Here is a 56,592-nt window from a genome sequence, read left to right as displayed (position 1 = left end):
CACGAAACACCGAACAGCACTATTCTGAAGTTGTAGACCCTTCAAAGGAGACCATGACCAGTCAGCCCAACACCGGACCCGATTCAGCCGCGCAGGACATGAGCCCTGCGGAAATCCAGGCAGTCATCGACCGGATCCTCTCCAAAGACGCCCCCGCCCCGAAGGCCGGACACAGTGCCGGCACCGGGGCCGCCGGTGAGTCCAGGGCCGTGTTCGGCAAGGCCCAGGCGATTTCGCGGCTGGACGAGGAACACGGCAGCTACGACGGCGACCAGCAGGACCTCGAGGAACGCCACGCCCTGCGCCGTACCGCGGGCCTGTCGACCGAACTCGAGGACGTCACCGAAGTCGAATACCGGCAGTTGCGCCTCGAGCGCGTGGTGCTCGCCGGGCTCTGGACCGAAGGCACCCTGGGCGACGCCGAGAACTCCCTGCGCGAACTGGCAGCCCTGGCGGAAACCGCCGGGTCCGAGGTGCTTGACGGGCTCGTCCAGCGCCGCGCCAAGCCGGACCCGGGCACCTTCCTGGGCTCCGGCAAGGCCCAGGAGCTCAAGGACATCGTGATGTCGACCGGTGCCGACACCGTGGTGGTCGACGCCGAGCTTGCCCCGTCCCAGCGGCGCGGCCTCGAAGACATCGTCAAGGTCAAAGTCATCGACCGCACGGCACTGATCCTGGACATCTTCGCCCAGCACGCCAAAAGCCGCGAAGGCAAGGCCCAGGTGGAACTGGCGCAGCTTGAATATCTGCTCCCGCGCCTGCGCGGCTGGGGTGAATCGATGTCCCGGCAGGCCGGTGGCCAGGTGGGCGGCGCCGGAGCAGGCATGGGTTCGCGCGGCCCCGGTGAGACCAAAATCGAGCTGGACCGCCGCCGGATCCGCACCCGGATGGCCAAGCTGCGGCGCGAAATTGCCGCGATGAAGCCGGCGCGGGAAACCAAGCGGGCCAACCGCCGTCGTAACGCCGTGCCGTCGGTGGCGATCGCCGGCTACACCAACGCAGGTAAGTCCTCGCTGCTGAACCGTCTGACCGACGCCGGTGTCCTGGTGGAGAACGCCCTGTTCGCCACCCTGGACCCGACCGTCCGCAAGGCTGAAACCTCCGACGGGCTGGGCTACACCCTCGCCGACACCGTGGGTTTCGTCCGTTCGCTGCCGACCCAGCTGGTGGAGGCGTTCCGCTCCACCCTGGAGGAGGTTGCCGATTCAGACCTGATCCTGCACGTCGTCGACGTCTCGCACCCCGACCCGGAGGGCCAGATCGCGGCCGTCCGCACCGTGTTCAGCGAAGTTGACGCCCGCAAGGTGCCGGAGATCATCGTCCTGAACAAGGCCGACGCCGCCGACCCGTTTGTGATCGAACGGCTCAAGCAGCGCGAACCGCGCCACGTGGTGGTCTCGGCCCGCACCGGGGAAGGCATCCCGGAGCTGCTCAAGGCCATCAGCGAGGGCATCCCGCGGCCCAGCGTGAAGCTGGAACTGATGATCCCGTACAACCGCGGGGACCTGCTCAGCAAACTGCACGAGACCGATGCCGAGATCATCAGCCTCGACCACGAGGAGACCGGCACCCGCGCCGTGGTGATGGTGCGCGAGGGGCTCGCGGCCGAACTGGATGCCTTCGTCAGCAATGACTGAACCAGCGGTGGCCGAGGGGGCGGCCGCGCCGTCGGAGAGCGGTCCGTCCAAGAGCAGCCCGTCCAGAAGCAAGCCGAAAAACGGCACGTCCGGCGAGCAGTTCGTAGTTGAACTGCTCGACCGGGCGGTCGCCGGGATGGGCGGCCAGAGCCGCGACGGCCAGCACGAAATGGCCCGGCAAGTGGCGCGCGCGATCGACACCGGCGACCACCTGCTGGTCCAGGCCGGCACCGGCACCGGCAAGTCGCTGGCCTACCTGATTCCGCTGATCGCGCATTCACTGGTCAGCGACAAGCCCACCCTGGTCTCCACCGCAACCCTGGCACTGCAGACCCAGATTGTCGGCAGGGACCTGCCCCGGTTGCTCAAGACCATCACCCCGGCCTTGGAGCGGCCGGTGAAGGTGGCGCTGGTCAAGGGCCGCTCAAACTATGTCTGCCGCCACAAACTCGAAGGCGGTTTCCCGTCCGAGGAACCGTCCGAGGGCCAGCTGTTCTCCCTCGGCGAGGACACCTCCGTGCCGCACTTCGCCGCCGCGATGGGCGGCCCCTCCTCGCAGCTCGGCAAGGAGGTCGTCCGGCTCCGCGAATGGGCCGAGGAGACGCAGACGGGGGACCGCGACGAGCTGATGCCGGGCGTGACCGACCGCGCCTGGCGGCAGGTCTCCGTCACCTCGATGGAGTGCCTGGGCGCGCAGAAATGCCCGCTCGCCGCCGAATGCTTTTCCGAACTGGCCCGGCAAAACGCCGCCGACGCCGACGTGGTGGTCACCAACCACGCCATGCTGGCCGTCAGCGCCTTCGAGGGCCTCGCCGTGCTGCCCGAATACGACGTAGTGGTGGTCGACGAGGCGCACGAACTCCAGGACCGGGTCACCGGTGCCGTGTCCGGCCAACTGTCCGTGGCCATGGTGCACGCCGCCGCCTCCGGGGCCCGCAAACACACCGGGATCACCGTGGACGCGCTCAACAACGCTGCGTCCAACCTCGAACTCGCCATCGAGGGGGTTCCCAGCGGACTCATGCCCAACGGCTTGAACAGCGAACAACTCGACTGCGTCGACCAGCTGCGAGACGCCTGCCGCGCCGCGCTCTCGGACTCCAAGGGCGACAGCGCCAACACCGCCGACGGCGGCCGGCAGCTCGCGCGGTCCCGGCTGATGGTGATCCTGGAGCTCTGCGAACGGCTCCTGGCCGCCAAGGAGAACCGGGAAGTGGTCTGGTTCTCCCGCAACAGCAGCTTTGACCCGCAACAGGGCTACTCGCAGCCGGATGAGTCCGCGCCCGCCCTGATCAACGTTGCTCCGCTCAGCGTTGCCGGGCGGCTGCGCGAAGGTTTGTTCGCCGACCACACCGTCGTGCTCACCTCGGCAACCCTGGCCATCGGTTCGGCCTTCGAACCGGCAGCCGGAGGCCTCGGCTTGGTGGGCCCCGGCGCACCCAGCTGGACCGGCGTCGACGTCGGATCCCCCTTCGAATATCCCAAACAAGGCATCCTTTACGTCGCCAAGCACCTGCCCAAGCCGGGCCGGGGGACCTCTCCGGAAGCCCTCGACGAGCTTGAGAAGCTGATCCGCGCCTCCGGCGGCGGAGCCCTGTGCCTCTTCTCGTCGCGGCGCGCCGCCGAGGAGGCGGCCGAGGCGATGCGGCCCCGGCTGGGGCTGAGCATACTCTGCCAGGGCGAATCGACTATGACCGCGCTGGTGAAGCAGTTCGCCGATGAGCCGGACACCTGCCTCTTCGGCACCATGTCGCTCTGGCAGGGCGTCGACGTGCCCGGAAACTCCTGCCGCCTCGTGGTGATCGACCGGATCCCGTTCCCGCGGCCCGATGATCCGCTGATGACGGCCCGCTCCCGGGCGGTGGCCCAGTCCGGTGGCAACGGGTTTATGAGCGTCTCGGCGACGCACGCAGCGATCCGCCTCGCCCAGGGAGCCGGACGGCTGATCCGCTCGACGTCGGACAAGGGCGTGGTGGCGGTCCTCGATTCCCGGCTGTCCACCGAACGGTACGGCGCGTTCCTGCGGGCCGCGCTGCCGCCGTTCTGGCCCACCACCGACCCGTCGGTGGCGCTGGCAGCCCTCGAGCGCCTCAGCAAGGCGACCCCGGCAAAGGTACAGGCTCAGCAACCCGCCAAGTAGCCGGAGGCCGCGCCGACGGGAGTACCCGAGGCCGGCGCTGGCGTTCCCGCCCGGTTCTTCCACGCCCCGGGGCCGGCGGGGCCGGGTTCCCGCGGCTGCGGCGGCCCCGCGCGCCGTCGCGGTGCCAACAACCGGGCGGGAACGCAAGGAGGCCCCGTCCGGAACTGCGGACGGGGCCTTCGAGCTGCCGGTGGGATCTGGCTGGCAGGGGTGTGGCAGGGAAGCCGGCGCGGGAGACTACAGGGAGCGCAGCACCGAGACGACCTTGCCCATAATGACGGCATGGTCGCCGAGGATCGGCTCGTACTGGGTGTTTTGCGGGAGCAGCCAGGTGTGGCCGTCGCGCTGGCGGAAGGTTTTGACCGTGGCCTCGTCATCGAGCAGGGCGGCAACGATGTCGCCGTTGACGGCATCGTTCTGGCGCCGGACGACGACCCAGTCGCCGTCGCAGATGGCGGCGTCGATCATCGAATCACCGGCCACCCGGAGCATAAACAGTTCACCGTGGCCCACCAGCTGGCGCGGCAGCGGCATCACGTCCTCCACCACCTGGTCTGCCAGGATCGGGCCGCCTGCGGCGATACGGCCGACAAACGGGACCATCGCGGTGTCCGTGGCGCTGGCGAGTTCCGCGACTGCCTGGCCGCCGACGGCGCGCAGGCCGCTGGACTTCTCCACGCCGGAGATCGTGGTGGCACCCTCGTCCAGGGTCAGCGGCATCAGCACTTCCATGGCGCGGGGACGTTTGGGGTCACGCCGCAGGTAGCCGAGCTTTTCCAGCTGCGAGAGCTGGTGGGTGACGCTGGAAAGGCTGGCCAGCCCGACGGTGTCGCCGATCTCGCGCATAGAGGGCGGGTAGCCGTTGTCTGTCACGGAACGCTGGATGGTCTCCAGGATCTTCTTCTGACGGACGGTAAGGCTCTTCGGCGCCCGGCCGGTCTGGGGGCTCCGCTGCGCGGCCCTCCCGCCGGCGGCTTGTGCTGCCATGTTCGCCATGCCTTTCCATTCCGCCCGGCTGCCGTGGCTGCCGGGACCGTTCGGTCCGAACAATGTCAGACCCCGCTGATCAACTGTTGCTGACCAACCCAAGTGGTTGTCCTGTGATTCAAAAGTAGGGCAGCCGCCAGGGTTTTTCAAACATTTGTTCTAGCGAGTCTCGACAATGTTCGTTCATAAGTGCTAAAACAGAAACAGCGAAGTTCGAATATGTGTTCGAAGTTTCGAAGCCTTGCCGGTTCTTAGGATTCGGCGGTGTGTTCGAAGTTTCGTGTTCGAGGGTTCGCGATCGAAGGTAATGCGTTCGATGGTTCGGCCGGTTGGCGGCAGGTACGTGGAGTACGCCGGGCGGCACAGATAAGTCCAGGAGGGCTCAGCTCATGTCAGCAGTAAGCGCTATTTCCGGTTCGTCCGTTTCCGCTCCCGCCCAGGAGGCGGCACCCGCTGCTGCCTCCCGGCAGGCTCCGCTGAGGCTGACCCGCCGCGGACGCTTCGTCTTCTTCGGCCTGCCGCTGATCCTGCTGGCCGCCCTGGTCCTCTCCCTGGCCGGGTTCCTGAACGCCCCGGCCAAGGCCGCCGACTCGGCCGCGGAGCTCTCGCTCACACCGACCGTCACGGTGACGGTCCAGCCGGGGGAGTCGCTCTGGGCCATCGCCGGTGAAGTCGCCCCGGAGCGGGACCCCCGCGACGTTGTCGCCGACATCGTGCAGCTGAACAACCTCGAAGCCGCGCGGGTCATCCCCGGCCAGCAGCTCTACGTACCCGCCAAATAGACCACCCCTGGAAGGCTGCCGTCGGCCGCCCCGGAGGGCCCCGGACGGTCACAGTTTCGGGGCCGGGGCCGGTCTCACTTAAACTGGGCAGGTGACTGACCAGCTAGAGCGCCTCAACCGACTGCCCCTCCGGACCAATCTGCGGGGACTGCGCCCCTACGGTGCGCCCCAGTTGGATGTCCCCATCCTGCTGAACGTCAACGAGAACACCCATGGCGTCCCGGCCGACGTCCGCGCGGCCATCGCCGAGGCCGTGACGGAGGCCGCGGCGGGACTGAACCGATACCCGGACCGCGAGTTCACCGAACTGCGCGAAGCCCTCGCCGAGTACCTCGGCCACGGCCTGGACGCCGGCAACATCTGGGCAGCCAACGGTTCGAACGAGGTCCTGCAGCAAATCCTCCAGGCCTTCGGCGGCCCGGGCCGCACCGCGCTCGGCTTCCCGCCCACGTACTCGATGTACCCCCTGCTCGCCGCCGGCACGGACACCGAATACATCGTCGGGGTCCGCGCCGAGGACTACGGGCTCAGCGCGGAATCGGCAGCCCGCCAGGTCCGGGAGCTGAAGCCCAACGTCGTCTTCCTCTGCTCACCGAACAACCCCACCGGCACCGGCCTGGGGCTCGACGTCGTCGAGGCCGTTTACGAAGCCGGCGAAGCCAGCCAGACCATCGTGATCGTCGACGAGGCGTACCACGAGTTCGCCCACGACGGCACGCCCAGCGCCCTGACCCTGCTGCCCGGCCGCGAGCGGCTCATCGTCTCGCGCACCATGAGCAAGGCCTTTGCCCTGGCCGGGGCCCGGCTCGGCTACATGGCAGCGGCCCCGGAGGTCACCGATGCGCTGCGCCTGGTCCGGCTGCCGTACCACCTCTCCGCCATCACCCAGGCGACGGCGCTGGCCGCCCTTCGCCACCGGGTGGCACTGATGGCCGACGTCGAGGACATCAAGCGCCAGCGCGACCGGATCGTGATGGAGCTGACCCGGATGGGCCTCAAGCCCGCCGCCTCCGACTCGAACTACGTCTTCTTCGGCGGCCTCGAGAACCCGCACGAGACCTGGCAGGGGCTGTTGGACGCCGGCGTGCTCATCCGCGACGTCGGCATCCCTGGCCACCTGCGCGTGACCGCCGGAACTGAGACGGAAACCACAGCGTTTCTGGAAGCCCTCGAACGGATCCTGACCGGCCACGAAGTGCAGTCCGCCTAGACTTAAGCCAGGACCCACGCACACCGCCCCGTTCGCCGGGCGCCCGCCTCATCCAAAGGACACCCCACATGAGCAACACCGGATCAGCCGCTGCCCGGACCGCACGCCTGGAGCGGACCACCAGTGAATCCTCCGTCCTGGTCGAGATCAACCTGGACGGCACCGGCGTCTCGGACATCAGCACCTCCGTGCCGTTCTACGACCACATGCTGACCGCGCTGAGCAAGCACTCCTTGATCGACATGACGGTCAAGGCCACCGGCGACATCCACATCGACGTCCACCACACCGTGGAAGACGTCGCCATCACCTTCGGCGAGGTCCTTCGCACGGCGCTGGGCAACAAGGCCGGCATCCGCCGCTTCGGCGAGGCCACGGTCCCGCTCGACGAGGCGCTGGCCCAAGCCGTCGTCGACGTTTCCGGCCGTCCCTACCTGGTGCACGCCGGCGAACCGGCCGGTCAGGAGTACCACCTCATCGGCGGACACTTCACCGGCTCCCTGACCCGGCATGTCTTCGAGGCCATCACCCTGCACGCCGGGATCTGCCTGCACATGAACGTCACTGCCGGCCGGGACCCGCACCACATCGTCGAGGCCCAGTTCAAGGCCTTCGCCCGTGCACTGCGCGCCGCCGTGGAGCCGGACCCGCGGGTCGAGGGCATCCCCTCCACCAAGGGCGCGCTGTGACCGGCAAGGTGCTCCGGGACGGGGCCATCATCAACCCCGACGCCAGCAGGAAGCCGGTCTCGCCCGAGGGTAAGCCCACCGTCACCGTGCTCGACTACGGTTCCGGCAACGTCCGCTCCGCCGTCCGCGCCCTCGAACGCGCCGGGGCCGAGGTCATCCTCAGCTCCAAGCCCGAGGATGTGCTCAACGCGGACGGGCTTGTCGTTCCCGGCGTCGGTGCGTTCGAAACTGTCATGAACGAGCTCAAGGCCGTCGACGCCGTCCGCATGATCGGCCGCCGCGTCGCTGGCGGCCGGCCCGTGCTCGCAATCTGCGTCGGACTGCAGGTCCTGTTCGAAGCCGGCGTGGAACACGGCACTGTGGCCGAGGGCATGGGGGAGTGGCCGGGCAAGGTCGAGCTCCTGCCGGCCGAGGTCGTGCCGCACATGGGCTGGAACACGGTCACCGTGCCGGAGGGCTCCCGGCTCTTCGCCGGCGTCGAAAACGAACGCTTCTACTTCGTGCACTCTTATGGTGTCCAGCACTGGGACTTCGACGTGATCCAGCCGCGGATGGCCGCCCCGCTGGTGACCTGGGCCGAGCACGGCGCCCCGTTCATCGCCGCGGTCGAAAACGGCCCGCTGTGCGCCACCCAGTTCCACCCGGAAAAGTCCGGCGACGCAGGTGCGCGCCTGCTCCGCAACTGGGTGGACAGCCTCCGCGGCGGCCCCAAGGCCGGTACCGGCCAGCCCGCCGCACCGGAACAGACCGCTACACCGGAACAGACCGCCTAGATGTGGTCCATCGTGTTGATGGGCCTCGCCGGCCTGCTGGTTGGCGGTGCCTTGTCCTTCCGGCAGCAGAAAAGTCCGCTGTGGGTCCAGGTCGTGTTCTACGTCCTGGCCGGCATGGCGCTGCTGGCTGCCTGGCTCTTGACCCTGCCGGGAAACTGACCCTTCCGTGCAACTGACCCTGCCGTGCAACTGACCGCCCGCAAAACGCGCACCCTTTCCCCGACCCGCCGCCCCAACACCGTGAGGACCTTCCGATGACCACCGAAACCCCACTGCCGGTACTCGAGCTGCTCCCCGCCGTCGACGTCGTCAACGGCCAGGCCGTGCGCCTGGTCCAGGGCGAGGCCGGCAGCGAAACCAGCTACGGCACGCCGCTGGAAGCCGCGCTGAACTGGCAGGAACAGGGCGCCGAATGGGTCCACCTCGTCGACCTCGACGCCGCCTTCGGCCGCGGGTCCAACGCCGAACTGCTGCGCGAGGTCGTCGGCCGGCTGGACATCAAGGTTGAGCTCTCCGGGGGGCTGCGCGACGACGAATCCCTCGAAAAGGCCCTGGACCTTGGCGTCGCCAGGGTGAACCTGGGCACCGCGGCGCTGGAGAACCCCGAATGGACGCAGCGGGTAATCGAGCGCTTCGGCGACAAGATCGCCGTCGGCCTCGACGTCCGCGGCACCACCCTCGCCGGCCGCGGCTGGACCAAGGAAGGCGGCGATCTCTGGGAGGTCCTAGGCCGCCTCGAAGAAGCCGGCTGCGCCCGCTACGTCGTCACCGACGTCACTAAGGACGGCACCCTGCAGGGCCCCAACGTCGAGCTGCTGCGCCAGATGGTGGAGAAGACCGGCAAGCCCGTCGTGGCCTCAGGCGGCATCTCGAGCCTCGAAGACCTCAAAGTCCTGCGTTCACTCGTGCCGCTCGGCGTCGAGGGCGCCATCGTCGGCAAGGCCCTCTACAACGGCAACTTCACGCTGCCCGAAGCCCTCGACGCCGCCGGCCGCCGCTAGGCACGCCCCAGCCATGGAGCACACCACCGAGCCCGGCGGCCGCCCCCTGCCCGGCCACATCGCTGCCGCCCTCGCCGGCGCCGGCGGAGCGACGGACTCCGCCGGGCAGCCCTGGGCCGGGCGCAGCCTCAGCGGCGAGGACGCCAGGATCCACAACTTCGAGGACGACGACGGCGCCGCCGACGCCGGCTACCTCGCGGCGCTGGCGGACCTCGCGTCCGGCGCAGGCGACGAGGCGGCCGTGGTGGCGTCCTTGGCGTCCGCCCGCGTCTTTGTGCCCATCCTCGCCAGCCTCGCCGAAGAAGGCGACGCCGTGGCAGGCGCGCACGGCGGCGAAGTGCACGGCGACAAGCAGGCTGACATGGCCCTGGTGACCCTCAAGGCGCCGGACGGCAGGACGGCCCTGCCGGTCTTCACCTCGGCCGAGGCCCTCGCCGCCTGGCACGCAGCGGCCCGGCCCGTGGCGGTATACGCCGCCCGCGCCGCCCTGTCCGCCGTCGCCGAGGGCGCCGAACTGCTGGTGCTGGATCCAGGCTCGGCAACCACCTTCGTGGTGCGCCGTCCCGCCGTCTGGGCGCTGGCCCGGCAGCACGCCTGGCTACCCAGCTACAGCGACCCGGCGGTGGCGGAGGCAGTGGGCGCTGCCGCGGCCGGCGTTCCCGCGCTGCGCCGGGTGGAAATCCATCCCGGCGGCGGCGTTGCCTCGGCGCAGGCCGGCGGCCGGCAGCTTCCCGGCGGTGGCGCGGGCCCGGAGCTCCGCGTGGTGCTGTACCTTGAAGACGGGCTCGACCCCGCCGCGGTACAGTCCATCGTCGCCGGACTCAACGACGCCTGGGCCCGGAATGACACGTTCGCCGAACGGGTCGACTCGATCGAAATCAAGTTGCAGCGCGCAGCACAGTAGCCGGGAACCGGCGCGGAGACATTCCGGTGCTGCCGAGGGCAGTACACAAAGGAATGCAGTTTCGTGAACTTCGCGCTTTACCGGGATCTGCTGGCCGTGAGGCCCATCAGGAACCTCCTGCTCGTGGGCATGGTTGCCCGCATCCCGCACTCCGCCGCCGGGGTGCTGCTGACCCTGCACATTGTCCTGAGCCTGGGGCAGGGCTACGCCGCCGCAGGGGCGGCCGCCGCGGTCATGACAATCGGCATCGCCGTGGGCGCCCCGTGGCGCGGGCGCCGCGTGGACACGGTCGGCCTGCGCCGGGCGCTGATCCCGTCCGTCGTCTCCGAGACGGTCATCTGGTCGATCGTGCCGCACGTCAGCTACCAATTGCTGCTGCCGCTGGTCTTCGTGGGCGGGCTGCTCACGCTGCCGATTTTCAGTGTGGTGCGCCAGTCGCTGGGCATTCTCGCCACCGGTGAGCGGCGCCGGACGGCGTTCGCCCTGGATGCAATCAGCACCGAGCTGGTCTTTATGATCGGCCCCGCCGCCGGCGCCCTGGTCGCCACCGCGGGTTACTCCGTGCTTGGCCTCACCGTGGTCGGCGTCGCCACCTCGCTCTCCGGGCTGTTCCTCATGTGGATCAACCCGCCCACCCGCAGCGCCGTGTCCGGCCTGGCCCCGGATCCGGCGTTCGAGGCATGCCAGCAGGAGGGCGCGGAGACCGCCCTGGTCGCCGCGGCGCCCGCCCACTTGCAGGAGGCCGCGGCCGAGCTGGCGCCGTTGGCGGCCGCGGAGCAGCGGCGGCAGGGCGGATCCAGCCTGCGGCACAAGGTCCGCCACAACTTCGCCTGGTTCACGGCCGCCGTGGCGGCGGTCTTCGCCGTCGCCGCCGGTGCCGGCATGGTGCTCAGCGGCACCGACGTCGGAATCGTCGCCGCCCTGCAGACGGGCGGCCACCAGGCCGAAATCGGCATCGTCTTCCTGTTCTGGTGCGCGGCCTCGGTGCTGGGCGGCCTGGTCTACGGCGCCATGCACCGGCCCGTGTCGCCCGTCCTGCTGTTGTTGGGGATGTCTGCGCTGACCCTTCCCATGGCGTTCGCGCAGGACACCTGGACGCTGGCCCTGCTGTCGCTGCTGCCGGGCCTGCTCTGCGCCCCGGTGCTCTCAGCCGCGTCGGAGAAGGTGGCGGAACTGGTGGAGGAGGGCCGCCGCGGCGAGGCCATGGGCTGGTACGGCTCGGCGCTCACCGGCGGCGTGGCCCTCGGCGCCCCGCTGGCCGGGCTCTTCATCGACGGCGTGGGACCGGGCGCGGGATTCATTTCCGTGGGGCTGGCCGGCGTGGTGCTGTGCGTCGTCGGCCTGGTCCTGCAGCACCGCCGCCGGCGCCGGCTCGCCGCAGCCTAGCGGGCCCTGGGCTTCGCCGGCAGCGCCCCCGCCGGGGAAACGTCTTAACGACGACGACGGCCGGACCGCTGTGGTCCGGCCGCCGCCGTCGTCGTTGGCTGCTGCCGCGCTACCCTGCCGGGCAGGCGCCGGCGACTAATTAACCGCGCCGGTGTACTTCTCGCCCGGGCCCTTGCCCGGCGCATCCGGGATAGCGGATTCCTCGCGGAAGGCCAGCTGCAGGGAACGCAGTCCGTCGCGCAACGGTCCGGCGTGCTGGGAGCCGATCTCCGGGGCCGCGGCGGTGACCAGCCCGGCCAGGGCCGTGATCAGTTTGCGTGCCTCGTCCAGGTCCTTGAGCTCTTCGGCGTTGTCCTCGGCGGCCAGGCCAAGCTTCACGGCGGCGGCGCTCATGAGGTGAACGGCGGCGGTGGTAATGACCTCGATCGCGGGGACCTCGGAGATGTCGCGGATCTGCTGGGAGACATCGCCCTGCGCGTCCGCCGGCTGGTAAACGTGTGAATTACTGTCTGAAGTGCTCATGCTGGTAAGCTTGTCACAGACCGACTGAATGTCGTTATTTCTGCAGATGTTGAGAAACAAGGCAGAGACCCGCCAGCGCCTGCGTGCGCTGAACGGGTATCTTTCTGTAGAATTGGCTTTCAGTTTGCAAGCGGAGTTCTCTCCCACCCGCGTCAGCCGCTCTCCTTCGGGAAGCTTCGCAAGAAGCAAGGTTGCCGGGTACCTGGTCGGGCATTCTTCCCGGGCGCCAGCCTGGCAGGGTGTATGCCGTCTCTCATCAGAGGCAGGCAGCTCCGGTCTTCGAGGCCTTCGATTGCTCCGGCAATGGGAGGCCTTCTCTTATTTCCGGTGGAATACCCCTCACGAACACAGGAGCTTTAACATTAGCGAGCCAAGAATCAATGAGCGTATCCGCGTCCCCGAGGTGCGGCTGGTCGGCCCTGCAGGCGAACAAGTAGGCGTTGTCCGTATTGAGGATGCCCTGCGTTTGGCTGCCGAGTCCGACCTTGATCTCGTTGAAGTTGCACCGCAGGCCAAGCCTCCGGTGTGCAAGCTGATGGACTTCGGCAAGTACAAGTACGAAGCGGCCGTTAAGGCACGCGAAGCCCGGAAGAACCAGACCAACACGGTCCTGAAGGAAATCCGCTTCCGCCTGAAGATCGACACCCACGACTACGAGACGAAGCGCGGCCACGCGCTCCGCTTCCTCGGCGCCGGTGACAAGGTCAAGGCCATGATCCAGTTCCGCGGCCGTGAGCAGCAGCGCCCCGAGATGGGCATCCGCCTGCTCCAGCGCTTCGCTGACGACGTCGCCGAAGTGGGCGTTGTGGAGTCCAGCCCGCGCATCGACGGCCGCAACATGGTCATGGTGGTCGGACCGCTGAAGAACAAGGCAGAAGCCAAGGCAGAGGCCCGCCGTGCAACGCAGCGCGCAGAAGCCAAGGCCGAGAACGAAGCCAAGGCAACAGGTGGTGGCCGCGTTGACACGTCCGGCCCCGAGGCGCCCCTGACGCAGTCGCTCGCCGATCTTCTTCCGGAGGGCTACCAGGTCCGGACCGAGGCCCCCGCGGCCGAGGCACCGGCGACGGAAGCTCCGGCCGAAGCAGCAGCAGCCACGGAGGCCCCGGCCGCCGAGGCTCAGACCGAGGAAGCGCCGGCTGCGAAGGCTCCCGCCCAGGAAGCGCCGAAGCAGCAGGCCGCCAAGGCGCCCAAGGCCGCCCCGAAGCGTGAAGCCCCCAAGGCTGAGGCTCCCAAGGCCCCTGCCAAGCCGGCAGCAGCCAAGGCGCCCGCAGCGCCGAAGGCCGCCGAGAAGGCCCCGGTTGCCGCTAAGGCCCCCGAGGCTGACAAGGCCGCCCCTGCCGCGGCACCGAAGCCCGTTGCTGCTCCAAAGCCGGTTCCGCGTCCAGCGGCGCCGAAGCCTGCCGCACGGCCGGCGGCTCCCAAGGCCGCCGCCAAGCCGGGCAGCAAGAAGACCAACTAGTTCACGGCTGCCGGACCGCAATGTCCGGCAGCAGGCAACCAGCACGCCGCCCGCAGGGGTGGCTGCACGAAAGACTGCAGACCCGTCTGCGGATACGTAAGGAGATCGGTTCCCATGCCGAAGATGAAGACCCACAGCGGTGCTAAGAAGCGCTTCAAGCTGACCGGTAGCGGCAAGCTGCGCCGCCAGCAGGCCAACCGCCGTCACTACCTCGAGCACAAGTCCTCCAGGCTGACCCGCCGCCTCGCCGGCGACAAGATCGTCTTCAAGGGCGACGCCAAGGTCATCCGGAAGATGCTCGGCATCTAAGTTCCAAGTTCACGGACCGATAGCCACCTGGCGGCGGTCCACTACCAAAAAGGCTTCTCAGGCCGGCCGGGTTTCCGGCAGTAGACGCTTGGGATCAGAATTTTCGAAGGAGTACGCACGTGGCACGTGTGAAGAGGGCGGTCAACGCCCACAAGAAGCGCAGGGTTATCCTCGAACGCGCAAAGGGCTACCGTGGACAGCGTTCACGCCTGTACCGCAAGGCCAAAGAGCAGCTGCTGCACTCGTTTGTGTACAGCTACGGCGACCGCAAGAAGAAGAAGGGCGACTTCCGCCGCCTCTGGATCCAGCGCATCAACGCTGCCTCCCGCGCTAACGGCCTCACCTACAACCGTCTGATCCAGGGCCTCAAGGCCGCTGAGGTCGAGGTTGACCGCCGTATGCTGGCCGAGCTGGCCGTCTCCGACGCCAACGCCTTCGCCGCGCTGGTCAAGGTCGCCAAGGACTCGCTGCCCGCCGACACGTCCGCTCCGGCCGTCCAGGTCGAGGCCGCTGCGGCTCCGAAGGCCGCGAAGAAGCCTGCCGCGAAGAAGCCTGCTGCCAAGAAGGCTGACGCCGAGGCCGCAAAGTAGTTCCTCCCGCCGTCGAGAGACAGCGTCGTTCAAGAACTGCTCGCAAGAGCAACTAAGGTTCTTATATGAACGAAACCGGGCGCCCGCAAGACTTTCCACTTTCCAACCCTCGAGCAGATCGAGTAAGGAAGGTGGCACAGCTTGCCGGGCGCCCGGCCCGTTTAAAGCGCAGCGAGTTCCTGGCCGAGGGCCCGCAGGCCGTCCGGGAAGCCTTAATCCTGCACCGGAAGAGGATTGCAGCGGGGGAGCCCGGCATCGTCTACGAGGTCTACGCCAGCGAGGCCTGCCTCGACCGGCACCCGGACCTGGAGGCCCTCGCCGAAGGCACCGCCGCCTACCTCGCTACTGACGAAGTACTGGCCGCGATGGCGGACACCGTCACCCCGCAGGGCATCCTGGCGGTCTGCGGCTTCCTGGACGTCGGCCTCGACCACGTCCTGGACGCGGGTCCGCAGCTGATCGCGGTCCTGTGCCAGGTCCGCGACCCCGGGAACGCCGGAACCGTGCTCCGGGCAGCAGACGCGGCCGGCGCGGACGCCGTCGTCCTGACCGCGTCGAGTGTCGATATTTACAACCCCAAAGCCGTACGGTCCACGGCCGGGTCGCTCTTCCACCTGCCGGTGGTGCTCGGCGCCGACGTCGGGGACCTGGTGGCCCGCTGCAAGGAACGCGGCATTGGAATCCTGGCTGCGGACGGCCAGGGCCAGCTGAACCTGGACCGGCTGCAGGACGAGAATGCGGCCCGCCGGCTGGGGGCGTCCGCCGGCGAATCGGACTATGCGCTGGAGAGCCCTACGGCCTGGCTGTTCGGCAACGAGGCCCAGGGGCTGTCCGAGGACGAACTGGCCCTGGCCGACCACCGGGTCGCCGTCCCGGTCTACGGCGCGGCCGAGAGCCTCAACCTCGGCACCGCGGCGACGGTCTGCCTGTACGCCAGCGCACGGTCGCAGCAGCGCGGCGCCTAGGCTGCAGCACCTCCCGGACAACCAACGACGGCGGGGGCCCACCATTCGGTGAGCCCCCGCCGTTGTTCTTTCAGCGCTGCGGCAAGGCTGCCGGGGCGCTGACTTGAGAGAATTAAGTGGTCCGGTTGCGTCCGGTGATGGCGCCGTAAATGCCGGCCACAACGAGGCCGCCGACAATGGCCAAAATCCAGGAACCAAGGTTCCAGAATTCCATCTTGCCGCCGCCGAACAGCAGGTCGCCGATCCAGCCGCCGACAATGGCTCCGACGACGCCGAGCACGAGGCTGGTGACCCAGCCGCCGCCGACCCTGCCAGGCATGATTGCCTTAACGATTGCACCTACAATGAGTCCGAGAATGATCCAGCCTAGAAAGCCCATGTCTCCTCCTACATATTCGTCGGCATTCACCTTAGGAATCCCGATTATGGCTTCAAGCTAACACAGGCGTCTGCCCGTGTCAGCAACATCACACTCAATCGTTACGTACCTCCTGCGGCCCTGCCGCGGTGCGGGAGCGGGCCCCCAGCAGGTACGGTGTTCCTTGCGGACTCGGGCCCCCGGCGGTTTCCGCGTCCACCGAAGATAAACCTCCAAAGGAGAAGCTCTCTTGGCTGCAAACGGCGGTACCAAGGCGATCGTCGCGGCGTTGGCCGCCAACCTGACGATCGCAGTCCTCAAGTTCGTCGCGTTCATCCTGACGCTCTCCTCGTCGATGCTCGCGGAGGCCATCCACTCGCTCGCGGATTCAGGGAACCAGCTGCTCCTGCTGGTCGGCGGCAAGCGGGCCAAGAAGGAGGCGAGCCCGGAACACCCCTTCGGCTACGGCCGGGAACGCTACATCTACGCCTTCATCGTCTCGATCGTGCTCTTCTCCGTCGGCGGCCTGTTCGCCCTCTACGAGGCCTGGGGAAAAATCCAGCACCCGCACGGCATTGAAGGGGACTTCTGGTGGGTTCCGCTGGCAGTGCTGGCCGGCGCCATCATCGCCGAGTCCTTCTCCTTCCGGACCGCCATCCGCGAGTCCAACCCGCTGCGCGGCAAGCAGAGCTGGGTCCACTTCATCCGCAACGCCAAGCAGCCCGAGCTGCCCGTCATCCTGCTGGAGGACTTCGGCGCCCTGCTGGGCCTGCTCTTCGCACTCGTTGGCGTCAGCTTGACGCTGGTCACCGGCAACGGCATCTGGGATGCCCTCGGAACCGCCATGATCGGCCTGCTGCTGGTGGCAATCGCTGCCATCCTGGCCGTGGAAACCAAGTCCCTGCTGTTGGGCGAGTCCGCCACCAAGGCCGACGCCGCGAAAATCCGCGCCGCCATCGAGGCCGACGGCACCAGCATCATCCACATCAAGACCATGCACCTTGGTCCGGAGGAACTGCTGGTGGCAGCCAAGATCAGCATCGGCGCGGCCGATTCGGGCCGGGACATCGCGGCGGCCATTGACTCCGCCGAGGTCCGCATCCGGGAGGCGGTACCGACCGCGCGCGTCATCTACCTCGAACCGGACGTGCAGCGCGTCAGCGCCCGCTAAAGAAGACGATCCGCCGGAGGCCGCCGGACCGGTACCGCATCGCGCGGCTACCGGACCAGCGGCCTCCGGCGTTCCACCGCACCGCTCAGGGCTGCAACGCCAAGGCCCAGGAGGGCCAGCACCGCCCCCACCAGGGCAGGTGCCACGTAGCCCCAGCCCCAGGCGATGACAAGGCCGCCGAGGAACGCGCCAAGGGCGTTCGCCACATTGAGGGCCGCATGGTTCAGCGAGGACGCGAGCGACGGCGCGTCGGGGGAGGCGTCGAGGAGCCGGGTCTGCAGCGCCGGGACCAGCATGGACCCGGCCGCGCCCACCACGAAGACCATCACGTAGGCCGACCACGGCCAGTGCACGGCCACCGCGTAGACCACCAGCGCCACGGCAACCCCGGGCAGCACCCAGTAAATGGTGCCCATCACGGACCTGTCCGCGATCCGTCCGCCGACAATGTTGCCGACCACCATGCCCACGCCGTACAGGGCGACGACGAGCGGCAGCCACTCCGAGGCGATGCCGGCCACCGAGGTCATAGTGTGCGCGATGTACGTGTACGTGGCGAAGAACCCGCCGAAACCGACCACGCCGATCAGGACGGCCAGCCAGACCTGCAGCCGCTTCAGCGCGCCGAGTTCACGGCGGATGCTGGCGTCCGCATGGGGTTTCTGGAGCGGCACGAACTTCCAGAGCATCACCATGGTGGCTATCCCGATCAGGCCGACCAGCAGGAAGAGCAGCCGCCAGCCGAAGGCCTGGCCCAGCCAGGTCCCGAACGGCACCCCGATGACGTTGGCGACCGTCAGCCCGGCCATCACCATCGAGATCGCCCAGCCGCGTTTGGTGGGCGCGACCAGGGAGGAGGCAATGACGGCGGCAACGCCGAAGAAGGCGCCGTGCGGCAGCCCCGCGGCAAAGCGGGAGACCAGCATGGTGCCGTAGTCGGGGGCGATGAAGGAGCTGAGGTTGGCGAGGCTGAAGAACAGCATGAGTCCGAGCGCGAGGTACTTGCGCGGCAGTTTGGCCCCGACGGCGGCCAGCGCCGGCGCGCCCACCACCACCCCCAAGGCGTAGGCGGAGATCAGGTGCCCGGCCTCCGGGGTGCTGACGCCCAGGCCCTGCTCCACCTCCTTGAGCAGGCCCATCATGGTGAATTCCGTGGTGCCGATGCCGAACCCGCCCATGGCCAGGGACACGATGGCGAGGGCAAGGTGGCGGGAGCCGGTTTTCGGCGTCGCGGGGGCGTCTTTGGTGGTTGTCATCTTCATCATTGTCCCCCGGCAGCGCGGCACCGGGCGCCTCTAGACTGGTGGACGTGACTGAACTCATCAACGTCGTCGGCGGCGCAGTAGTAGATTCCCTGGCCGCCCCCCGGTCCCTCCTGGTGGCGAGGCGGACGGCGCCGCCGCAGTTTGCCGGCATGTGGGAGTTCCCCGGCGGCAAGGTGGATCCCGGCGAGACCCCGGAACGCGCCCTGCACCGTGAACTGCTGGAGGAACTCGGGGTGGAGGTCCGGCTGGGGCCTGAACTGCCGGCGGAGGCAGCGTCCGGCTGGCCGCTCAACGACCGCGCAGCGATGCGGGTCTGGTTCGCCGAGCTGGCCGCCGGCACGCCGCAGCCGCTGGAAGACCATGATGAACTGCGCTGGGTGGCACTGGCGGACCCGGCGGACGTCCTGGGGCTGCCGTGGATCCCGGCGGACCTGCCGATCGTTGAAGCGCTCCTGGCGGCTGTCGCGGCGGAACCCTCGCCAAACTGAGCCCGGTGTGGCTACGCTGGGGCCAACCGGGAGGAGCTGGGCGTGCAGGTCGGGGTCAGGCGGGAAGAGCGTGCGGGGGAGCGCCGGGTCGCGGCCACCCCCGAGACAGTGCGGCAGCTGACGGGTCTTGGCCTGTCGCTGCTGGTCCAATCCGGTGCCGGCGTCGAATCCGGCTACCCGGACGCCGACTATGCGGCAGCCGGCGCCGGCCTTACCCCGGAACTGCCGCTGGACGCCCTGGATGTCCTGCTGCACGTCCGCCCGCTCACGCCGGAGACGGTGGCCGCGCTGCGGCCGGGCACCATCACCATCGGCTTCGCTTCGCCGGCCTCGGAACTGGCCGCCGTCGGGGCCCTCGCCGCCGCGGGCGTGACGTCCTTCGCGCTGGAACTCGTGCCCCGGATCTCCCGTGCACAGTCCATGGATGCGCTGAGCTCGCAGTCCCTGGTCGCCGGCTACCGCGCCGTGCTGGAGGCGGCCCTGCGCTACCCGAGGTTCTTTCCGCTGTACATGACCGCTGCCGGGACCATCCCGCCGGCCCGGGTGCTGGTTCTGGGCGCCGGGGTCGCGGGACTGCAGGCCATCGGTACCGCGAAACGGCTCGGTGCCCGGGTCTCGGCCAACGACATCCGCGCCGCCTCCGCCGACGAGGTCGCCTCGATGGGCGGCACCTTTATCAACCTGGAACTGGACGCCCGGGCTGCGGACACGTCCGCTGAGGGCAGCGGCGGCTACGCCCGCGAGCTCGGCGAGGACCGCGCAGCCCGGCAGCGTGCCCTGCTGGCGCCGCACGTCGCAGCAGCGGATGTGCTCATCACGACCGCGGCGATCCCGGGCCGCGCCGCCCCGCTGCTGGTCACCGCCGGGATGGTGGCCGGGATGCGGGCCGGGTCCGTCGTGGTGGACCTCGCCGCCGAATCCGGCGGCAATGTCGAGGGCGTCATTGCCGGCCGGGACGTCCTGGTTCCGGTCCCGGGCGGCGCCGTGACGCTGGTCGGGATGCAGGATGCGGCCTCGGCCCTCGCCTCCGACGCGTCCCGCCTGTACGCGAAGAACGTCGCCAATCTGCTGGCCCTGATGACCACGGACGGCACGGTGGCTCCGGACTTTGACGACGACGTCGTCGCCGGAGCGTGCCTGACCCACGACGGCGCCGTCCGGCACGCCGGCACTGCGGCAGCTATGGAGGCCCACAACTGATGGATGCTGTCACGTTACTCACGGTGGTGGTGCTCGCCGTCTTCGTCGGCTTCGAAGTCGTCTCCAAGGTCACCAGCAAACTGCACACCCCGCTGATGTCCGGCGCCAACGCCATCCACGGCATCATCCTGGTCGGAGCGGTGATTGTGGCGGGACAGGCCGGCGACCCCTGGCTGCTCGCCGTTGCCCTGCTCGCGGTGGTCCTCGCGACGGTCAACCTGGTCGGCGGGTTCGTCGTCACAGACCGGATGCTGGAGATGTTCGGCCCGCGCAAGGCCGCCCCTCCGGGCACCGCGGCGCGGACCCCTGACCGGGCGGGGGAGGAGGAACGATGAGTATCCTCGCCCCGGCCTGGACCGCGCTGTTCTACCTCGTGGCGGCCGTCTGCTTCATCCTCGCGCTCAAAGGGCTCAGCTCGCCCCGGACCGCCCGGCGCGGCAACGCCATCGGCGCCGCCGGAGCCGCGGTGGCGGTGCTGACCGTGTTCCTCTCCGCCCGGCTGGAGAACATACCGCTGATCCTCGCCGCGATCGCCGTCGGTACGGCCCTCGCAGTTCCGGTGGCCCGGCGGGTGCAGATGACCCAGATGCCGCAACTGGTCGCCCTGTTCAACGGCGTCGGCGGCGGCGCGGCCGCCTTGGTCGCGGTGCTGGAACTCGGCCACAGCGCGGAGCCCTGGGTCCGGCTGGCCGTCGTGTTCACTATGCTGGTTGGCGCGGTGTCTTTTGCCGGGTCGGCCGTCACGGTGGGGAAACTGCAGGAGCTGATCAGCACCCGCCCGTTGCTGTTCCCGGGCATGCCGGTGGTGATGGTGCTGGTCCTGGCTGGCGCGCTCACCGCCGGCGGGCTCGTGGTGCTGACGGGGTCGCCGGCCTGGGCCGGGGCGCTGCTGGTGTTGGGCCTGGCCGCCGGGCTGCTGCTGGTGCTCCCGGTCGGCGGCGCGGACGTGCCGATCGTGATTTCGCTGCTGAACGCGTTCACAGGCCTCGCCGTGGCGGCGTCCGGGATCGTGCTGGGCAACGTGCTGCTGCTCGTCGCGGGGACGCTGGTGGGGGCCAGCGGCACCATCCTGACCAAGGTGATGGCCTCCGCGATGGGCCGCGGCGTGGCCGGCATCATGTTCGGCGCCTTCCGGGGCGGGTCCACCGCCGGTTCGACCACGCTCAGCGACCGGCCGGTGCGCTCATCCTCGGCCGAGGACGTCGCCGTCCAGCTCGGCTACGCCCAGCGCGTGGTGATCGTGCCCGGCTACGGCCTCGCCGTCGCCCAGGGCCAGCACACCGTGGCCGAGCTCGCCACCGCCCTCACCGCCAGGGGAGTCGAGGTCGTGTTCGCCATCCACCCGGTCGCCGGCCGGATGCCCGGCCACATGAATGTGCTGCTGGCGGAGGCGAACGTGCCGTATGAATCGCTGCGCGAACTCGAAGAGGTCAACCCGGAATTCGCCAACACGGACATCGCCTTGGTGGTGGGGGCGAACGACGTCGTCAACCCGGCGGCAAAGTCGTCCCCGGGGTCGCCGATCTACGGGATGCCGATCCTTGAGGTGGTCCAGGCCCAGCAGGTGGTCTTCCTGAAACGCTCGATGCGGCCGGGTTTCGCCGGCATCGAGAACGAACTCCTGCACGATCCCAAAACCACTCTGCTCTTTGGCGACGCCAAGGATTCGCTCTCCAAGGTCCTCGGCGCCGTCAAGGTCCTCTAGGTCCGGGGAACAACGAGGTTCAGAACCGTTTCCGTCAGAACTGTGGCTGACAGTACTTGTCCGTCAGAACAACGTGGGCTGGGCGGCAGCTGAACCGGCAGCGGTACCGGCAGCGTGCTGGGCAGTCGGCCCGGGGATGCTGCCCGCCGGGTACTGGGCTTCCTCTTCCCGCGGGTCGTCGTTGAGGTCACGGTGGCTGAAGCCCGAGGAGCCGAGGAAACCGTGCCGGGACTTGAAGTACCGGATCCGCCCGGCCAGCCAGGCCCGGTATTCCTTGGAGGCGTAGGAGCCGCTGCCGTACAGCCGGCGGTACTTGCCGGCAAGCTGGGGATGCTCCTTGGCGATCCATTGCATGAACCATTCACGGGTGCCCGGCTTGAGGTAGAGCGCTCCGGCGGTGACACCGGTGGCGCCGGCCGCCGCGAGCGAGCCGAACAGGGAATCCAGGGCTTCGTCGGAGTCGGAGAGCCAGGGCAGGATGGGCATCGCCATCACACCGCAGGGAAGCCCCGCCTCGCGCAGCCGGGATACCAGTTTGAGCCGGGCCCGCGGACCGGGAGTACCCGGCTCGACAGCCTCGGAGAGCCGCTCGTCCGTCATGGCCAGGGAGATCCCCACGCCTACCGGGACCTGGGCGGCGGCGTGCTTGAGCAGCGGGATGTCCCGCGCCAGCAGCGTGCCCTTGGTCAGGATGGACAGGGGAGTGCCGGAGTCGGCCAGGGCTCCGATGATGCCGGGCATCAACTGGTACCGGCCCTCCGCGCGCTGGTACGGGTCCGTGTTGGTGCCCAGGGCGACGTGCTGGCGCTGCCAGGAGGCTTTGGCCAGCTCCTTGCGCAGCACCTCGGCGGCGTTGATCTTGACCACCACCTGGCTGTCAAAGTCCAGTCCGGCGTCGAAGTCCAGGTAGGTGTGGCTTTTGCGGGCAAAACAGTACACGCACGCGTGGCTGCAGCCGCGGTAGGGATTGACGGTCCAGTCGAACGGCATCCGGGACCCGGCAACCACCTTGTTGAGCACCGATTTGGCGGTGACCTCGTGGAAGGTGACGCCGGCAAACTCCGGGGTGGAGACGGACCGCACCAGGCCCGCCAGCGGCAGCAGGGCCGGAGAAGCGGGCCCGGTGGCGGGCGAACCGGCAGGGAGAGTTTCGGCGTTTGGCCTCAGTGCTTGCGCGTCCCACCTCATGGCTACATTCGAATATATGTTCGACCTTAAGTCAAGGACCGCAGGTCAGCGACACGGTGCCGGAGTAGAAAAGCGGCGTTGCTAGGCTGGGCCCATGATTCTCCTGACCGGCTTCGAACCGTTTGGCGGCGAAAGCACCAATCCGTCCTGGACCGCGGCGCGCGGGGCCGCCGCCGTGCTGACGGCCGAGGGGCACGAAGTGGCCGCCGTTGAGCTGCCCTGCGTCTTTGGCGACGCCATCCGGGTCCTGCGTGCGGCGCTGGCAGAGCACCGGCCCGAGCTGGTGGTCTGTGCGGGCCAGGCCGGCGGCAGAAGTGCTGTCTCGCTGGAGCGGATTGCCATCAACTGCGATGACGCCCGGATCCCGGACAACGCCGGCAACACCCCCGTTGATGAGCCCGTGGTTCCCGGCGCTCCGGCCGCCTACTTCAGCACTTTGCCGGTGAAGGCAGCACTCGCGGCTCTGGGAGCCGCCGGGATCCCCGCCGAAGTGTCCCAGACGGCCGGGACCTACGTGTGCAACCACGTCTTCTACGGCCTGATGCACGCCTTGCGGGACAGCCCCGGGGTGCGGGGCGGCTTTGTCCACGTCCCGTACGGGCTGGACCAGATCCCGGCGGGAAGCGGGCTCGCCTCGCTGCCGCTGGAACAGATGACGGAAGCGCTCGCCGTCGTCGTCCGGACCGCGCAGGCGACGACGGCGGACCTCAAGCTCGCCGCCGGCGCCACGCACTAGCGACTGCCACGACGTACGCCCGGACCATGGTCGCGAGGCCCCGCGCAGGCAGGGTCAGTCGAGCAGTTCCCAGACCACGTCCACGTCCGCGCTGACGCTGGAACTGCCGGCTTCGACGGTCAGCGGCTCGGACGCCACGGCGCGTTGCATGCCGGCCAGCGGGATGGGCGCGGCGGATCCCGGCCGCCGGGTGACCGAGAGGGCTTTGCCCAGCCGGGCGCCGGCCAGTGAGGCGAAGTGCTCGGCCGTGCCGCGGGCGTCGTTCCATGCCGCCTCCCGGGCGGCGGCCTCGACCGCGCCGGGGTCCGCGAAGCCCAGCTCCAGGCCGTTGAGGCGCACATCGTCCCCGCCGGCCGCGACCGCGACGGCGATCAGGCCGGAGGAGGCGGCCAGGTCACGGAGCCGGACCCGCAGCGTGCTGGACGCCAGATAACCGGAGACAAGTTGCCCGCGGCCCTCCTGCCAGCTGACCTCCGCCCGGATGTTCAGCCCTGAGGTGGTGATGTCCGCGTTCGCCACGCCGTGCCCGCGCAGCACCTCCGTGACCGCGGACGAGGCGCGGGCAGCATCCCCGTACGCCGCCTCCACGCCGGCGCGCCGGCATTCGACGCCGATGCTGAGGGTCAGCAGGTCCGGCGCCGCTTCGGCGGTTCCGGATCCGCTGACCGCGATCGACCTGGGATGTTCCGTCATGTCATGCCTCGTTCCGGTTGGGGGCCGTGCCTGCCGTTTTGGATGGGGAGTTCCCGGGAAGGGGCCGGGTAACGGTCTTGGCGCGGGCCGGCGGGTAGCCGCCGGCCTGGAGCCCGGCGTGGCGTTCAAAGGGATTGGCCGATCCGGGGTTGCCCGTGCGCCACTGGGACCAGCCGGCTGCCAGGACGTACAGCGGCAGGAACGGCACACCCAGGCACCAGGCGTACTGCGTGCTGTGCCGCTCCTCGTGCCCCAGCAATACCGGGTTGCCCAGGGCCTCCGCCGGACCGGCTCGGAACAGCACCACGTTGCCTACGGTGAATGCCGCGGCCCACGGCAGGCGCCAGCGGTAGCCGGTGGCGAGGATCAGGCCCCGGGGGCCGCGTCGGATCCCAGCCCGGGCACAGACAGCCAACAGCAACCCCATCGGGGTTGATGCATTCAGCACATTGGCGAGCTGCCGCAGCCGCTGTCCGGACGTCATGAGGCCATGCTAGCGGTGAGCCGTGCCGCCCGGCACCGGCCCCGCCCGTCACGTTCGGGCGGCCGGACGGGTTCAACTAGACTGGACGGGAGTGCCCGCCGGAGCCATTTTGGCGAGCCCTGCCCTTTGCCAACGCACCGGTCCCTGCACCCGTTGAAGGCCCTGCGTGCGTTGGCATCACCCGACTCGTAGCTAAGAACAGTAGATGACTGAAACTTTGCCGGGCGCCGCCGTCCCGAACCCTCTGGATGAAGCCGCCATCACCGCCGCCGTAGACCAGGCCGTCGCCGCCATTGCCGCCGCGTCGACGCTCGATGAACTCAAGGCCGTGCGGCTGGCCCACACCGGGGAAAAATCCGCGCTCAGCCTGGCCAACCGTGAAATCGGCGCGCTGCCCAAGGACCAGAAGGCCGCCGCCGGAAAGCTCATGGGCGCCTCCCGCGGCCGGGTCAACAAGGCGCTCGCGGACCGCACCGCCGAGCTCGAAGCGGAGAACGACGCGCGCATCCTGGTCGAGGAGACCGTCGACGTCACGGCCGCCCCGCGCCGACGTCGTGCCGGTGCCCGCCACCCGCTGTCCACGCTGCAGGACCGCGTCGCCGACATCTTCGTCGGCATGGGCTGGGAAATCGCCGAGGGCCCCGAGGTCGAGTCGGAGTGGTTCAACTTCGATGCGCTGAACTTCAAACCGGACCACCCGGCCCGTGAAATGCAGGACACCTTCTTCGTGGAGCCGCCCGAGGCCCACCTGCTGATGCGCACCCACACCTCGCCGGTGCAGGTCCGCTCCATGCTGGAACGCGAGGTGCCGATCTACGTGCTGTGCCCGGGCAAGGTGTTCCGCACCGACGAGCTGGACGCCACGCACACCCCCGTCTTCCACCAGTTCGAGGGCCTCGCCATCGACAAGGGCCTGTCCATGGCCGACCTGCGCGGCACCCTGGAGCACTTCGCCCGCCAGATGTTCGGCGAAGAGGCCCAGATCCGGCTGCGCCCCAACTACTTCCCGTTCACCGAGCCTTCCGCGGAGCTGGACATCTGGCACCCGGGAGCCAAGGGCGGCCCGAGCTGGATCGAGTGGGGCGGCTGCGGCATGGTCAACCCCAACGTGCTCCGCGCCGCCGGCATCGATCCGGACGTCTATTCAGGTTTTGCCTTCGGCATGGGCATCGAACGCACCCTCATGTTCCGCAATGAGGTCGGCGACATGCGCGACATGATCGAAGGCGATGTACGTTTCAGCGAGCACTTCGGGATGGAGATCTAACAGTGCGTATCCCACTTTCCTGGCTGCGTGAATTCGCAGCGGTACCGGCCGGAGCAACGGCCGAAGACGTGATGGCCGAACTGGTCAAGGTCGGCCTCGAAGAGGAAGCGGTCCATCGCCCCACCGACGCGCTCCAGGGCCCGATCGTGGTGGGCCAGGTCCTGAGCCTGGTCAAGGAACCGCAGTCCAACGGCAAGACCATCAACTGGTGCCAGGTCCGGGTGGTCCCCGAAGGCCAGCAACAGACCCTCACCGGCGACGGCATCGACCCCTCCGGTGTGCAGGGCATCATCTGCGGCGCGCACAACTTCGTGGAAGGCGACAAGGTGGTGGTCACGCTTCCCGGCGCCGTGCTGCCCGGCGACTTCCGGATCTCCGCCCGCAAGACTTACGGGCACCTGTCCGCCGGCATGATCGCCTCCGTCCGCGAACTTGGCATCGGCGAGGACCACGACGGGATCCTGGTGCTGTCCCGGATCGGCCTCGACCCGGAAATCGGCACCGATGCCATGGAACTGCTGGGCCTTTACGACCAGGCCGCGGAAATCAACGTCACCCCGGACCGCAGCTACTGCTTCTCGATCCGCGGCGTGGCCCGCGAATACGCGCACGCCACCGGCACCGAGTTCACCGACCCGGCGTCCAAGGTCCAGGCCCCCGACGCGCTGGCCGGCGGCTACCCGGTCAAGCTCAACGACGACGCGCCGATCTATGGCAAGCCGGGCTGCGACCGCTTCGTGGCCCGCACCGTACACGGCGTGGACGCCACCCGCCCCACCCCGCCGTGGATGTCCGCCCGGCTCCGGCTCGCCGGCATCCGCTCCATCTCGCTGCCGGTGGACATCTCCAACTACGTCATGCTGGAACTCGGCCAGCCGCTGCACTTCTACGACCAGGACAAGCTCACCGGCGGGATCGTGGTCCGCCGCGCCGTCGCCGGTGAAAAGCTCAAGACCCTGGACGGCAAGGAGCGTACCCTCGACGCCGAGGACCTCCTGATCACCGACGGCTCCGGCCCGATCGGCGTCGCCGGCGTGATGGGCGGCGCCGCCACCGAGGTCAGCGACGCGACGTCGACCATCCTGATCGAGGCCGCGCACTTCGAGGAAGTCTCGATTGCCCGTTCGCGCCGCCGCCACAAGTTGCCCTCCGAGGCGTCCAAGCGCTTCGAACGCGGCGTCGACTGGCACGTCGCCCACGTGGCCGCCCAGCGCGCCGTCGACCTCCTCGTGGAACTCGCCGGCGGCACCCCCGCCGCCGAGGGCACCGACGTCGGCACCGCGCCGGCGCCGGTAACCGTGCAGCTGCCCGCCGCCTTCGCCGCCGAGCGGATCGGCATCGACTTCACCGAGGAACAGATCCTGACCTCGCTCCAGGACCTTGGCGCAGCCGTCGAAAAGACCGGCACCGGCTACAGTGTCACGGCCCCGAGCTGGCGCAACGACCTGGAAACCAAGGAAGACCTCACCGAGGAAATCGCGCGGCTGGTCGGCTACGACAAGATCCCCGCGACCCTGCCGGTGGCGCCCCCCGGCCGCGGGCTGACCCGCGTCCAGCAGCAGCGCCGCCGGCTCGTCCAGGCGCTGGCCGACGCCGGCCTGACCGAGGTGATGGCGTACCCGTTCGTCTCCAAGGCCGCCAACGACACCTTCGGGGTCCCCACGGCCGGGGCGGAACGGACGGCGCTCAAGCTGGCCAACCCGATCAGCGAGGAGCAGGGCTACCTGCGGACCTCCATCCTGCCGGGGCTGATCGAGGTCGCCAAGCGCAATCACTCCCGCGGTTTCCGCGACCTCGCGCTCTTCGAGTCCGGGCTGGTGTTCCTGCCCGGCGGCACGCTGGGCACCGCCTCGATTCCGCCGCTGGGCGCTAAGCCCTCCGATGAGGTGCTGGACGGCCTGTACGACGGCGTCCCGGACCAGCCGCTGCACCTCGCCGCCGTGCTGACCGGCCATGATTCCCCGGCCGCACCGGCGCACGCGCCGCGCCCCTGGGACTGGGCCGACGCGCTGGACATCGCCCGGCTCGCCGGCGACGTCCTCGGCGTCGAGCTCGTGGTCAGCCAGGGCCAGCACCAGGCGTTCCATCCGGGCCGGGCCGCACAGCTGGCGCTGCGCACCGGCGCGGTCGTGGGCTACGCGGGCGAACTGCACCCGAAGCTGCTCGCGGCGCATGACATGCCCGCCCGTTCGGTGGCGCTGGAACTGAACGCCGATGCCCTCTTCGACGCCGCCGCCGACGTGATCGTTGCCCGGCACATCTCCAGCTACCCCGTGGCAACCCAGGACGTTGCCCTCGTGGTGGCGGCCGATGTTCCGGCGGACGCGGTGCTGGGTGCGCTGCGCGACGGTGCGGGGGAGCTCCTCGAGGAGGTGTCCCTGTTCGACGTCTACGCCGGCAAGGGCATCGAGGACGGCAAGAAGTCGCTCGCGTTCAACCTGCGCTTCCGCGCCGATGACCGGACGCTGACCGCGGATGAGGCCTCGGCCGCCCGCGACAGCGCGGTCGCCGCCGCCCGCGAGCGTTTCGGCGCCGTGCAGCGCTAGCGTCGAGGAAGGCCCTGGAAGGAAATACAGGAGGGCGGGACCATGGCATCGCAGCTAATAGTGCGGTCGGTCCCGCCCTTTCGCCTCCCCGGTGCACCCGACGGGACCCCTGGCGCCGCCGCGACCTTGGGCGCCGCCCGTGAGCTGCTGGACGACGTCGAACTCGGGCGCGCCCAGAGCCTGCAACCCGGACCCCGGGAGGACTTCCTGGCCGGCCGGCTGGCCCAGCGGCGCTTCGCGGCGGAACTGCTGGGCGTGCCGGCGTCGGAGCTCACCGCCGCCTACGACTGCCCGCAGTGCGGTCCGGGCGGCCCGCACGGCCGGCCCGGCTACACGCTGGACGGTGTGCCGGTGCCGCTGCTGCTCAGCCTGTCCCGCAGCGCGGGCTGGGTGCTGCTGGCAGCCGTGCGTGATCCCGAACCGGGACTCAGCCTCGGCGTCGACGTCCAGGACCCGGCGGGTGCCGATTTTGACGGCTTTGACGACATTGCGCTGGGCCCGGCGGAGCGAGACAGTCTGCGCGGGCTCTCCGGCGGCGCGCTGCTGACAGGACGGGCCCGGCTCTGGGCCCGCAAGGAGGCCTGGCTCAAGCTGTGCGGTACCGGACTGCGCACCGCGCCGGCCAGCGTGGACGTGCTGCACCGGCCCGGCGTCCGGGATCTGGCACCGGACGAATCCGGACTGCCCGCGCAGTTCGCTGCCGCCGTCGCCCTGGCCGGGCTCCCGGAGGGGGCCAGCGGGGTTTCCGGGCCAACTTCACAGGCGGTCAGCCGGCTGGCAGCGGCGGCAGCGCCTCTTCGTAGAGCCAGGGGTGCAGCACGGCGTCGGCGTCGGTCCCGGTCACCCGGGCCGCTGCCAGGATGAAGTCCTCCGTGGTGACGGAGCCGTGCCGGTGGCTGCCGGTCCAGTCATGCAGGAGCGCGAAGAACGCGAGATCGCCGCAGTGCACGCGGACGGCGTGCAGGGCCAGGGCGCCGCGTTTGTAGACCCGGTCATCGAACATCAATTCCGGTCCCGGGTCACCGACCAGCAGGTCCTGGCCCGCGCGGTTGAGCATCCGCCAGGCAGCCCGGGCGCGGTCGGCCACACTCATGATGCCGGCCTCCTCGGACCAGATCCACTCCGCGTAGCAGGCGAAGCCCTCGTGCAGCCAGATGTCCTTCCACGACGCTGCCGTCAGCGAATTCCCGAACCACTGGTGGGACAGTTCGTGCGCGATCAGCCGCTGCGATTCCCAGTCGGGCGCCAGGTGGTTGCGGCCGAAAATGGACAGGGACTGGGCCTCCAGCGGGATCTCCAGGGCGTCCTCCGTCACCACCACGGTGTAATCGTCGAACGGGTAGGCCCCGAAGCAGCTGGTGAAGGCACGCATCATCTCCGGCTGGCGGGCGAGCCCGGCCCGGGCCTCGGCTGCCAGCTCGGCCGGCACCGCGGCGGTCTGGGCGACGTCGCCGGGCGCCCGGTCCGGATTGAGCTGCAGCAGCTCGTACCGGCCGATCTGGACCGTGGCGAGGTAGCTGGCCATCGGCTCGGCCTGCTCGTAGACCCAGGTTTCGCGGCTGGAGCGGGCCTGGTGCGAGACCAGTACACCGTTGCAGACAGCCCGGTAGTTGGCGTCCGTGGTGACCGCAATGCGGTAGCTGGCCTTGTCCCGCGGATGGTCGTTGCAGGGGAACCACGATGCCGCACCGTTGGGCTGCCCGGCGACCAGGACGCCGTCGCTCAGCTCCTCCCAGCCCACCTCGCCCCAGAGCCCGCGGCGGGGAGCCGGATTGCCTTCGTAGCGGATGTCCAGGGTGAACTCGTCGCCGGGCAGCAGAGCCGTGTCCGGGACAACCACCAGCCGCTCCGCGCGCTGGTTGAATTTGCGCACTTTCTTCCCGGGCATCAGCACCTTGGTGGCCCGCAGCCCGGTCAGGTCCAGGACAATGGCGGAACTCTGCCGCCGGGCGACCGCGTGCAGCGTGGCCCGTCCGCTCAAGTGGTTGCTGTTGATCCGGTAGTCGAGCTCCAGCTCGTAGCGGGTGACGCGGTAGACGTCGGTGCCGTGGCCGGGCATGTAGGGATCCGGGGCAGCCGCGGGCGCTTCGGCAGGCAGCTCAGCGGGAAATTTCCCGGCGGCTGATGCGGTGGGAGTCATGGGACGGCCTTCGGTGGTTGCGGTCGGCGTGGGGCGCCTTCCGGACGGTACACGGACGGTGCGGGACTACTTCGGCTTGGGCGCGGGAACATCCGGGCCGCCCCACGGGCTGACCGGATTTCCCATCCAATACGTCGCGGCGGGAACGGTTTCGCCCCTCATCACGAGTGATGCCGGTCCCACCGTGCCCCCGTTGCCGATCCGGGCCCGCGGCAGGATGACCCCGTGCGGGCCCATCGTGGCCCCGTCCTCGAGCGTAACAGTGTCGATGCTCATCACCCGGTCGTGGAACAGATGGGTCTGGACCACGCAGCCGCGGTTGACCGTGGCGCTGCGGCCCAGGGTGACGAGGTCCGCCTCCGGCAGCCAGTAGCTTTCGCACCAGGTTCCGGCCCCGATCCTGGCCCCCAGGGCGCGCAGCCACCAGACGAGGGCCGGGGTGCCGGACGCCGCGCGCGCGAACCAGGGGGCGCTGACCATTTCGATGAAGGTGTCCACCACCTCGTTCCGCCAGATGAAGGAGCTCCAGAGCGGGTGCTCACCCGGGCGGATGCGTCCCACCAGCAACCACTTCGCGACGACGGCGCTGCCGGCGGCGACCGCCCCGGCCAGGAGGACCACGACGCCGCACGCCAGGGCCGCCACCGCGTAGCTGAAGCTGCCTGCCAGCCAGTCGAGCGCCACCAGCACGCCGGCGGCTACGGCCACGGTCAGCACCACCGGTATAAAGCGGCAAAGCTCCCACAGCGCCCGGGCCAGCTTGAGCCGCAGCGGCGGCTGGAAGGTCCGGCTGTCATCGGAGGCGATGGCGGTCCGGCGCAGCCGCACTGGCGGGCTGCCCAGCCAGGAGGTACCCGCCTTCGCCTTGGCGGGGGTCGCGGACAGCACGGCCACCAGGGAGTTCTTGGGCACACTCCGGCCCGCGGCGGTCATGCCGGAGTTGCCCAGGAAGGAGCGCTTGCCCACCTTGGCCGGCGCGATCCGCATCCAGCCGCCGCCGAGTTCGTAGGAGGCGATCATGGTGTCGTCGGCCAGGAAGGCGCCCTCGCCCACGGTCGTCATTTTCGGGATCAGCAGCACCGTGGACGCCTCCACGTTCCGGCCGATCCGGGCGCCGAGCAGGCGCAGCCAGACGGGGGTGAAGAGGCTGGCGTAGACCGGGAAAAGCAGGTCGCGGGCCAGGTCGAGGACCCGCTCGGTGGCCCAGACCTGCCAGCCGATCCGGCTGCGCACCCGGTAGTAGCCGGCGCGCAGCCCCAGGCCGAGCAAACGGGTGGTGCCGAGGATGAGCAGCAGGTTGGTGCCGAACCACGCGAGCGCTGCCAGCGGAAGCGCGGCGGCCAGCTGCGGCAGGGCGTCGAGCAGTGAGCCGTGTCCCTGGATGAGGAGGAAGATCACCAGGGCCGCTGCCGCGGCGGACAGGTAGGGGATCAGGGCCAGGACGGCCGAGGCGGAGGCGAAACCGGCAAACCACAACCGGCCAATCAGGTGGTGCTCCGGCGGGGTGTCCGGCCAGCCGTGTTTGGCCTTGCCCCGCCGTTCGGCCGGGGAACCGGCCACCAGATGGCCGGCTTTGACCCGTCCGAGCACAGCGGAGCCCGGTTCCACCTGCGCGCCGGCGCCGATGCTGGCCCCGGGCATGAGTGTGCTGCGGGCGCCGACGACGGCTCCGGCGCCGATGTGGATGGCACCGATGTGGACGGCGTCGCCGTCGATCCACCAGCCGGAAAGATCCACCTCAGGTTCGATGTTGCAGCCGTTGCCGAGCGAGAGCAATCCGGTCACCGGCGGCAGCGAGTGGAGTTGGACGTTGTGGCCGATCCTGGCGCCCAGGGCCCTGGCGTAGTACGGCACCCAGGGGGCGCTGGCGAGGCTGACGGCACCGGCAAGATCCTGGATCTGCTCGGCCAGCCACAGCCGCAGATGCACCCGTCCGGAGCGCGGGTAGCTTCCCGGCCCCACGTTGCGCAGCAGGAACCGCGCAGCGGCCACGGAGATCGCCATCCGGCCGGCCGGGCTGACGAACACCAGCCAGGACGCCCCCACCCACCACCAGGACAGCGTTGGTGCCGCGCTGAAACCGGCGAGGGAGGCGAGCACGTTGTTCGCCGCCATCAGGTAGGTCAGCCAGCGCATCCCGACGAGGATGTGCAGCGGGACGCCCAGCAGCGTCTGCACCCACTGGGCCCGGCGGGAGGTGGGGCGCACGGAACGCTCGCCGGCCGCGGGGGCCGCGCCGTCCGGCAGCGACTGGCGCGCCGTATCGATCAAGGCCCCGATCCGGGGCGTGGCATAGATGTCCGCCACCGTGATCGTGGGGTAGCGGACCCGCAGGGCGGAGACGAGCTGGGCCGCGGCCAGCGAGCCGCCGCCGAAGGCAAAGAAGTCGGCGTCGAGGTCCGCCACGGTGCCGCCGAGCACCGCACTCCACTGTTCCACGATCCAGCGGGCATCATCGGGCAGGTTCAACGGCGCCGCCGCGGCATCGGCGGCGCCCGCCCCGGCCAGCGGCCACGGCAGTGCGTGCCGGTCCACCTTGCCGCTGGTCTTCGTCGGCAGGGCGTCCACCACGGTCAGCAGCGGAATCAGCGGCGCGGGCAGGCTCGAAGCGAGCAAGGCCCGCGCCGCCGCCAGGTCCAGCGTCCTGCCGTCGGCCGGCGCGAGGTAGCCAACCAGCACCTGGTTCCCGGCCGCCGTCGTCCGCACCGCTGCCGCCGCCCCGGCGACGTCGGGCAGCGACTGGAGGGCGGCGTCGATTTCGCCGAGTTCGATCCGGCGCCCACCCAGTTTGACCTGTTCGTCGGCGCGGCCGACAAAGAGCAGGCCGGCCCGCTCGTAGCGGACCAGGTCCCCGGAGCGGTAGGCGCGCTGCCAGCCCAGCGCCGGCAGCGGAGCGTACTTTTCCGCGTCCTTGGCCGGATCGAGGTAGCGGGCGAGCCCGACCCCGCCGATGATGAGTTCCCCGATTCCGCCCTCGGCGACCGGCACGCCGTCGGAGTCCACGACGGCGAGGTCCCAGCCGTCCAGCGGCAGTCCGATCCGGACCGGTCCCGGGCCGCCCAGCGGCGCCGCGCAGGCCACGACGGTGGCCTCGGTGGGGCCGTAGGTGTTCCAGACTTCGCGTCCGTCGACGGCGAGGCGTTCGGCCAGTTCGGGCGGGCAGGCCTCGCCGCCGAAGATGAGCAGCCGGACGCTTTCCAGCGACTCGACGGGCCACAGCGCTGCGAGGGTGGGCACCGTGGAGACCACCGTGATGCCGTGGTTGATGAGCCAGGGCCCCAGGTCCATGCCGGTCCGGACCAGGGCACGGGGCGCCGGGACCAGGCACGCCCCGTGCCGCCAGGCCAGCCACATTTCCTCGCAGGACGCGTCGAAGGCGACCGAGAGTCCGGCCAGCACGCGGTCCTGCGGACCGACGGGCTCGGCCTGGAGGAAGATCCGCGCCTCGGCGTCGACGAAGGCTGCGGCCGAGCTGTGCCGTACCGCGACGCCCTTGGGCGTGCCGGTGGAGCCGGAGGTGAAGATGACCCAAGCGTCGTCACCGGGGACCGGCGGCCTGGCGGCCGGGAAGGGCCGGGGCCTGCCGGAATCCGTGACGATGGTGCCGCCCGCGCGGAGGATCCCGGAAACCCGGGCCTCGCTGAACACCAGCTTGGCCCGCTCATCCGGGTCATCCGCGTCGACCGGCACGTAGGCGGCCCCGACCAGCAGCACGGCCAGGATCGCGATGTACAGTTCGTTGGTTCCCGAGGGGATCCGGACGCCGATTTTGTCCCCGGCTCCCAGCCCGGCCAGGTGCAGCTTCCGGGCGGCGGCGCGGACCTCGTCCATCAGCTGGGCGTAGCTGAGCGAACGGTGGCCGTCGTCGAGCGCGGAGGCGTCCGGGAACCGGGCCGCGGTGTCCTGCAGGACCTCGATCAGTGTCCGCTCCGGCGGCGCGGCGGAGGCGCCGGGCAGCTGCGGCTGATAGGCGGGGCCGGAGGCGGGGGCGGCCGCGGAACCTGCCGGCGCACTGCCGCCCAAAGAAACGCCGCCAGCCGGCGGTTGCTGCTCAATCACAGGGTGATTCTCCTCGCGGCAGATGAACGGAAGACACCGGTGCCGCTCCCGTGCGGATCAGGGGACCAGGATGACCTTGCCCGTGGTGCGGCGCTGCTCCAGGTCGGTGTGGGCCGCGGCGGCGTCGGCAAGGTCGTAGCGGGCCCCAATCCGGACCTTCAGGCTGCCGTCCGCCACGGCGGCGAAGAGTTCGTCTGAGCGCCAGCGGCGTTCCTGTGCATCCCGGAGGAAGTGGTTGATGGTCGGCCGGGTCAGGTAGAGCGAGCCGCCCGCGTTGAGCCGCTGCGGATCGAACGGCGGCACCGGACCGGACGCGGCGCCGAAAAGCACCAGGGTGCCGCGGATCCGGAGCGCGGCCAGCGAATCGTCGCAGGTGTCTTTCCCGACGCCGTCGTACACCACGTGCGCGCCCGCACCGTCGGTCAGTTCGCGCACTTTCGCGGCGAAGCCGTCGTAGCGCAGCACGTGGTCGGCGCCGGCGCCGCGGGCCAGCGCCTCTTTTTCGTCGGTGGAGACGGTGGTGATGACGTGCGCGCCCCTGGCCTTGAGAAGCTGGATCAGCAGCAGGCCCACCCCTCCGGCGCCGGCGTGCAGCAGCACGGTCTGGCCCGGCTCCACCTTGAAGGAAGAGTTGATTAGGTAGTGCGCGGTGATGCCCTGCAGGGGGAGCGCGGCCGCGGTGAAGTCGTCGACGCCGCGGGGCACCGGCAGGGCCTTGTCCGCGTCCACGAGGGCGTAGCCGGCGTAGCAGTTGACGCCCTCGGCGGTGGCGACGCGGTCCCCGGCGGCGAAACCGGTCACGCCGTCGCCGAGCTCCTCCACGGTTCCGGAGGCCTCTGAGCCCGGGGTGAACGGGTACTGCACCTTGTAGACGCCGCTGCGCTTGTAGGTGTCAATGAAGTTCACGCCGACGGCGGCGACCTTGATCAGCAGCTGGCCGGGACCCGGGACCGGCCGGTCAACTTCGGCGAGCTCGAGGACCTCGGGCCCGCCGGACTGACGGGCGAGAATTGCGTGCGTCATGTGTCTCCTTCTGAAAGGTCTCCGCTCCGGGGAGGAGAATTCCTGGCCCGGATTCCCAACCCATCCTAGGCACCCTTGAGCCGGCATCGAAGACCTTGCTCTCCATCTGCACCGCAGGAACTCAGCCGGCGAACCCGCGGACCGCCTGCCCGGCCACCTCGAGGTCGGCCCGGAAAAGGGATCCCGCCAGCGGGTCGTCCCCGGGTTGAAGATTCTCGCGGGAGGTCGTGATGTACAGCTGGTTCAGGTCGGGCCCGCCGAACGTGCAGGCGGTCACCTGGCGCGCCGCCACCTGCACGAGGCCGTCGGGACGGCCTTCGGGGGAATATCGCCGGACCTCGCCTGCGCCGTTGACGGCCACCCAGACGCCGCCCTCGGCGTCGACCGTGAGGCCGTCGGGCTGCTCGTCGTCCGGCAGGCGAAGGAAGATGCGCCGCCCGGTCAGGCCGGCGTCGCGGTCGTAGTCAAAAACGGCGACGGAGTGGGTTGCCGTGTCGTTGTAGTAGGCGAGGGAACCGTCCGGGCTCCAGTCCAATCCGTTGGAAATGCTGACGCCGTGCACTACCTGGTGAACTGAGCGGTCCGGGTCGAGCCTGTACAGCGCGGCGGCGCCGGGGCGCTGGTCGTAGGCCATCGAACCGCAGTAGAACCGGCCGTCCGGGTCGCAGGCACCTTCATTCATCCGGACGCCGGCGTCGGTCCACACATCACCCAGCCGGGTGAGTGTCCCGTCCGCCTCTTCAAGGCAAAAACCGCGCTCGACGCCGATCACCGCGCCGCCGCCCTGACGGGGCCGCAAGGCGGCGGCAATCGTGCCGACGTGGCGGCGGGTGACGGACCCGGATGCCGTGAGGGACAGTATGTCGCCGGCGAGCATGTCCACCCAGCGCAGACCGCCCCAGGCAGGGGACCAGACCGGACCTTCGCCGTGGTACGCGACGGGATCGGTGCACTGTTCTGCCTGCATGAAGCCAGCCTCCGGGTCGGTAGTGCCGCTAGTAACGCCGGGTTACGGTGGCCATCGGGCATTCGAAGTGGCGGCCCGCGGCGAGGCCGACGTCGTTGAGGTAGCGCACGATGATGCCGTAGGACTGCAGCAGGGTGGTTTCCGTGTAGGGGACCTGGTGCTTGGCGCAGAACTCGCGGACGATCACGGCGGCCTTGTCCAGCTGGGGCCGGGCCATGTCCGGGAAGAGGTGGTGCTCGGCCTGGCGGTTGAGGCCGCCGAGCAGGATGTCCATAAAGCGGCCGCCGGAGATGTTCCGCGAGGTCAGGACCTGGCGGCTGAAGAAGTCAACCCGGCTGTCCGCCGGCAGGACGGGCATGCCCTTGTGGTTGGGCGCGAACGAGGCGCCCATGTAGAAACCAAAGACGGCGAGCTGGACGCCGATGAACGCCAGTGCCATGCCCCAGGGCAGGAACGTGAAGGCGAGTACCGGAAGCAGGCTGAGGCGGACTACCAGGATCGGGATTTCCACCCAGCGGTGTGTGACCTTGGCGCGCTGGAAGATGAACTTGACCGAATCGATCTGCAGGCCCAGGCCCACCAGGAACAGAAGCGGGAAAAAGAACCAGCCCTGCTTGCGGGTCAGGAAGGAGAACCGCCCCTGCCGCGTGGCGGCGCCTTCGGGGTGGAAGGCAATCGCGCCGGTGGCGATGTCCGGGTCCTTGGAGATCACGTTCGGGTGGTTGTGGTGCGCACCGTGCTTTTGCTCCCACCAGGAGTAGCTGATGCCGGCCACGGAGGTGGCGAGCAGCCGCGCGGCCCAGTCGTTGGCGCGGCGCGAGGCGAAGATCTGGCGGTGTCCGGCCTCGTGGGCGAGGAAGCTCAGCTGCGTGCACAGGATGCCAATGGCGGCCGCGATCAGGAGCTGGAACCAGCTGTCACCGATCAGCGCGAAACCGAACCAGGCGGCGGCCATCAGCAGGACCAGGACGGAGAACACCGTGATGTAGAACCCGGTGCGGCGTTCCAGCAGGCCCGCTGCCTTGACGCTCTTCAGCAGCTCCGAATAGCTCAGGACGACGGCGTTGGGCTGACGGACGCGCGGTTGCGGGCGCGCCGGCGTTTCCGCGGAAAGTGTGGTGGTGGGGGTCATGAAACGCATGCCTCGTAACTGTTACGGGCAACGTTGCAGCTGGCATTTGCAGCGGCACGGTCTGGATCACCCTCTATCCAGCATACGCTGACGCCGCCGGCAGCATCCGGACACGGCCACCTGCATGCATAAATATCGGGCTCTATGCATAGTCTTGCTGTATACTCGGTGCTATGACTATTTCTGTTGCCGTCTCCGGCGCAAGCGGCTACGCCGGCGGCGAGGTACTGAGGCTCCTGGCCGGTCATCCTGACGTCACCATCGGCGCCATCACCGCCCACAGCAACGCCGGTTCCAGACTAGGCGAATTGCAGCCGCATCTCCATGGCCTGGCCGGACGCATCCTTGAAGACACCACCGTGGAGAACCTCGCCGGGCACGACGTCGTGTTCCTCGCCCTGCCGCACGGGGCATCCGCGGAGATCGCCGCGCAGCTTCCCGCCGGCACGGTCGTGATCGACGCCGGCGCGGACCACCGGCTGGAGGACCCCGCGGCCTGGGAGAAGTTCTACGGCTCGCCGCACGCCGGCACCTGGCCCTACGGCCTGCCCGAGCTCCCGGGCCAGCGCGAGGCCCTCCGCGGCGCCACTCGGATCGCCGTCCCCGGCTGCTACCCGACGTCGGCCCTGCTGGCCCTCACCCCGGGCTTCAGCAACCACCTGCTCCAGGCCGACGACGTCGTGATCGTCTCCGCTTCCGGTACTTCCGGAGCCGGCAAGGCCGCGAAGGTGAATCTGATCGGCGCCGAAGTGATGGGCTCGATGAGCCCGTACGGCGTCGGCGGCGGACACCGGCACACCCCGGAGATCGAGCAGGGACTGTCCAAGGCCCTGAACGCACCGGTCACCGTGTCCTTCACCCCCACACTGGCCCCGATGAGCCGCGGCATCCTCACCACGGCCACCGCGAAAGTCCGTCCGGGTGTCACTGCCGGGGAACTGCGCCGAGCCTGGGCGGAGGCCTACGACGAGGAGCCGTTCGTCCACCTGCTCTCGGAAGGCCAGTGGCCCTCCACCAAGTCCGTGCAGGGCTCCAACCACGCCGTGCTGCAGCTGGCCCTGGACGGGCACACCGGCCGCGTGATCGTCAGCTGTGCCATCGACAACCTCACCAAGGGGACCGCCGGCGGCGCCGTGCAGTCCATGAACATTGCCCTCGGCCTGGCGGAAACCGCCGGCCTCAACCTGCAGGGAGTCGCTCCGTGAGCATCACCGCACCCCAGGGATTCCGGGCTGCCGGCGTCAAGGCCGGCCTCAAGGCCTCCGGAAACCCTGACCTGGCCCTCGTTGTCAACGACGGGCCCAACAAGGCAGCCGCCGCCGTCTTCACCTCCAACCGGGTGGCCGCAGCCCCGGTGCACTGGTCCCGCGAGGTCATCAAAGACGGCCGCGTGGACGCCGTGATCCTCAACTCCGGCGGCGCCAACGCCTGCACCGGGCCGCAGGGTTTCCAGAACACCCACACCACCGCGGAGAAGACCGCGGAAGCACTCGGCGCCTCCGCGACGGACATCTTCGTCTGCTCCACCGGGTTGATCGGCGAACAGCTGCCGATGGACAAGCTGGTCCCGGCGATCGGCGCCGCGGCCGCGGCGTTGGACGCCGACGGCGGCCCGGCAGCGGCCACCGCAATCATGACCACCGACTCGGTCTCCAAGCAGGCGGTCTTCACGGGCACTGACGCCGAGGGCAAGGAGTTCACCATCGGCGGGATGGCCAAGGGCGCCGGCATGCTCGCCCCGGGCCTGGCCACCATGCTCGTGGTCCTCACCACGGACGCGGAGGTCCAGCCCGAACTGCTCGACGTCGCACTCCGCGACGCCACCCGCGTGACCTTCGACCGGGCCGATTCGGACGGCTGCATGTCCACCAACGACACCGTGGTGCTGCTCGCTTCCGGCGCCTCGGGCGCCGTGCCGTCCGCCGTCGACTTCGGCAAGGGCCTCACCCAGGTGTGCGCGGAACTGGCCCGCAAACTGATCGGCGACGCCGAGGGCGCCAGCCACGACATCGCCATCCGCACCTTCAACGCCGCGAGCGAGAAGGACGCCGAAGTGGTCAGCCGGGCCGTGGCCCGCTCCAACCTTTTCAAGACGGCTATCTTCGGCAAGGACCCCAACTGGGGCCGCGTGCTCTCCGCCGTGGGCACCACCGACGCGGCCTTCGAACCGGACCAGCTGAATGTCTCGATGAACGGCGTGCAGATCTGCCGCAACGGCAGCATCGGCGAGGACCGCGGCCTCGTGGACCTGGAGCCGCGCGAGGTCCTGGTCGAGATCGACCTGCAGGCGGGCGCCGCCGAGGCCACGATCTGGACCAACGACCTGACGCACGAGTACGTCCACGAAAACAGCGCCTACTCCAGCTAGGCCGTCTGGTAACGGACGAACAGAAAGACGAACACCATGAGCACCCAGACCCGCGAGACCACTTCCATGGCCGACGCGCAGAGCAAGGCCGGCACGCTAATCGAGGCGCTGCCCTGGATCCAGCGCTTCGCCGGCACCACCATGGTGATCAAGTACGGCGGCAACGCCATGGTCAACGACGAACTCCGCCGTGCCTTCGCCGAGGACGTCGTCTTCCTGCACCACGTCGGCATCCACCCGGTCGTGGTGCACGGCGGCGGCCCGCAGATCAACGCCATGCTCAGCCGGCTCGGCATCGAATCCGAGTTCAAGGGCGGCCTGCGCGTCACCACGCCCGAAGCCATGGACGTGGTCCGCATGGTCCTCACCGGCCAGGTGGGCCGCGAACTCGTCGGCCTGATCAACTCGCACGGCCCCTACGCCGTCGGGATGTCCGGCGAAGACGGCGGGCTGCTGCGCGCCGTCCGCACCGGCACCGTCGTGGACGGCGAAGAGGTGGACCTGGGCCTGGTGGGCGAAGTTGTGGGCGTCAATCCGGAAGGCATCCTGGACATCGTGGCGGCCGGCCGGATCCCGGTGATCTCGACCGTCGCGCCGGAAATCCACGACGACGGATCCACCACCGGCCAGGTGCTCAACGTCAACGCGGACACCGCCGCGGCGGCGGTCGCGTCCGCCCTGGGGGCCTCCAAACTGGTCATCCTGACCGACGTCGAGGGCCTTTACGCCAACTGGCCGGACCGGTCCTCGCTGATCTCCTCGCTGACGGCGTCGGAGCTGCGTGAAATGCTGCCGCGGCTGGAGTCCGGCATGATCCCGAAGATGGCGGCCTGCCTGAAAGCGGTTGACGACGGCGTTGAACGCGCGCACATCGTGGACGGCCGGCTGCCGCACTCGATGCTGCTGGAGACCTTCACGACGGCGGGCATCGGCACGCAGGTCGTACCGGACGAGGAAGTGAACGCATAGTGAGCAGCACTGAACTGAGCCATTCCGCTGAAGGCCGCAGCAGCGATGGGGGGCCGGGTGTGGTCGGGCACCGCGAAGCGGGCGGGGCCCCCATCGCTGCGGAGGCCGCCGCAACCACAATTGTCCCGAGCAGTAGCGGAGCCGACTGGCTGTCGCGCTACTCCTCCTCGCTGCTCGGCGTCTTCGGCACCCCGCAGCGCGTGCTGGTCCGCGGCGCCGGCTGCCTCGTCTGGGACGCCGACGGCAAGGAATACCTGGACCTGCTCGGCGGCATCGCGGTCAACGCGCTGGGGCACGCCCACCCCTTCGTCACCTCGGTGATCTCCAGCCAGCTGTCCACCCTGGGCCACGTCTCCAACTTCTTCACCAGTCCCACCCAGATTGCTTTGGCTGAGAAGCTGCTGGAAATTTCCCAGGCGCCGGCCGGCTCCAAGGTGTTCTTCGCCAACTCCGGTACCGAGGCCGTCGAAGCGGCGTTCAAGCTGGCAAGGCGGAACTCCGGTTCGGAGGCTAAACCGCGGACCAAAATCATCGCCCTCGAAGGCGCCTTCCACGGCCGCACCATGGGCGCCCTGGCGCTGACTTCCAAGGAGGCCTACCGGGCGCCGTTCGCACCGCTGCCCGGCGGCGTCGTGCACGTGCCCTTCGGTGACATCGACGCCCTCCGCGCCGCGATTGACGACACCACCGCCGCCGTTTTCCTCGAACCGATCCAGGGCGAAGCAGGCGTCCGCCCGCTGCCCGCCGGGTACCTCCGGGCGGCCCGCGAAGCCACCAGCGCCGCCGGCGCCCTGCTGATCCTGGACGAGGTCCAGACCGGCATCGGCCGCACCGGGAAGTGGCTGGCCAGCGAGGACACCGGCATCGTCCCCGACGCCGTGACCCTCGCCAAGGGCCTGGGCGGCGGCTTCCCGATCGGTGCCCTGCTCACTTTCGGCCCCGAAGTTTCCGCACTGCTGTCCGCCGGCCAGCACGGCACGACATTCGGCGGCAACCCGGTGGCCACCGCGGCGGCCCTGGCCACCCTGCACGTGCTGGAGAACCAGCAGGTCCTCGCCCACGTCCGGGAGGTGGGGGAGCACCTGCGCACCGGCCTCGCCGGGATCGACGGCGTCACCGAGGTTCGCGGCGAAGGCCTGCTGATCGGCTTCGACCTCGACGCCGACGTGGCTCCCGCCGTCGTCGCCGCCGGGCTGGACGCCGGGTTCATCGTCAACAGCCCCGGTCCGCACACCATCCGCCTCGCGCCGCCGCTGATCCTGACCGAAGCCCAGGCCGACCGTTTCCTCGCCGCGCTGCCGGCCCTCCTCCAGACCGCAAAGGACGCCCAGTGACCGCCTCCATGACCGCATCGGTGCCCACCCGCCACTTCCTCAAGGACACGGACCTCTCCCCGGCCGAGCAGGCCGAGGTTTTGGACCTCGCCGTCCGGATGAAGGCCGCCCCGTACAGCGTCCAGCCCTTCGCCGCGGAAGGCAGCGGCCGCAAGACCGTGGCCGTGATCTTCGACAAGACCTCCACCCGCACCCGGGTCTCCTTCGCCACCGGCATCGCCGACATGGGCGGCAACGCCCTGATCATCAACCCGGGCGAAGCCCAGATCGGCCACAAGGAGTCGGTGGAGGACACCGCCAAGGTGCTCGAACGCATGGTCTCCACCATCGTGTGGCGGACCGGCGCGCACGCCGGCCTCGTCGCAATGGCCGGGAACGCCCACGTCCCGGTGATCAACGCCCTGTGCGATGACTACCACCCCTGCCAGCTCCTTGCCGACCTGTTGACCATCAAGGAACACAAGGGCACGCTGGCGGGCCTCACTATGAGCTACCTCGGCGACTCCGCCAACAACATGGCCAACTCCTACCTGCTGGCCGGCGTCACCGCGGGCATGCACGTGCGCATCTCCGGCCCTGAGGGCTACCTGCCCGCTGCGGAGATCGTCGCCGCCGCGGAGGAGCGCGCCGCGGAAACCGGCGGCTCCGTGCTGGTCACGGTTGACGCCGCCGAGGCGCTCCGCGGAGCCGACGTCGTCGCCACCGACACCTGGGTCTCGATGGGCCAGGAAGACGAGAAGGAAGCCCGGCTGCAGCTTTTCCGCGAGTACTCCGTGGACGAGGATGCGATGCAGCTCGCCGCGCCGGACGCCGTCGTGCTGCACTGCCTCCCGGCGTACCGCGGCTACGAAATCTCCGCCGGCGTGATCGACGGCCCGCAGTCCGTGGTCTGGGACGAGGCGGAGAACCGGCTGCATGCGCAGAAGGCCCTGATGGCCTGGCTCATGCACCGCTCCGGTCTGGCCGTGGTTGATGGGCTGGCGCCGGTGGACGGGCTGGACTGATGTCCGTCCAGCCCGCCGCCCAGGGGGCCAGTCCGGCCACCAAAACGGCCCGGCAGGCGCGGATCACCGCGATCCTCACCGGTGAATCCGTCCGCTCGCAGGCCGAGCTGGCGGCGCTGCTCGCGGACGACGGCGTCCAGGTCACCCAGGCCACGCTGTCCCGCGACCTCGTGGAGCTCGGCGCTGTCCGGGTCCGCGGCAAGGAAGGTGTGCTGGTGTACGCCGTGCCGGGGGAGGGCGGGGAACGCGCGGCCAAAAGCGGCGTGACCCAGGAAATCCTCGACGCCCGGCTCGCGCGGCTCTGCGGTGAACTGCTCGTCACGGCCGAGGCGTCCGCGAATCTCGTGGTGCTCCGGACCCCGCCGGGCGCCGCGAACTTCCTGGCCCTCGCGATCGACCACTCGGTGATGCCCTCGATCCTCGGCACCATCGCCGGGGACGACACCGTGCTGATGGTCACCCGCGACCCGGCCGGCGGCGCCGCCGTCGCCGCCCGCTTCCTGCAGCTGGCCGAAGAAGCCGGCCAGTGAGACCCATCTGTGAACTTTCACTAGAGACCCCAAGAACCCAACAACTAAGGAGCATTTGAAGTGACTGAGCGTATTGTGCTGGCCTACTCCGGTGGCCTGGATACTTCCGTAGCCATCGGCTGGATCGGTGAAGCGACCGGCGCCGAGGTCATTGCCGTGGCGGTCGACGTCGGACAGGGCGGCGAGTCGCTGGAGACCATCCGCCAGCGTGCCCTGGGCTGCGGCGCCGTCGAAGCCTACGTGGCCGACGCGTCGGATGAGTTCGCGAACGAATACTGCATGCCCACGCTGAAGGCGAACGCCCTCTACCAGGGCCACTACCCGCTGGTTTCCGCGATCTCCCGCCCGGTGATCGTCAAGCACCTGGTCAAGGCTGCCCGCGAATTCGGCGCCACCACGGTGGCCCACGGCTGCACCGGCAAGGGCAACGACCAGGTCCGCTTCGAGGTCGGCATCCAGACCCTCGGCCCGGACCTGAAGTGCATCGCCCCGGTCCGCGACCTCGCCCTGACCCGCGACAAGGCCATCGCCTTCGCCGAGGAAAAGGGGCTGCCGATCGAGACCACCAAGAAGAACCCGTACTCGATCGACCAGAACGTCTGGGGCCGCGCCGTCGAGACCGGCTACCTCGAGGACATCTGGAACGCCCCCACCAAGGACATCTACGACTACACCGCCACCCCGGAGTTCCCGCCGGCCCCGGATGAGGTCACCATCTCCTTCGAAGCCGGCGTGCCGGTCGCGATCGACGGCGTCAAGGTCACCCCGCTGCAGGCCATCAAGGAACTGAACCGCCGCGCCGGCGCCCAGGGCGTCGGCCGGATCGACGTCGTCGAGGACCGCCTCGTTGGCATCAAGTCCCGCGAAATCTACGAGGCCCCGGGAGCGATGGCGCTGATCACCGCGCACAAGCACCTTGAGGACATCACGATCGAGCGCGAGCAGGCCCGCTTCAAGGCCACGGTCGGCCAGCGCTGGTCCGAGCTGGTCTACGACGGCCAGTGGTTCTCCCCGCTCAAGCGCTCCCTGGACGCCTTCATCGAAGACACCCAGCGCTACGTCTCCGGCGACATCCGCATGGTCCTGCACGGCGGCCAGGCGATCGTCAACGGACGCCGCTCCGAGACCTCGCTCTACGACTTCGATCTCGCCACCTACGACACCGGCGACACCTTCGACCAGTCGATGGCGCGCGGCTTCATCGAGCTGTGGGGCATGTCCGCCAAGGTTGCCTCCGGCCGCGACATCCGCGTCGCAGGAAAGTAGCCCGCGTGGCTGAGTCGGAAACCACCAAGTCCGAGGCGACGAACACAGGTGCGCTCTGGGGCGGCCGGTTCGCCGGCGGCCCCGCGGACGCCCTTGCCGCGCTGAGCAAGTCCACGCACTTTGACTGGCGGCTGGCCCGCTACGACATTGCCGGGTCCCAGGCGCACGCCCGCGTGCTGCACAAGGCCGGGCTGCTGGACGACGCCGAGCTGGAAGGCATGCTCGACGCCCTGGGCCGGCTGGACGCGGACGTCGCCTCCGGCGCGTACACCCCGGCCGAATCGGACGAGGATGTGCACGGTTCGCTGGAACGCGGCCTGATCGAGCGTGCCGGCACCCAGTTGGGCGGCAAGCTCCGCGCCGGCCGCTCCCGCAACGACCAGGTGGCCACGCTGGGCCGGATGTTCCTGCGTGACCACGCACGGATCATCGCCCGCGGCGTACTCGCCACGATCGATGCGCTGGTCGGCCAGGCCAAGGAGCACCGCGGGGTGGCCATGCCCGGCCGCACGCACCTCCAGCACGCCCAGCCGGTGCTGCTCAGCCACCATCTGCTGGCCCACGCCTGGGCGCTGCTGCGCGATGTGCAGCGGCTGGCCGACTGGGACAAGCGCGCCGGCGTCTCGCCCTACGGCTCCGGCGCCCTCGCCGGCTCCTCGCTGGGCCTCGACCCGGAAGCGGTCGCGGCGGACCTCGGCTTCAACTCGGCCACGCACAACTCGATCGACGGCACCGCCTCCCGCGACGTCTTCGCCGAGTTCGCCTGGGTGTCGGCCATGATCGGCGTGGACCTGTCCCGGGTGTCGGAGGAAGTGATCCTCTGGGCCACCAAGGAGTTCTCCTTCGTGACCCTGCACGATTCCTACTCCACCGGCTCCTCGATCATGCCGCAGAAGAAGAACCCGGACGTGGCCGAACTCGCCCGCGGCAAGGCCGGCCGGCTGATCGGTGACCTGACCGGGCTGCTCGCCACCCTCAAGGGCCTGCCGCTCGCGTACAACCGCGACCTGCAGGAGGACAAGGAACCGGTCTTCGACGCCGCGGACACCCTGGAGCTGCTGCTTCCGGCCGTCTCCGGCATGATTGCGACGCTGAAGTTCAACACCGAGCGGATGGAATCCCTGGCACCGCAGGGCTTCGCGCTGGCCACGGACATCGCCGAATGGCTGGTCCGGCAGGGCGTGCCGTTCCGCGAGGCGCATGAGCTCTCCGGCGCCGCGGTGAAGCAGGCCGAAAGCCGCGACGTCGAACTCTGGGACCTGACGGACGAGGAATACGCCGCCATCTCGGAGCACCTGACGCCGGACGTCCGCACCGTGCTGTCCACCGAAGGCTCGCTCAACAGCCGGAACTCGCAGGGCGGCACCGCGCCGGCCGCCGTCGAGCGCCAGCTGCTGGCCCTCGAGGCAGAGCTCGAGGCCGTGCGCGCCTACGCCGGCTAACTCTTCGACATCCGCGAGATGACACTTCGCGGCAATGTTTTCCGATAACACTGCCGCGAAATGTCATCTCGCGGCGTTTAAGGTGGGTGGATGAGCGAATCGTTCCGCCAGTTCCTGCGCGTCCTGCCCGACTTCCCCGACGCGCTCCCGGACTTCGACCCGGAGCAGGCGCCCGCGGATCCCGCCGAGCTGTTCCGGCAGTGGCTCGCGGAGGCCCTGGCGGCAGGCGTCCCGCAGCCGAACGCCTGCAGTCTGGCTACGGCCGACGCGCTCGGCCGGCCGTCCTCGCGGATGCTGATCCTCAAGGACATCGACGATGACGGCTGGCACTTCGCGACGTCCCGCCTGTCGCGCAAAGGCCGGGAACTGGCGGATAACCCGCACGCCGCGCTGAACTTCTTCTGGCAGCAGCAGGGCCGCCAGGTCCGCGTGGCCGGCGAGGTCGTGGAACTCTCCGCGGAAGCTTCCGCCGTCGACTGGCACGATCGGCCCGGCGCCGACGGCAGCGCGAACCCCAGCTGGCAGCTCTACGCGCTCCGGCCCCGCGAACTCGAATTCTGGCAGGCGCGGCACGACCGGCGGCACATCCGGCACCGTTATGGGCCCGGCCAGGACGGCCGGCCCAGTTAGCCGCGATTAATCCGGACGCTCCGTTAGGATGGGCGCCATGACCTCAATCACCCCTGAAAACCTGCTCGAGGAACTCCGCCGCGCCGCCGACGTCGTGACCGGAATCGCCGTCAAACTGGGCGACCAGGATGTCCAGGCGCCGTCCGAGCTCCCGGGCTGGACCCGCGGGCACGTGCTGGCCCACCTCACCGGAATCGGCAACGCGATGGCCCGCCAGGCCGAATACGCCGCCCGCGGCGAAAGCATCGAACTCTACGACGGCGGCTTCGAAGGACGCACCCGCGCCATCGAACTGGCGGCCGGCCACAGCGCCGAGGAGCACCGGGCGGCCGTGGCCGCCGCCTTCGAGCGCGCACTCACGGCGTTCGGGGCACTCGATGCGGCAGGTTGGCAGGAACCCATCAGCTACCGCGGTGGCGTGGTGTTCGACGGCGGCCTGGCGCTCTGGCGCGAGCTCACCATCCACGCCACCGACCTCGGCACCGGCCGCGGCCCCGAAACCTGGAGCAAACCGTTCTGCGAACACCTCTTCGACTTCCTGGCTGCCCGGGTGCCCGAGGGGGAGCGGTTCGTGCTGCAGCCGCTGGGTCTGCCCTCCGTCACGATCGGTGCCGCCGGCGGACGCTCGACCGCCATTAACGGCATGCTCACCGACATCGCCGCGTGGCTGGCCGGCCGGACCCCCACCCTGGGGAGCCTGCGCGCCACCGCAGCGGCCGACGGCGTGGACCTTCCGGAGCTGCTGCCGTGGCCCGCCGGGGTGCCCGTCACCCGCTGACACTTCCGCCGAGGTGACATTTGACGCCGATCTTCTGACGAAACATTGGCGCCAAATGTCACCTCGGCGCGGTTTCGAGCAGCGCCGCCTCGCGTTCCCGGGACAGCAGGCTTTCCTTGATGGCGAGCCCCCAGCGGAACCCGCCCAGGCTCCCGTCGGTGCGGATCACGCGGTGACAGGGCACGAACAGGGCGGCCGCGTTGAAGGCGCAGGCGCTGGCCGCCGCGCGGACGGCTTTGGCGTTGCCGGAGAGCTCAGCGTATTCGGTGTAGGTCACGGGACTGCCTGCGGCCACGGTCCGGAGCATGTCCCAGGCATGGCTGCGGAAGGGGCCGGATTTCTGCAGCACCGGCACCTCCATCGCGGCGCCGGGATCACCGGCATAAAAGTGCTCGACGGCGGCCGAGATGCTGCCCAGGTCCGGGACCGTCTCGTAGCCCTCGGGCAGCAGGTCGGCATGGATCTGGCCGGTGAGTTCGCCGGGTACCGCGGTCCAGCCCGAGGCCAGGACGGCGCCGTCGCGGGCAATGATGGTGAACGGGCCATCCGGGGTGGACAGGGTGAGGAGCTGCGCTTTCATTGCGTCACTTTCTTCAGGGCTGTTGTCTTGGTGCGGGCCGATTTTGTCCGCGCCGCGGACTGGGCTGCTGCGGCCGCGCGCCAGAGGTGCATGGTGGCGTAGGAGCGCCACGGGCTGACCTCCCGGAAATCGGGAGAGAGCGAATCGGGAGAGAGCGAAGCGGGGGCCAGAAGAGCGGGGGCCAGGAGAGCGGGGGACGGCAGGCCGGGGACAGCCGCCTCGTCGCCGGCCTCGTCGGCGGCGCTATCGGTGATGCCTGATTCCTGCGCCAGCGAGCGGATACCGTTGCGGACAGCGGCGTCGTTGGCCAGGAAAACGTCCGGAGCGCCGATCACCCGCATCGCGAGGTACCCCACGGTCCAGGGTCCGACTCCGGCCAACGGCAGGAGCTTGGCCTGCAGCCCGGCCAGGTCGTCGCCGTAGCCGAAGTCCAGATCGCCCGCCGCCATCGCCGCGGCGGCGCCGCGGATCGAATCGATGCGGCGCTGTGGTCCGCGGAGCAACTGGAATCCGGTGTCCGCAATGTCAGCCGGTGTAGGGAAGATCCGGTGCAGGCCGTCTGCCGGAACCACACTCTCGCTGCCGCACGCCGACAGTTGGACCAGGGCTGTCCGCGCCGCCGCCACGGTGATTTGCTGGCCGACCATGGCGCGGATCAACAGTTCCTGCGGGTCCACGGCCCCGGGCATCCGCATCCCCGGGGCGCCCGCAACACTGGCCGCCAGCCGCGGATCGGCGGCGAGGGACGTGTCAATGGCGACCGGGTCGGCGTCGAGATCCAACAGCCGCCGGACCCGGCTGAGCAGCGAGGCCAGGTCCCGCAGGTCCACGGCACCGATGCTTAGCTTCAATGGGCGTCCCGGCGCATCGACGTCGTAGTCCACCCGGAAGCGCGCGTCCCCGTGGGACAGCCGTAGGGTACGGGCATAGGACGTGGCCGTCCCCTCCTCGATCCCCGGGATGGCGCGCACGGCCAGGAAGCCGAACACCCCCGGATCAAAGGGCTCCCGGTAGGGCAGGTTCAGGGCCAGGGCCGTGGAGGCCACCGCGGTGCGGCCCGGCGCCTGCGGGTGCCGCGCCGTGGCCCGCAGCGCCGAGGGCGTCATGGCGAAGACCTCGGCGATGGTCTCGTTGAACTGGCGGACGCTGCTGAAGCCCGCGGCGAACGCGATATCGGCGGCCTTCATCGAGGTGGAGACCAGCAGCGTCCGGGCGGTCTGGGCCCGGCTGGCCCGTGCCAGCGACAGGGGACCGGCGCCAAGTTCATGGCTGAGGATCCGGTTGAGCTGCCGCGAGGAGTAGCCCAGTCGCGCAGCGAGCCCCTCCACGCCGTCGCGGTTAATCACACCATCGTTGATCAGCCGCATGGCCCGGCCCGCGATGTCGGAGCGGACATTCCATGCCGGAGTGCCGGGCACCGCCTCGGGCAGGCAGCGTTTGCACGCCCGGTAGCCGGCGTCGTGGGCGGCGGCCGAGGTCTCGTAGAAGGTGACGTTGCCGGCTTTGGGGGTCCGTGCCGGGCAGGACGGCCGGCAGTAGATTCCGGTGGTGCGGACAGCGGTGTAGAACTGCCCGTCGAAACGGGGGTCCCGGGCATCGATTGCCCGGTAGCGCTGCCAAAAGTCCATGGCTCCATCCTGCCAGCCCGCGTCCGCCCCCGCTAGCGGAAATCGGACACCGCCGTGGAGGGGCCGCTACTCCGGGGAGGAAGGGGTTTGTTAAAGTCGGGGAATGGATTCCAGCGTGACGCCCGAGGCCCTGCGCGGGCTGCTGTCCGCCGATGCGCGCACCGTTGCGCCGCTGCTGCTTGGCGCGGTGCTGACGCACGAGAGCCACGGCGGGCCGGTGGCCGTGCGGATCACCGAGGTCGAGGCCTACCTGGGGCCGGAGGATTCGCTGCATCCGGATCCCGGCTCGCACACGTTCCGCGGCCAGACCCGGCGGAACGCCCCGATGTTCGGCCCCGCCGGGCATCTCTACGTGTACTTCACTTACGGCATGCACCACTGCGCCAACATTGTCTGCGGCCCCGAGGGAGTGGCCTCCGCGCTGCTCCTGCGCGCCGGCGAGGTGGTCGCCGGCGAGGAGCTGGCCCTCTCCCGGCGGCCGACGTCGAAAGCGCCGAAGGACCTTGCCAGCGGGCCCGCCCGCTTCGCGACGGCCCTGGGACTGACGACGGCGGACAGCGGCCGCGATGCGCTCGGCGCCCCGTTCCGGCTGGAGCTGCCGGACGAACCGGCGTCGGCAATCAGCTTCGGGCCGAGGGTGGGCGTCTCCGGCGCCGGCGGCAGCGACGACTATCCCTGGCGGTTCTGGCTCAGCGGCGACCCGACCGTCTCCCGCTACAAAGCCGCGAAGGTCCGGACGGCGTAGCGGCCATCCGGGGCGCGGCGCCGGCGGCGAAGGGAGATGACAGCTGATGGGCGAAGGAAAACGCGGGAAACCGGGCAGTGAGCTCGAGAGGCTGGAGATTTTCCAGGAGCTGGCCACAGAGTACTTTTCGATGGTGGCCCTCTTCGAGCCCGACGGGGAGCCGCCGGTGCACTCGGCCGAGGCGGAGCGCCGGCGCTGGCTTGAGCTCTTCAGGGCGGCGCTGCTGCGTAAATTCATCGTCCGCGATGAACACGTCTCGCTCAAGCTCGTGGTGCGGGCGCTCCGCCTCTGCAACTACTCGGCGGACCGCCACCTCGCGGAGGGGGCCGACGGCGTCGTCGCTCTGTTCACCCCCGAGATGGTCCAGGGCCGTCAGCACGTTGCGCCGGGTGAAGGTCCCGCGCCGGACGAAGGGCCGGGTGAAGGTCCCGCGCCGGACGAAGGGCCGGACCGTTTCGAAGACGTTCTGTACGGCCGGCTTTTGCACGGCGACGCGGACCGCTTCCACCGCTCCGCCTGGGCCAACGACACCGTCCGCCTGAGTGCCGCGGCAGCGGCCCGGTTCGACGCGGAACGGGCGCTCTCAGCAGCGCTGGAGCTGGTCCGGTACGGAATGGCCAATAACCTCTTGAAATCCCCGCGCACGGCAGGCGGGGAAGGCGGGCCACCCGGGCCGGCCGGCGGCCAGAGCCGGCCGTCTAGTACCAGCCAGTACGATTGATGGGTGAAACAAAGCGAGCAGGCCCAGCCCCAGACCAGCAACGCAATTCCGGTGGATGAGCTGATCACCAGCCTGTGTGCCACCGTCCTGGACTACCCAAAGCCCGGGATTGTCTTCAAGGACCTCACCCCGGTCTTCGCCGACGGCGTTGCGCTCAAGGCCATGGTCGATGCGCTGGTTGAACCCTTCCGCGGGCAGTTCGACGCCGTCGCCGGGGTGGAAGCCCGCGGCTTCCTGCTGGCCGCGGCCGCCGCCTACGCCACGGACACCGGCGTCGTGACAGTCCGCAAGGCGGGCAAACTGCCCCGCGAGGTGGTCTCCGAGGATTACTCCCTGGAATACGGCACCGCCACCCTTGAACTGCACAGCTCGGACCTGGTGCCGGGCACCCGGGTGCTCATCCTCGACGACGTCCTCGCCACCGGCGGCACCCTGGGCGCAGCCGCCAGGCTGTTCGAACGCTGCGGCGTCGAGGTGGCCGGCGTCGGCGTGGTGATGGAGCTCGGAGAGCTGAACGGGCGGGACGCCCTGGCGGGACACCGGGTGCACTCGCTGCTGAGCCTGTAGGGATCCCCGTCGCCGGACGGTGAGCAGCGGGCTGACAGCCGGGTGGACGGTCGCGGCCACCTCGGTAGAATGCCTGACAAAAGCGAGGCCTGAAGAAAACCGACATATTTGGGGAGCGATGCTCGAAATCGCTGTAGAATGGTTGGTCTGTCTTTTTCGATAGGGGAACGTTCGATGCACGACGCTGATTTGGCCCATGAACGCGACTATGTGGCCGGACTTTATGCCCGGCTGGATGAGCTGCGGGCGGAAAAGCGCGCCCAGCTCGCCCAGGTACGCCGCGCGGGTGCCGTGGGCACCATGCAGAACGTCTCCGAGCGGGACGCGTTCGCCGCTCTCTACGAGGACCGCCTCGCCCAGCTCGACGCCGTCGACGACCGCCTCGTGTTCGGCCGCCTCGACCTCGACTCCGGCGAGGCCCAGTACATCGGCCGCATCGGCCTGACCACCGAGGACCTGCAGCGGTTGATGGTGGATTGGCGGGCACCCGAAGCCGGCCACTTCTACCAGGCCACCGCCTTCGACCGGCAGGGCGTACGCCGCCGCCGGCACCTGATTCTGCAGGGCCGCCAGGTCAAGGCGATCGAGGATGACGTGCTCGACGCCGACCTGCTGGCCGACAACGATTCGCTGCAGGGAGAGGGCGCGCTGCTTGCCGCCCTGAATTCCAAACGCACCGGCCGGATGTCGGACATCGTCGGCACCATCCAGTCCGAGCAGGACCGAATCATCCGCTCGTCCATCTCGGGAGCGCTTGTGGTCCAGGGCGGACCCGGCACCGGCAAGACCGCCGTCGCCCTGCACCGTGCCGCCTACCTGCTCTACACCCACCGCGACCGGCTCAAGACCGCCGGCGTGCTGCTGGTGGGGCCGTCATCGTCGTTCATGAACTACATCGAACGGGTGCTGCCGTCCCTCGGCGAAACCGGTGTGGTGATGGCCAGCCTGGGCCGTCTGATGCCCGGCATCCACGCCGTCGCCGAAGACGATTCCGACGTGGCGGCCATCAAGGGCCGGCTCGACATGGCCGAGGTGGTGGCGAACGCGGTCGCCAACCGGCAGCGGGTCCCGGCCGAGAACCGCATCCTCGAAGTGGATGGCCGCAAGCTTGTGCTGACCCCGCGGCAGGTCCGCCGGGCGCGGGAGAAGGCACGCGCCACCGGGAAGCCGCACAACGAGGCACGGGTCTCCTTCGTCAAGATCCTGCTGCGCGAACTGACCGAGCAGATGACCGAATTGGTCGAGGCCGGCAGCATCGGAAACAACGCCGACCGGTCCTACCTTGCCGAAGACGTCCGTTCGGCGCGTGACGTCCGGGTGGCCCTGAACCTGTGCTGGATGCCGATGACCCCGGAAAAACTGGTGGGGGAGCTGCTGAGCAAGCCCGCCATCCTGGCGGCGTGCACTCCCAACCTCAGCGACGCCGAACGCGCCCTGCTGCTCCGGCCTGCCGGATCGCCGTGGACCGAGGCCGACGTCCCGCTGCTGGACGAGGCCGCCGAACTGCTCGGCGAACTCGATCCGGCCGCCGGCCGGGGGCTGGCCCAGCAGGAGCACGACCGCGCCCGCGACCTGGCCAACGCCAAACAAACCCTCGTCAACATGGAAACGGCCGGTGTGGATGTCCTCATCTCGGCCGAAGAACTGGTGGACCAGAACCAGGAACGCGAGGCGCGGCTGACCGCAGCCGAGCGAGCCACCAGCGACCGCACCTGGGCCTTCGGGCACATTGTGGTGGACGAGGCGCAGGAACTCTCGCCCATGCAGTGGCGGCTGCTGGTCCGGCGCTGCCCGCTGAAGTCCTTCACGATCGTCGGTGACATCGCCCAGACCAGCTCGGTCGCCGGGGCGAAGTCCTGGCAGAGCGCCCTGGCCCCGATGTTCGGCGACCGCTGGCAGCTTGAAGAACTCACCGTCAACTACCGCACCCCGTCGCAGATCGCCGAGGCGGCAGCGCGGATGGCCAACGCCGCCGGGCTTGTCGTCTCCGCGCCCAAGGCCGTGAGGGAGGGCCGCTGGTCGCCGGTGATCGACCGGGTCGAGGCCGGTGCGATCGTCGGCCGGCTCCTCGAGGTCCTCCCGGAGGAACTGGACGCGCTCGACGGCGGCCTGCTGGCCGTGATTGCCGACGGCGGGCTCCTGCCGGAGGCCACTGCCGCGCTGCGCGCCGCGTACGGCCGCCGGGTCGGCACCGGCGCCGGCAGCTACGAGCAGGACATTGTGGTGATCAGCCCCCGTGAGGCCAAGGGGCTGGAGTTCGACGGGGTCGTCGTTCTGGAACCGTCAGCCATGCTCAACCACGAGCACGGCAGGGTGGGTGATCTCTACGTCGCAATGACCCGCCCCACCCAGCGGCTGCGCCTCATCGCGGCCGCGCCCGTGCCGGCCGGCATCGAAGAGTAGGGCGCCTGCCCGCCCCTGTGTCTTGCCGCCGCTCCACTGGTTCGCCAGGAGGATGCGGCGACGGGTGCCGATCCGTCACGAGCTGCAGCGGGGCGGTCCGGCCGCGGCGATCCTGCTAACTTAGATTCCGTGTCCCAGCTAAATGATCTTCAGTCCCAGCAGAACGACCCCGGCTTCGCCAACATCTGGCAGGAGCTGAAATGGCGCGGCCTTGTCCACGTCTCCACGGATGAGGCGGAGCTGGAGAAATTGCTTGCGGGCGCTCCCGCGACGTACTACTGCGGCTTTGATCCCACCGCGCCCAGCCTGCACCTGGGCAACCTCGTGCAGCTGCTGCTCATGCGCCGGCTCCAGCTGGCCGGGCACAAACCTCTCGGCCTGGTGGGCGGCTCCACCGGATTGATCGGTGATCCCCGGCAGACCGCGGAACGGGTGCTCAACACCCCGGAAACCGTGGCGGAATGGGTGGGCCGGTTGCAGGGCCAGGTCCAGCGCTTCCTCAGCTTTGAAGGGGACAACGCGGCCCGGATGGTGAACAACCTCGACTGGACCGCCCCGCTGAGTGCCATTGATTTCCTGCGCGGCATCGGTAAGCACTTCCGCGTGGGCACCATGATCAAGAAGGACATCGTTGCCACGCGCCTGAACTCGGATGAGGGGATCAGCTACACCGAGTTCAGCTACCAGATCCTGCAGGGCATGGACTACCTGCAGCTGTTCCGCGACTACGGCTGCGTGTTGCAGACCGGCGGTTCGGACCAGTGGGGCAACCTCACCAGTGGCACCGACCTGATCCGCAAGGTGGAGGGCAAACACGTCCACGCTCTGGGCACGCCGCTGATCACCAACGCGGACGGCACCAAGTTCGGCAAGAGCGAGGGCAATGCGATCTGGCTGGACGCAGAAATGTGCAGCCCGTACGCCTTCTACCAGTTCTGGCTCAACACCGCCGACGCCGACGTCGCCGCCCGGCTCAAAGTCTTCACCTTCCTCAGCCGTGCAGAGATCGAAGCACTCGAAGCCTCGGTAGCGGAGCGGCCCTTCGCCCGCGAAGGCCAGCGGAAGCTTGCCTACGAGGTCACCTCACTGGTGCACGGCGTCGAGGCCACCGAAAAGGTCATTGCCGCGTCCGCTGCCGTGTTCGGCGGCGGGGACCTCGCCGCCCTGGACGCAGAGAGCCTCCGGGCCGCCACGGCGGAACTGCCTTCCGCGACCGTGGACGGCTCCGGACTCGGGATCATCGATCTTCTGGTGGCGACCGGGTTGTCCGACAGCAAGTCTGCGGCCCGGCGGACCGTGGGGGAGGGTGGTGCCTACGTGAACAACACCAAGATCTCCGACCCCGAGGCCGTCATCGCACCCGGGGAGCTCCTGCATGGGCGCTACCTGCTGCTGCGCCGCGGCAAGAAGAACCTTGCCACCGTGGAGGTTTCGGGAGCCTAGCCGCCACTCCTTTTTCGGGCCGGCTCCGGCCGGCCCGTGGCACTCTCCGGGTGCCCCTGCACGCTTCCCACTGTCCGATTTGCACGGCCGGAGGGGAGCGTGTATTGTTTTCTGAGTCGCCGCCGCTGAGTGGTGACAAACCCCCAACAAAGAGAAGCAATTCTTCTTGCGCACAACGCAGGAAATCGAAATTGCTTCGCATTTTGCTGGGCGGATTCTCTGCTACAGAGTGAATTTCGGAAAAACTTCCGGGTTTGCAAAGTAGAAAAGAATGAAATAAGCTGAAAACATCGCAGCGAAGAAAAGCGAAATAAATATATTCACGAAGTGAATTGTTTCGACAAGTATCCGAATGTGTCTGTTGTTTGAGAACTCAATAGTGTGCCAAGTTTGTTGATACCAATTTAT

Annotated in this window: 52 protein-coding genes; 38 read left to right on the top strand and 14 right to left on the bottom strand. The window is 69.3% G+C overall.

Annotated elements, in window-relative coordinates:
- Positions 1–53 precede the first annotated feature (53 nt).
- Entirely contained in the window at positions 54–1,637 is a 1,584-nt protein-coding gene (hflX, locus tag ABIN76_RS11120) for a GTPase HflX (RefSeq protein ID WP_346959774.1), read from the top strand.
- Positions 1,630–3,777, top strand: a complete 2,148-nt coding sequence (locus tag ABIN76_RS11115; RefSeq protein ID WP_346959773.1) for an ATP-dependent DNA helicase — start codon at positions 1,630–1,632, stop codon at positions 3,775–3,777. Before hflX ends, ABIN76_RS11115 begins: the two co-directional genes overlap by 8 nt.
- 237 nt (positions 3,778–4,014) lie before the next feature.
- Here the strand turns inward: ABIN76_RS11115 and lexA are convergent, their stop codons facing one another.
- Positions 4,015–4,764 (bottom strand): transcriptional repressor LexA, encoded by a 750-nt coding sequence (gene lexA, locus ABIN76_RS11110; protein ID WP_346959772.1) that lies wholly within the window; start codon positions 4,762–4,764, stop codon positions 4,015–4,017.
- 389 nt (positions 4,765–5,153) lie between these two features.
- Between lexA and ABIN76_RS11105 the strand changes: the two genes are divergently transcribed.
- From ABIN76_RS11105 to ABIN76_RS11070, 8 genes are all read left to right on the top strand, one after another.
- Positions 5,154–5,546, top strand: a complete 393-nt coding sequence (locus tag ABIN76_RS11105) for a LysM peptidoglycan-binding domain-containing protein (protein ID WP_346959771.1) — start codon at positions 5,154–5,156, stop codon at positions 5,544–5,546.
- Between the two features lie 91 nt (positions 5,547–5,637).
- A complete protein-coding gene (locus ABIN76_RS11100) occupies positions 5,638–6,756 on the top strand; it encodes a histidinol-phosphate transaminase (protein WP_346959770.1) in 1,119 nt (372 codons plus the stop codon).
- Between the two features lie 68 nt (positions 6,757–6,824).
- The gene (hisB, locus tag ABIN76_RS11095) at positions 6,825–7,445 is read left to right on the top strand and encodes an imidazoleglycerol-phosphate dehydratase HisB (RefSeq protein WP_346959769.1); all 621 of its coding nucleotides are present in this window, start codon (positions 6,825–6,827) and stop codon (positions 7,443–7,445) included.
- Entirely contained in the window at positions 7,442–8,218 is a 777-nt protein-coding gene (gene hisH, locus ABIN76_RS11090; protein ID WP_346959768.1) for an imidazole glycerol phosphate synthase subunit HisH, read from the top strand. The genes hisB and hisH overlap by 4 nt, the downstream gene beginning before the upstream one ends.
- On the top strand, positions 8,219–8,377 hold the full coding sequence (locus ABIN76_RS11085; RefSeq protein WP_346959767.1) for a hypothetical protein: 159 nt from the start codon (positions 8,219–8,221) through the stop codon (positions 8,375–8,377).
- A gap of 95 nt (positions 8,378–8,472) precedes the next feature.
- Complete coding sequence (gene priA / locus ABIN76_RS11080) at positions 8,473–9,219, top strand: bifunctional 1-(5-phosphoribosyl)-5-((5-phosphoribosylamino)methylideneamino)imidazole-4-carboxamide isomerase/phosphoribosylanthranilate isomerase PriA (protein WP_346959766.1); 747 nt, start codon at positions 8,473–8,475, stop codon at positions 9,217–9,219.
- A 13-nt stretch (positions 9,220–9,232) separates the two neighbouring features.
- Positions 9,233–10,123, top strand: coding sequence for an SseB family protein (locus ABIN76_RS11075; RefSeq protein ID WP_346959765.1), 891 nt, complete (start codon positions 9,233–9,235; stop codon positions 10,121–10,123).
- Positions 10,124–10,186: 63 nt separating this feature from the next.
- On the top strand, positions 10,187–11,509 hold the full coding sequence (locus ABIN76_RS11070; protein ID WP_346959764.1) for an MFS transporter: 1,323 nt from the start codon (positions 10,187–10,189) through the stop codon (positions 11,507–11,509).
- Between the two features lie 135 nt (positions 11,510–11,644).
- Here the strand turns inward: ABIN76_RS11070 and ABIN76_RS11065 are convergent, their stop codons facing one another.
- On the bottom strand, positions 11,645–12,031 hold the full coding sequence (locus tag ABIN76_RS11065) for a DUF1844 domain-containing protein (protein WP_346959763.1): 387 nt from the start codon (positions 12,029–12,031) through the stop codon (positions 11,645–11,647).
- A gap of 292 nt (positions 12,032–12,323) precedes the next feature.
- On the opposite strand from ABIN76_RS11065, the gene infC reads away from it, so the two are divergent.
- The 4 genes from infC (at position 12,324) to ABIN76_RS11045 (ending at position 15,354) form a co-directional block, all read left to right on the top strand.
- Entirely contained in the window at positions 12,324–13,490 is a 1,167-nt protein-coding gene (gene infC, locus ABIN76_RS11060) for a translation initiation factor IF-3 (RefSeq protein ID WP_346959762.1), read from the top strand.
- Positions 13,491–13,604: 114 nt separating this feature from the next.
- Positions 13,605–13,799: a 50S ribosomal protein L35 gene (gene rpmI / locus ABIN76_RS11055; protein ID WP_009358635.1), complete on the top strand. Its 195-nt coding sequence runs from the start codon at positions 13,605–13,607 to the stop codon at positions 13,797–13,799.
- A gap of 119 nt (positions 13,800–13,918) precedes the next feature.
- Entirely contained in the window at positions 13,919–14,389 is a 471-nt protein-coding gene (rplT, locus tag ABIN76_RS11050) for a 50S ribosomal protein L20 (protein ID WP_175323251.1), read from the top strand.
- Positions 14,390–14,454: 65 nt separating this feature from the next.
- The gene (locus ABIN76_RS11045; RefSeq protein ID WP_346959761.1) at positions 14,455–15,354 is read left to right on the top strand and encodes an RNA methyltransferase; all 900 of its coding nucleotides are present in this window, start codon (positions 14,455–14,457) and stop codon (positions 15,352–15,354) included.
- A 112-nt stretch (positions 15,355–15,466) separates the two neighbouring features.
- On the opposite strand, the gene ABIN76_RS11040 is transcribed toward ABIN76_RS11045, so the two are convergent.
- Positions 15,467–15,733: a GlsB/YeaQ/YmgE family stress response membrane protein gene (locus tag ABIN76_RS11040; RefSeq protein WP_056740672.1), complete on the bottom strand. Its 267-nt coding sequence runs from the start codon at positions 15,731–15,733 to the stop codon at positions 15,467–15,469.
- 229 nt (positions 15,734–15,962) lie between these two features.
- Between ABIN76_RS11040 and ABIN76_RS11035 the strand changes: the two genes are divergently transcribed.
- On the top strand, positions 15,963–16,883 hold the full coding sequence (locus tag ABIN76_RS11035) for a cation diffusion facilitator family transporter (protein WP_346959760.1): 921 nt from the start codon (positions 15,963–15,965) through the stop codon (positions 16,881–16,883).
- Between the two features lie 47 nt (positions 16,884–16,930).
- On the opposite strand, the gene ABIN76_RS11030 is transcribed toward ABIN76_RS11035, so the two are convergent.
- Positions 16,931–18,139 (bottom strand): MFS transporter, encoded by a 1,209-nt coding sequence (locus ABIN76_RS11030; protein WP_346959759.1) that lies wholly within the window; start codon positions 18,137–18,139, stop codon positions 16,931–16,933.
- 53 nt (positions 18,140–18,192) lie between these two features.
- On the opposite strand from ABIN76_RS11030, the gene ABIN76_RS11025 reads away from it, so the two are divergent.
- The 4 genes from ABIN76_RS11025 to ABIN76_RS11010 are packed head-to-tail and all read left to right on the top strand — an operon-like array spanning position 18,193 to position 21,541.
- Positions 18,193–18,636 (top strand): (deoxy)nucleoside triphosphate pyrophosphohydrolase, encoded by a 444-nt coding sequence (locus ABIN76_RS11025; RefSeq protein ID WP_346959758.1) that lies wholly within the window; start codon positions 18,193–18,195, stop codon positions 18,634–18,636.
- Positions 18,637–18,678: 42 nt separating this feature from the next.
- Positions 18,679–19,836 (top strand): NAD(P) transhydrogenase subunit alpha, encoded by a 1,158-nt coding sequence (locus ABIN76_RS11020; RefSeq protein ID WP_346959757.1) that lies wholly within the window; start codon positions 18,679–18,681, stop codon positions 19,834–19,836.
- Complete coding sequence (locus tag ABIN76_RS11015; RefSeq protein WP_346959756.1) at positions 19,836–20,171, top strand: NAD(P) transhydrogenase subunit alpha; 336 nt, start codon at positions 19,836–19,838, stop codon at positions 20,169–20,171. Before ABIN76_RS11020 ends, ABIN76_RS11015 begins: the two co-directional genes overlap by 1 nt.
- Positions 20,168–21,541, top strand: a complete 1,374-nt coding sequence (locus ABIN76_RS11010; RefSeq protein ID WP_346959755.1) for an NAD(P)(+) transhydrogenase (Re/Si-specific) subunit beta — start codon at positions 20,168–20,170, stop codon at positions 21,539–21,541. Before ABIN76_RS11015 ends, ABIN76_RS11010 begins: the two co-directional genes overlap by 4 nt.
- 63 nt (positions 21,542–21,604) lie before the next feature.
- Here ABIN76_RS11010 and ABIN76_RS11005 read toward each other — a convergent pair whose 3' ends face one another.
- The gene (locus tag ABIN76_RS11005) at positions 21,605–22,729 is read right to left on the bottom strand and encodes an Rv2578c family radical SAM protein (RefSeq protein ID WP_346959754.1); all 1,125 of its coding nucleotides are present in this window, start codon (positions 22,727–22,729) and stop codon (positions 21,605–21,607) included.
- A gap of 94 nt (positions 22,730–22,823) precedes the next feature.
- Here ABIN76_RS11005 and pcp point away from each other — a divergent pair, with 94 nt between their 5' ends.
- Positions 22,824–23,465: a pyroglutamyl-peptidase I gene (pcp, locus tag ABIN76_RS11000; RefSeq protein WP_346959753.1), complete on the top strand. Its 642-nt coding sequence runs from the start codon at positions 22,824–22,826 to the stop codon at positions 23,463–23,465.
- A 54-nt stretch (positions 23,466–23,519) separates the two neighbouring features.
- On the opposite strand, the gene ABIN76_RS10995 is transcribed toward pcp, so the two are convergent.
- Positions 23,520–24,158 carry an SIMPL domain-containing protein gene (locus tag ABIN76_RS10995; RefSeq protein ID WP_346959752.1) on the bottom strand — a complete coding sequence of 213 codons (639 nt, stop codon included), beginning with the start codon at positions 24,156–24,158 and terminating at the stop codon, positions 23,520–23,522.
- 1 nt (position 24,159) lies between these two features.
- Positions 24,160–24,642 (bottom strand): hypothetical protein, encoded by a 483-nt coding sequence (locus tag ABIN76_RS10990; protein ID WP_346959751.1) that lies wholly within the window; start codon positions 24,640–24,642, stop codon positions 24,160–24,162.
- Between the two features lie 205 nt (positions 24,643–24,847).
- Between ABIN76_RS10990 and pheS the strand changes: the two genes are divergently transcribed.
- Genes pheS through ABIN76_RS10975 form a run of 3 tightly spaced genes read left to right on the top strand, consistent with a single transcriptional unit; the run spans position 24,848 to position 29,319 of the window.
- Entirely contained in the window at positions 24,848–25,909 is a 1,062-nt protein-coding gene (gene pheS, locus ABIN76_RS10985; RefSeq protein ID WP_346959750.1) for a phenylalanine--tRNA ligase subunit alpha, read from the top strand.
- Between the two features lie 2 nt (positions 25,910–25,911).
- A complete protein-coding gene (gene pheT, locus ABIN76_RS10980; RefSeq protein ID WP_346959749.1) occupies positions 25,912–28,455 on the top strand; it encodes a phenylalanine--tRNA ligase subunit beta in 2,544 nt (847 codons plus the stop codon).
- Positions 28,456–28,497: 42 nt separating this feature from the next.
- Positions 28,498–29,319 (top strand): 4'-phosphopantetheinyl transferase superfamily protein, encoded by an 822-nt coding sequence (locus ABIN76_RS10975; protein ID WP_346959748.1) that lies wholly within the window; start codon positions 28,498–28,500, stop codon positions 29,317–29,319.
- Here the strand turns inward: ABIN76_RS10975 and ABIN76_RS10970 are convergent.
- The 5 genes from ABIN76_RS10970 to ABIN76_RS10950 all read right to left on the bottom strand — a co-directional run bounded on the left by ABIN76_RS10970 (position 29,222) and on the right by ABIN76_RS10950 (position 37,776).
- Positions 29,222–30,595 (bottom strand): M1 family metallopeptidase, encoded by a 1,374-nt coding sequence (locus ABIN76_RS10970; RefSeq protein ID WP_346959747.1) that lies wholly within the window; start codon positions 30,593–30,595, stop codon positions 29,222–29,224. The genes ABIN76_RS10975 and ABIN76_RS10970 overlap by 98 nt on opposite strands.
- Before the next feature lie 66 nt (positions 30,596–30,661).
- The gene (locus ABIN76_RS10965; RefSeq protein ID WP_346959813.1) at positions 30,662–34,618 is read right to left on the bottom strand and encodes a Pls/PosA family non-ribosomal peptide synthetase; all 3,957 of its coding nucleotides are present in this window, start codon (positions 34,616–34,618) and stop codon (positions 30,662–30,664) included.
- 93 nt (positions 34,619–34,711) lie between these two features.
- A complete protein-coding gene (locus ABIN76_RS10960; protein WP_346959746.1) occupies positions 34,712–35,677 on the bottom strand; it encodes a quinone oxidoreductase in 966 nt (321 codons plus the stop codon).
- A gap of 121 nt (positions 35,678–35,798) precedes the next feature.
- Positions 35,799–36,644 carry an SMP-30/gluconolactonase/LRE family protein gene (locus ABIN76_RS10955; RefSeq protein ID WP_346959745.1) on the bottom strand — a complete coding sequence of 282 codons (846 nt, stop codon included), beginning with the start codon at positions 36,642–36,644 and terminating at the stop codon, positions 35,799–35,801.
- Between the two features lie 28 nt (positions 36,645–36,672).
- A complete protein-coding gene (locus ABIN76_RS10950) occupies positions 36,673–37,776 on the bottom strand; it encodes an acyl-CoA desaturase (RefSeq protein ID WP_346959812.1) in 1,104 nt (367 codons plus the stop codon).
- Between the two features lie 173 nt (positions 37,777–37,949).
- Between ABIN76_RS10950 and argC the strand changes: the two genes are divergently transcribed.
- From argC to ABIN76_RS10900, 10 genes are all read left to right on the top strand, one after another.
- Positions 37,950–38,981, top strand: coding sequence for an N-acetyl-gamma-glutamyl-phosphate reductase (argC, locus tag ABIN76_RS10945; RefSeq protein WP_346959744.1), 1,032 nt, complete (start codon positions 37,950–37,952; stop codon positions 38,979–38,981).
- Positions 38,978–40,144, top strand: a complete 1,167-nt coding sequence (gene argJ / locus ABIN76_RS10940; protein ID WP_346959743.1) for a bifunctional glutamate N-acetyltransferase/amino-acid acetyltransferase ArgJ — start codon at positions 38,978–38,980, stop codon at positions 40,142–40,144. Before argC ends, argJ begins: the two co-directional genes overlap by 4 nt.
- Before the next feature lie 36 nt (positions 40,145–40,180).
- Positions 40,181–41,113: an acetylglutamate kinase gene (gene argB, locus ABIN76_RS10935; protein ID WP_346959742.1), complete on the top strand. Its 933-nt coding sequence runs from the start codon at positions 40,181–40,183 to the stop codon at positions 41,111–41,113.
- A 119-nt stretch (positions 41,114–41,232) separates the two neighbouring features.
- Positions 41,233–42,447 (top strand): acetylornithine transaminase, encoded by a 1,215-nt coding sequence (locus ABIN76_RS10930; protein ID WP_346959811.1) that lies wholly within the window; start codon positions 41,233–41,235, stop codon positions 42,445–42,447.
- 8 nt (positions 42,448–42,455) lie between these two features.
- A complete protein-coding gene (argF, locus tag ABIN76_RS10925) occupies positions 42,456–43,451 on the top strand; it encodes an ornithine carbamoyltransferase (protein WP_346959810.1) in 996 nt (331 codons plus the stop codon).
- Positions 43,451–43,981: an arginine repressor gene (locus ABIN76_RS10920; protein WP_346959741.1), complete on the top strand. Its 531-nt coding sequence runs from the start codon at positions 43,451–43,453 to the stop codon at positions 43,979–43,981. Before argF ends, ABIN76_RS10920 begins: the two co-directional genes overlap by 1 nt.
- Positions 43,982–44,041: 60 nt before the next feature.
- Positions 44,042–45,247 (top strand): argininosuccinate synthase, encoded by a 1,206-nt coding sequence (locus ABIN76_RS10915; protein WP_175323273.1) that lies wholly within the window; start codon positions 44,042–44,044, stop codon positions 45,245–45,247.
- Between the two features lie 5 nt (positions 45,248–45,252).
- Complete coding sequence (gene argH / locus ABIN76_RS10910) at positions 45,253–46,689, top strand: argininosuccinate lyase (RefSeq protein WP_346959740.1); 1,437 nt, start codon at positions 45,253–45,255, stop codon at positions 46,687–46,689.
- A gap of 90 nt (positions 46,690–46,779) precedes the next feature.
- Positions 46,780–47,319, top strand: coding sequence for a pyridoxamine 5'-phosphate oxidase family protein (locus ABIN76_RS10905; RefSeq protein ID WP_346959739.1), 540 nt, complete (start codon positions 46,780–46,782; stop codon positions 47,317–47,319).
- Positions 47,320–47,356: 37 nt separating this feature from the next.
- On the top strand, positions 47,357–48,097 hold the full coding sequence (locus ABIN76_RS10900) for a maleylpyruvate isomerase family mycothiol-dependent enzyme (protein ID WP_346959738.1): 741 nt from the start codon (positions 47,357–47,359) through the stop codon (positions 48,095–48,097).
- Between the two features lie 58 nt (positions 48,098–48,155).
- On the opposite strand, the gene ABIN76_RS10895 is transcribed toward ABIN76_RS10900, so the two are convergent.
- Positions 48,156–48,677 (bottom strand): methylated-DNA--[protein]-cysteine S-methyltransferase, encoded by a 522-nt coding sequence (locus ABIN76_RS10895; protein WP_346959737.1) that lies wholly within the window; start codon positions 48,675–48,677, stop codon positions 48,156–48,158.
- On the bottom strand, positions 48,674–50,305 hold the full coding sequence (locus tag ABIN76_RS10890; RefSeq protein ID WP_346959736.1) for an AlkA N-terminal domain-containing protein: 1,632 nt from the start codon (positions 50,303–50,305) through the stop codon (positions 48,674–48,676). The genes ABIN76_RS10895 and ABIN76_RS10890 overlap by 4 nt, the downstream gene beginning before the upstream one ends.
- 103 nt (positions 50,306–50,408) lie before the next feature.
- Here ABIN76_RS10890 and ABIN76_RS10885 point away from each other — a divergent pair, with 103 nt between their 5' ends.
- The 5 genes from ABIN76_RS10885 to tyrS all read left to right on the top strand — a co-directional run bounded on the left by ABIN76_RS10885 (position 50,409) and on the right by tyrS (position 56,184).
- Positions 50,409–51,050, top strand: a complete 642-nt coding sequence (locus ABIN76_RS10885) for a DNA-3-methyladenine glycosylase (RefSeq protein ID WP_346959735.1) — start codon at positions 50,409–50,411, stop codon at positions 51,048–51,050.
- Between the two features lie 46 nt (positions 51,051–51,096).
- Positions 51,097–51,771, top strand: a complete 675-nt coding sequence (locus ABIN76_RS10880) for a hypothetical protein (RefSeq protein WP_346959734.1) — start codon at positions 51,097–51,099, stop codon at positions 51,769–51,771.
- A 3-nt stretch (positions 51,772–51,774) separates the two neighbouring features.
- Entirely contained in the window at positions 51,775–52,338 is a 564-nt protein-coding gene (locus tag ABIN76_RS10875) for an adenine phosphoribosyltransferase (RefSeq protein ID WP_346959733.1), read from the top strand.
- Positions 52,339–52,512: 174 nt separating this feature from the next.
- Positions 52,513–54,741, top strand: a complete 2,229-nt coding sequence (locus ABIN76_RS10870) for an AAA family ATPase (protein ID WP_346959732.1) — start codon at positions 52,513–52,515, stop codon at positions 54,739–54,741.
- Between the two features lie 129 nt (positions 54,742–54,870).
- On the top strand, positions 54,871–56,184 hold the full coding sequence (tyrS, locus tag ABIN76_RS10865) for a tyrosine--tRNA ligase (RefSeq protein ID WP_346959731.1): 1,314 nt from the start codon (positions 54,871–54,873) through the stop codon (positions 56,182–56,184).
- Positions 56,185–56,592: the final 408 nt, after the last annotated feature.

This window comes from uncultured Arthrobacter sp., from assembly GCF_964021775.1.
Classification (GTDB): Bacteria; Actinomycetota; Actinomycetes; order Actinomycetales; family Micrococcaceae; genus Arthrobacter.
This window is presented reverse-complemented; position numbering and strand designations above follow the sequence as displayed.

Coding starts and splice junctions, on each gene's coding strand:
- hflX (WP_346959774.1), top strand. CDS start 54: ATGACCAGTCAGCCCAACACCGGACCCGATTCAGCCGCGCAGGACATG.
- ABIN76_RS11115 (WP_346959773.1), top strand. CDS start 1,630: ATGACTGAACCAGCGGTGGCCGAGGGGGCGGCCGCGCCGTCGGAGAGC.
- lexA (WP_346959772.1), bottom strand. CDS start 4,764: ATGGCAGCACAAGCCGCCGGCGGGAGGGCCGCGCAGCGGAGCCCCCAG.
- ABIN76_RS11105 (WP_346959771.1), top strand. CDS start 5,154: ATGTCAGCAGTAAGCGCTATTTCCGGTTCGTCCGTTTCCGCTCCCGCC.
- hisB (WP_346959769.1), top strand. CDS start 6,825: ATGAGCAACACCGGATCAGCCGCTGCCCGGACCGCACGCCTGGAGCGG.
- ABIN76_RS11085 (WP_346959767.1), top strand. CDS start 8,219: ATGTGGTCCATCGTGTTGATGGGCCTCGCCGGCCTGCTGGTTGGCGGT.
- priA (WP_346959766.1), top strand. CDS start 8,473: ATGACCACCGAAACCCCACTGCCGGTACTCGAGCTGCTCCCCGCCGTC.
- ABIN76_RS11075 (WP_346959765.1), top strand. CDS start 9,233: ATGGAGCACACCACCGAGCCCGGCGGCCGCCCCCTGCCCGGCCACATC.
- ABIN76_RS11065 (WP_346959763.1), bottom strand. CDS start 12,031: ATGAGCACTTCAGACAGTAATTCACACGTTTACCAGCCGGCGGACGCG.
- rpmI (WP_009358635.1), top strand. CDS start 13,605: ATGCCGAAGATGAAGACCCACAGCGGTGCTAAGAAGCGCTTCAAGCTG.
- ABIN76_RS11045 (WP_346959761.1), top strand. CDS start 14,455: ATGAACGAAACCGGGCGCCCGCAAGACTTTCCACTTTCCAACCCTCGA.
- ABIN76_RS11040 (WP_056740672.1), bottom strand. CDS start 15,733: ATGGGCTTTCTAGGCTGGATCATTCTCGGACTCATTGTAGGTGCAATC.
- ABIN76_RS11030 (WP_346959759.1), bottom strand. CDS start 18,139: ATGACAACCACCAAAGACGCCCCCGCGACGCCGAAAACCGGCTCCCGC.
- ABIN76_RS11015 (WP_346959756.1), top strand. CDS start 19,836: ATGGATGCTGTCACGTTACTCACGGTGGTGGTGCTCGCCGTCTTCGTC.
- ABIN76_RS11010 (WP_346959755.1), top strand. CDS start 20,168: ATGAGTATCCTCGCCCCGGCCTGGACCGCGCTGTTCTACCTCGTGGCG.
- ABIN76_RS11005 (WP_346959754.1), bottom strand. CDS start 22,729: ATGAGGTGGGACGCGCAAGCACTGAGGCCAAACGCCGAAACTCTCCCT.
- pcp (WP_346959753.1), top strand. CDS start 22,824: ATGATTCTCCTGACCGGCTTCGAACCGTTTGGCGGCGAAAGCACCAAT.
- ABIN76_RS10995 (WP_346959752.1), bottom strand. CDS start 24,158: ATGACGGAACATCCCAGGTCGATCGCGGTCAGCGGATCCGGAACCGCC.
- ABIN76_RS10990 (WP_346959751.1), bottom strand. CDS start 24,642: ATGACGTCCGGACAGCGGCTGCGGCAGCTCGCCAATGTGCTGAATGCA.
- pheS (WP_346959750.1), top strand. CDS start 24,848: ATGACTGAAACTTTGCCGGGCGCCGCCGTCCCGAACCCTCTGGATGAA.
- ABIN76_RS10975 (WP_346959748.1), top strand. CDS start 28,498: ATGGCATCGCAGCTAATAGTGCGGTCGGTCCCGCCCTTTCGCCTCCCC.
- ABIN76_RS10970 (WP_346959747.1), bottom strand. CDS start 30,595: ATGACTCCCACCGCATCAGCCGCCGGGAAATTTCCCGCTGAGCTGCCT.
- ABIN76_RS10960 (WP_346959746.1), bottom strand. CDS start 35,677: ATGACGCACGCAATTCTCGCCCGTCAGTCCGGCGGGCCCGAGGTCCTC.
- ABIN76_RS10955 (WP_346959745.1), bottom strand. CDS start 36,644: ATGCAGGCAGAACAGTGCACCGATCCCGTCGCGTACCACGGCGAAGGT.
- ABIN76_RS10950 (WP_346959812.1), bottom strand. CDS start 37,776: ATGACCCCCACCACCACACTTTCCGCGGAAACGCCGGCGCGCCCGCAA.
- argC (WP_346959744.1), top strand. CDS start 37,950: ATGACTATTTCTGTTGCCGTCTCCGGCGCAAGCGGCTACGCCGGCGGC.
- argB (WP_346959742.1), top strand. CDS start 40,181: ATGAGCACCCAGACCCGCGAGACCACTTCCATGGCCGACGCGCAGAGC.
- argF (WP_346959810.1), top strand. CDS start 42,456: ATGACCGCATCGGTGCCCACCCGCCACTTCCTCAAGGACACGGACCTC.
- ABIN76_RS10920 (WP_346959741.1), top strand. CDS start 43,451: ATGTCCGTCCAGCCCGCCGCCCAGGGGGCCAGTCCGGCCACCAAAACG.
- ABIN76_RS10905 (WP_346959739.1), top strand. CDS start 46,780: ATGAGCGAATCGTTCCGCCAGTTCCTGCGCGTCCTGCCCGACTTCCCC.
- ABIN76_RS10900 (WP_346959738.1), top strand. CDS start 47,357: ATGACCTCAATCACCCCTGAAAACCTGCTCGAGGAACTCCGCCGCGCC.
- ABIN76_RS10895 (WP_346959737.1), bottom strand. CDS start 48,677: ATGAAAGCGCAGCTCCTCACCCTGTCCACCCCGGATGGCCCGTTCACC.
- ABIN76_RS10890 (WP_346959736.1), bottom strand. CDS start 50,305: ATGGACTTTTGGCAGCGCTACCGGGCAATCGATGCCCGGGACCCCCGT.
- ABIN76_RS10885 (WP_346959735.1), top strand. CDS start 50,409: ATGGATTCCAGCGTGACGCCCGAGGCCCTGCGCGGGCTGCTGTCCGCC.
- ABIN76_RS10880 (WP_346959734.1), top strand. CDS start 51,097: ATGGGCGAAGGAAAACGCGGGAAACCGGGCAGTGAGCTCGAGAGGCTG.
- ABIN76_RS10870 (WP_346959732.1), top strand. CDS start 52,513: ATGCACGACGCTGATTTGGCCCATGAACGCGACTATGTGGCCGGACTT.